This window comes from Pseudomonas yamanorum (assembly GCF_013386765.1).
GTDB classification, from domain to species: domain Bacteria; phylum Pseudomonadota; class Gammaproteobacteria; order Pseudomonadales; family Pseudomonadaceae; genus Aquipseudomonas; species Aquipseudomonas yamanorum_A.
Map to the genome: position 1 here is coordinate 455,396 of NZ_JACARE010000018.1, position 55,409 is coordinate 510,804.

The 55,409-nt window shown below is 60.7% G+C and carries 56 protein-coding genes (2 of these 56 running past the window's edge); 35 read left to right on the plus strand and 21 right to left on the minus strand.

The window, feature by feature from the left end; all coding sequences use genetic code 11:
- The 3 genes from HX875_RS15465 to gcvH form a co-directional block, all read left to right on the plus strand.
- Positions 1-519: the 3' end of an ABC transporter permease gene (locus HX875_RS15465; protein ID WP_177043796.1), read on the plus strand. 1,098 nt of this gene lie to the left of the window's left edge; 519 of the gene's 1,617 nt are visible here — the last part of the coding sequence; its start codon lies off the left edge, out of view; it ends in the stop codon at positions 517-519.
- Positions 520-675: 156 nt separating this feature from the next.
- Positions 676-1,758: a glycine cleavage system aminomethyltransferase GcvT gene (gene gcvT / locus HX875_RS15470; protein WP_177043797.1), complete on the plus strand. Its 1,083-nt coding sequence runs from the start codon at positions 676-678 to the stop codon at positions 1,756-1,758.
- 51 nt (positions 1,759-1,809) lie between these two features.
- Positions 1,810-2,193, plus strand: a complete 384-nt coding sequence (gene gcvH / locus HX875_RS15475; RefSeq protein WP_177043798.1) for a glycine cleavage system protein GcvH — start codon at positions 1,810-1,812, stop codon at positions 2,191-2,193.
- A gap of 42 nt (positions 2,194-2,235) precedes the next feature.
- On the opposite strand, the gene HX875_RS15480 is transcribed toward gcvH, so the two are convergent.
- The 7 genes from HX875_RS15480 to HX875_RS15510 all read right to left on the minus strand — a co-directional run bounded on the left by HX875_RS15480 (position 2,236) and on the right by HX875_RS15510 (position 8,314).
- Entirely contained in the window at positions 2,236-3,375 is a 1,140-nt protein-coding gene (locus tag HX875_RS15480) for a DegT/DnrJ/EryC1/StrS family aminotransferase (RefSeq protein WP_177043799.1), read from the minus strand.
- Between the two features lie 158 nt (positions 3,376-3,533).
- Positions 3,534-4,205: an outer membrane protein gene (locus HX875_RS15485; RefSeq protein WP_177043800.1), complete on the minus strand. Its 672-nt coding sequence runs from the start codon at positions 4,203-4,205 to the stop codon at positions 3,534-3,536.
- A gap of 158 nt (positions 4,206-4,363) precedes the next feature.
- Complete coding sequence (locus HX875_RS15490; protein ID WP_010167882.1) at positions 4,364-4,681, minus strand: DUF2388 domain-containing protein; 318 nt, start codon at positions 4,679-4,681, stop codon at positions 4,364-4,366.
- Between the two features lie 69 nt (positions 4,682-4,750).
- Entirely contained in the window at positions 4,751-5,197 is a 447-nt protein-coding gene (locus HX875_RS15495; RefSeq protein WP_177043801.1) for an NfeD family protein, read from the minus strand.
- 10 nt (positions 5,198-5,207) lie between these two features.
- The gene (locus HX875_RS15500; RefSeq protein WP_003213925.1) at positions 5,208-6,128 is read right to left on the minus strand and encodes an SPFH domain-containing protein; all 921 of its coding nucleotides are present in this window, start codon (positions 6,126-6,128) and stop codon (positions 5,208-5,210) included.
- Positions 6,129-6,187: 59 nt separating this feature from the next.
- Complete coding sequence (locus HX875_RS15505; RefSeq protein ID WP_177043802.1) at positions 6,188-7,891, minus strand: GspE/PulE family protein; 1,704 nt, start codon at positions 7,889-7,891, stop codon at positions 6,188-6,190.
- 84 nt (positions 7,892-7,975) lie between these two features.
- Positions 7,976-8,314 (minus strand): hypothetical protein, encoded by a 339-nt coding sequence (locus tag HX875_RS15510; RefSeq protein ID WP_177043803.1) that lies wholly within the window; start codon positions 8,312-8,314, stop codon positions 7,976-7,978.
- Positions 8,315-8,441: 127 nt separating this feature from the next.
- Between HX875_RS15510 and HX875_RS15515 the strand changes: the two genes are divergently transcribed.
- On the plus strand, positions 8,442-8,912 hold the full coding sequence (locus HX875_RS15515; RefSeq protein ID WP_010167872.1) for an Lrp/AsnC family transcriptional regulator: 471 nt from the start codon (positions 8,442-8,444) through the stop codon (positions 8,910-8,912).
- 86 nt (positions 8,913-8,998) lie between these two features.
- Here the strand turns inward: HX875_RS15515 and HX875_RS15520 are convergent, their stop codons facing one another.
- Positions 8,999-10,366, minus strand: coding sequence for a CYTH domain-containing protein (locus tag HX875_RS15520; RefSeq protein WP_003213918.1), 1,368 nt, complete (start codon positions 10,364-10,366; stop codon positions 8,999-9,001).
- Positions 10,367-10,524: 158 nt separating this feature from the next.
- Here HX875_RS15520 and argE point away from each other — a divergent pair, with 158 nt between their 5' ends.
- From argE to HX875_RS15570, 10 genes are all read left to right on the plus strand, one after another.
- Complete coding sequence (gene argE, locus HX875_RS15525) at positions 10,525-11,673, plus strand: acetylornithine deacetylase (protein WP_177043804.1); 1,149 nt, start codon at positions 10,525-10,527, stop codon at positions 11,671-11,673.
- A gap of 135 nt (positions 11,674-11,808) precedes the next feature.
- Positions 11,809-13,107 (plus strand): amino-acid N-acetyltransferase, encoded by a 1,299-nt coding sequence (gene argA, locus HX875_RS15530; protein WP_177043805.1) that lies wholly within the window; start codon positions 11,809-11,811, stop codon positions 13,105-13,107.
- Positions 13,108-13,701: 594 nt separating this feature from the next.
- The gene (locus tag HX875_RS15535; protein ID WP_177043806.1) at positions 13,702-15,060 is read left to right on the plus strand and encodes an OprD family porin; all 1,359 of its coding nucleotides are present in this window, start codon (positions 13,702-13,704) and stop codon (positions 15,058-15,060) included.
- A gap of 276 nt (positions 15,061-15,336) precedes the next feature.
- The gene (locus HX875_RS15540; protein WP_177043807.1) at positions 15,337-15,975 is read left to right on the plus strand and encodes a peroxiredoxin; all 639 of its coding nucleotides are present in this window, start codon (positions 15,337-15,339) and stop codon (positions 15,973-15,975) included.
- A 315-nt stretch (positions 15,976-16,290) separates the two neighbouring features.
- Positions 16,291-16,884, plus strand: a complete 594-nt coding sequence (gene ssuE, locus HX875_RS15545) for an NADPH-dependent FMN reductase (protein ID WP_177043808.1) — start codon at positions 16,291-16,293, stop codon at positions 16,882-16,884.
- Between the two features lie 107 nt (positions 16,885-16,991).
- Positions 16,992-17,960: a sulfonate ABC transporter substrate-binding protein gene (locus HX875_RS15550; RefSeq protein ID WP_177043809.1), complete on the plus strand. Its 969-nt coding sequence runs from the start codon at positions 16,992-16,994 to the stop codon at positions 17,958-17,960.
- Between the two features lie 25 nt (positions 17,961-17,985).
- Positions 17,986-19,134 carry an FMNH2-dependent alkanesulfonate monooxygenase gene (ssuD, locus tag HX875_RS15555; protein WP_003213905.1) on the plus strand — a complete coding sequence of 383 codons (1,149 nt, stop codon included), beginning with the start codon at positions 17,986-17,988 and terminating at the stop codon, positions 19,132-19,134.
- 9 nt (positions 19,135-19,143) lie between these two features.
- Complete coding sequence (ssuC, locus tag HX875_RS15560) at positions 19,144-19,932, plus strand: aliphatic sulfonate ABC transporter permease SsuC (protein ID WP_010167854.1); 789 nt, start codon at positions 19,144-19,146, stop codon at positions 19,930-19,932.
- Entirely contained in the window at positions 19,929-20,732 is an 804-nt protein-coding gene (gene ssuB / locus HX875_RS15565) for an aliphatic sulfonates ABC transporter ATP-binding protein (protein ID WP_177043810.1), read from the plus strand. Before ssuC ends, ssuB begins: the two co-directional genes overlap by 4 nt.
- A 29-nt stretch (positions 20,733-20,761) precedes the next feature.
- On the plus strand, positions 20,762-20,977 hold the full coding sequence (locus HX875_RS15570; protein ID WP_003213899.1) for a TOBE domain-containing protein: 216 nt from the start codon (positions 20,762-20,764) through the stop codon (positions 20,975-20,977).
- Between the two features lie 103 nt (positions 20,978-21,080).
- Here HX875_RS15570 and HX875_RS15575 read toward each other — a convergent pair whose 3' ends face one another.
- Entirely contained in the window at positions 21,081-21,716 is a 636-nt protein-coding gene (locus tag HX875_RS15575) for a TetR/AcrR family transcriptional regulator (RefSeq protein ID WP_177043811.1), read from the minus strand.
- Positions 21,717-21,966: 250 nt separating this feature from the next.
- Entirely contained in the window at positions 21,967-23,343 is a 1,377-nt protein-coding gene (locus tag HX875_RS15580) for a glutamine synthetase family protein (protein WP_053258553.1), read from the minus strand.
- A 278-nt stretch (positions 23,344-23,621) separates the two neighbouring features.
- Here HX875_RS15580 and HX875_RS15585 point away from each other — a divergent pair, with 278 nt between their 5' ends.
- From HX875_RS15585 to HX875_RS15620, 8 genes are all read left to right on the plus strand, one after another.
- Positions 23,622-24,401 carry a gamma-glutamyl-gamma-aminobutyrate hydrolase family protein gene (locus HX875_RS15585; RefSeq protein ID WP_177043812.1) on the plus strand — a complete coding sequence of 260 codons (780 nt, stop codon included), beginning with the start codon at positions 23,622-23,624 and terminating at the stop codon, positions 24,399-24,401.
- A 39-nt stretch (positions 24,402-24,440) separates the two neighbouring features.
- On the plus strand, positions 24,441-25,799 hold the full coding sequence (locus tag HX875_RS15590) for a glutamine synthetase family protein (protein WP_177043813.1): 1,359 nt from the start codon (positions 24,441-24,443) through the stop codon (positions 25,797-25,799).
- Positions 25,800-25,857: 58 nt separating this feature from the next.
- Complete coding sequence (locus tag HX875_RS15595) at positions 25,858-27,222, plus strand: aspartate aminotransferase family protein (RefSeq protein WP_093203921.1); 1,365 nt, start codon at positions 25,858-25,860, stop codon at positions 27,220-27,222.
- A gap of 207 nt (positions 27,223-27,429) precedes the next feature.
- Positions 27,430-28,524, plus strand: coding sequence for a polyamine ABC transporter substrate-binding protein (locus tag HX875_RS15600; protein WP_177043883.1), 1,095 nt, complete (start codon positions 27,430-27,432; stop codon positions 28,522-28,524).
- Positions 28,525-28,688: 164 nt separating this feature from the next.
- On the plus strand, positions 28,689-29,783 hold the full coding sequence (locus tag HX875_RS15605; RefSeq protein WP_177043814.1) for a polyamine ABC transporter substrate-binding protein: 1,095 nt from the start codon (positions 28,689-28,691) through the stop codon (positions 29,781-29,783).
- A 67-nt stretch (positions 29,784-29,850) separates the two neighbouring features.
- Positions 29,851-30,993, plus strand: coding sequence for an ABC transporter ATP-binding protein (locus HX875_RS15610; protein ID WP_003195240.1), 1,143 nt, complete (start codon positions 29,851-29,853; stop codon positions 30,991-30,993).
- Positions 30,990-31,910: an ABC transporter permease subunit gene (locus HX875_RS15615; RefSeq protein WP_177043815.1), complete on the plus strand. Its 921-nt coding sequence runs from the start codon at positions 30,990-30,992 to the stop codon at positions 31,908-31,910. Before HX875_RS15610 ends, HX875_RS15615 begins: the two co-directional genes overlap by 4 nt.
- Entirely contained in the window at positions 31,907-32,794 is an 888-nt protein-coding gene (locus tag HX875_RS15620) for an ABC transporter permease subunit (protein WP_177043816.1), read from the plus strand. Before HX875_RS15615 ends, HX875_RS15620 begins: the two co-directional genes overlap by 4 nt.
- Positions 32,795-32,936: 142 nt before the next feature.
- On the opposite strand, the gene HX875_RS15625 is transcribed toward HX875_RS15620, so the two are convergent.
- Entirely contained in the window at positions 32,937-33,578 is a 642-nt protein-coding gene (locus HX875_RS15625; protein ID WP_177043817.1) for an HD domain-containing protein, read from the minus strand.
- A gap of 255 nt (positions 33,579-33,833) precedes the next feature.
- On the opposite strand from HX875_RS15625, the gene HX875_RS15630 reads away from it, so the two are divergent.
- Positions 33,834-34,799, plus strand: a complete 966-nt coding sequence (locus HX875_RS15630) for a GlxA family transcriptional regulator (protein ID WP_177043818.1) — start codon at positions 33,834-33,836, stop codon at positions 34,797-34,799.
- Here the strand turns inward: HX875_RS15630 and HX875_RS15635 are convergent.
- Positions 34,777-35,130, minus strand: coding sequence for a carboxymuconolactone decarboxylase family protein (locus HX875_RS15635; protein ID WP_177043819.1), 354 nt, complete (start codon positions 35,128-35,130; stop codon positions 34,777-34,779). The genes HX875_RS15630 and HX875_RS15635 overlap by 23 nt on opposite strands.
- Before the next feature lie 99 nt (positions 35,131-35,229).
- Here HX875_RS15635 and HX875_RS15640 point away from each other — a divergent pair, with 99 nt between their 5' ends.
- Entirely contained in the window at positions 35,230-36,132 is a 903-nt protein-coding gene (locus tag HX875_RS15640) for an AraC family transcriptional regulator (RefSeq protein ID WP_177043820.1), read from the plus strand.
- Between the two features lie 160 nt (positions 36,133-36,292).
- On the opposite strand, the gene HX875_RS15645 is transcribed toward HX875_RS15640, so the two are convergent.
- Positions 36,293-38,647, minus strand: a complete 2,355-nt coding sequence (locus tag HX875_RS15645) for a penicillin acylase family protein (protein ID WP_177043821.1) — start codon at positions 38,645-38,647, stop codon at positions 36,293-36,295.
- Between the two features lie 226 nt (positions 38,648-38,873).
- On the opposite strand from HX875_RS15645, the gene HX875_RS15650 reads away from it, so the two are divergent.
- Together HX875_RS15650 and HX875_RS15655 are read left to right on the plus strand one after the other, a co-directional pair.
- Positions 38,874-39,959 carry a GNAT family N-acetyltransferase gene (locus HX875_RS15650; RefSeq protein WP_177043822.1) on the plus strand — a complete coding sequence of 362 codons (1,086 nt, stop codon included), beginning with the start codon at positions 38,874-38,876 and terminating at the stop codon, positions 39,957-39,959.
- On the plus strand, positions 39,956-40,837 hold the full coding sequence (locus HX875_RS15655; RefSeq protein WP_177043823.1) for a hypothetical protein: 882 nt from the start codon (positions 39,956-39,958) through the stop codon (positions 40,835-40,837). Before HX875_RS15650 ends, HX875_RS15655 begins: the two co-directional genes overlap by 4 nt.
- On the opposite strand, the gene HX875_RS15660 is transcribed toward HX875_RS15655, so the two are convergent.
- The 4 genes from HX875_RS15660 to HX875_RS15675 all read right to left on the minus strand — a co-directional run bounded on the left by HX875_RS15660 (position 40,827) and on the right by HX875_RS15675 (position 43,513).
- Positions 40,827-42,053, minus strand: coding sequence for a DegT/DnrJ/EryC1/StrS family aminotransferase (locus tag HX875_RS15660; RefSeq protein WP_177043824.1), 1,227 nt, complete (start codon positions 42,051-42,053; stop codon positions 40,827-40,829). The two genes, HX875_RS15655 and HX875_RS15660, sit on opposite strands and share 11 nt — an antisense overlap.
- Positions 42,050-42,463, minus strand: a complete 414-nt coding sequence (locus HX875_RS15665) for a DMT family transporter (protein WP_177043825.1) — start codon at positions 42,461-42,463, stop codon at positions 42,050-42,052. The genes HX875_RS15660 and HX875_RS15665 overlap by 4 nt, the downstream gene beginning before the upstream one ends.
- Complete coding sequence (locus HX875_RS15670) at positions 42,463-42,819, minus strand: EamA family transporter (RefSeq protein WP_177043826.1); 357 nt, start codon at positions 42,817-42,819, stop codon at positions 42,463-42,465. Before HX875_RS15670 ends, HX875_RS15665 begins: the two co-directional genes overlap by 1 nt.
- 109 nt (positions 42,820-42,928) lie before the next feature.
- Positions 42,929-43,513: a DUF6436 domain-containing protein gene (locus HX875_RS15675; RefSeq protein ID WP_177043827.1), complete on the minus strand. Its 585-nt coding sequence runs from the start codon at positions 43,511-43,513 to the stop codon at positions 42,929-42,931.
- A gap of 112 nt (positions 43,514-43,625) precedes the next feature.
- Here HX875_RS15675 and HX875_RS15680 point away from each other — a divergent pair, with 112 nt between their 5' ends.
- Positions 43,626-44,567 carry an alpha/beta hydrolase gene (locus tag HX875_RS15680; protein WP_177043828.1) on the plus strand — a complete coding sequence of 314 codons (942 nt, stop codon included), beginning with the start codon at positions 43,626-43,628 and terminating at the stop codon, positions 44,565-44,567.
- Positions 44,568-44,670: 103 nt separating this feature from the next.
- On the opposite strand, the gene HX875_RS15685 is transcribed toward HX875_RS15680, so the two are convergent.
- A complete protein-coding gene (locus HX875_RS15685; protein ID WP_177043829.1) occupies positions 44,671-45,423 on the minus strand; it encodes a DUF2059 domain-containing protein in 753 nt (250 codons plus the stop codon).
- 131 nt (positions 45,424-45,554) lie between these two features.
- Between HX875_RS15685 and HX875_RS15690 the strand changes: the two genes are divergently transcribed.
- Positions 45,555-46,187 (plus strand): 2OG-Fe(II) oxygenase, encoded by a 633-nt coding sequence (locus HX875_RS15690; RefSeq protein WP_177043884.1) that lies wholly within the window; start codon positions 45,555-45,557, stop codon positions 46,185-46,187.
- A 2-nt stretch (positions 46,188-46,189) separates the two neighbouring features.
- Positions 46,190-46,684 carry a DUF523 domain-containing protein gene (locus HX875_RS15695; RefSeq protein WP_177043885.1) on the plus strand — a complete coding sequence of 165 codons (495 nt, stop codon included), beginning with the start codon at positions 46,190-46,192 and terminating at the stop codon, positions 46,682-46,684.
- A gap of 109 nt (positions 46,685-46,793) precedes the next feature.
- Here the strand turns inward: HX875_RS15695 and HX875_RS15700 are convergent, their stop codons facing one another.
- Positions 46,794-47,573 (minus strand): transporter substrate-binding domain-containing protein, encoded by a 780-nt coding sequence (locus HX875_RS15700; protein WP_177043830.1) that lies wholly within the window; start codon positions 47,571-47,573, stop codon positions 46,794-46,796.
- 126 nt (positions 47,574-47,699) lie between these two features.
- Here HX875_RS15700 and HX875_RS15705 point away from each other — a divergent pair, with 126 nt between their 5' ends.
- Positions 47,700-48,140: a DUF4399 domain-containing protein gene (locus tag HX875_RS15705; protein WP_017139512.1), complete on the plus strand. Its 441-nt coding sequence runs from the start codon at positions 47,700-47,702 to the stop codon at positions 48,138-48,140.
- 61 nt (positions 48,141-48,201) lie between these two features.
- On the opposite strand, the gene serA is transcribed toward HX875_RS15705, so the two are convergent.
- Positions 48,202-49,431 carry a phosphoglycerate dehydrogenase gene (gene serA / locus HX875_RS15710; RefSeq protein WP_003213846.1) on the minus strand — a complete coding sequence of 410 codons (1,230 nt, stop codon included), beginning with the start codon at positions 49,429-49,431 and terminating at the stop codon, positions 48,202-48,204.
- 204 nt (positions 49,432-49,635) lie between these two features.
- Here serA and HX875_RS15715 point away from each other — a divergent pair, with 204 nt between their 5' ends.
- The 4 genes from HX875_RS15715 (at position 49,636) to HX875_RS15730 (ending at position 53,910) form a co-directional block, all read left to right on the plus strand.
- Positions 49,636-51,030, plus strand: a complete 1,395-nt coding sequence (locus tag HX875_RS15715) for an FAD-binding oxidoreductase (protein WP_010167808.1) — start codon at positions 49,636-49,638, stop codon at positions 51,028-51,030.
- 22 nt (positions 51,031-51,052) lie between these two features.
- Positions 51,053-51,718 (plus strand): fumarylacetoacetate hydrolase family protein, encoded by a 666-nt coding sequence (locus HX875_RS15720; RefSeq protein WP_177043831.1) that lies wholly within the window; start codon positions 51,053-51,055, stop codon positions 51,716-51,718.
- Positions 51,719-51,955: 237 nt separating this feature from the next.
- Positions 51,956-52,885: an SdiA-regulated domain-containing protein gene (locus HX875_RS15725; RefSeq protein WP_177043832.1), complete on the plus strand. Its 930-nt coding sequence runs from the start codon at positions 51,956-51,958 to the stop codon at positions 52,883-52,885.
- A gap of 119 nt (positions 52,886-53,004) precedes the next feature.
- Positions 53,005-53,910, plus strand: coding sequence for an SdiA-regulated domain-containing protein (locus HX875_RS15730; RefSeq protein ID WP_177043833.1), 906 nt, complete (start codon positions 53,005-53,007; stop codon positions 53,908-53,910).
- A 119-nt stretch (positions 53,911-54,029) separates the two neighbouring features.
- On the opposite strand, the gene rpiA is transcribed toward HX875_RS15730, so the two are convergent.
- Positions 54,030-54,701, minus strand: coding sequence for a ribose-5-phosphate isomerase RpiA (gene rpiA / locus HX875_RS15735; RefSeq protein WP_008438935.1), 672 nt, complete (start codon positions 54,699-54,701; stop codon positions 54,030-54,032).
- Positions 54,702-54,837: 136 nt separating this feature from the next.
- On the opposite strand from rpiA, the gene ilvA reads away from it, so the two are divergent.
- On the plus strand, positions 54,838-55,409 hold the 5' end (the start) of the coding sequence (gene ilvA / locus HX875_RS15740; RefSeq protein ID WP_177043834.1) for a threonine ammonia-lyase, biosynthetic. It continues 943 nt past the right edge of the window; only the first 572 of its 1,515 coding nucleotides appear in the window; the start codon lies at positions 54,838-54,840; its stop codon lies beyond the right edge, outside the window.

Genomic DNA, 55,409 nt, shown 5'->3' on the forward strand with positions numbered 1-55,409 from the left:
TACGCACTGCCGGGCTCGGTGCTGGCGGTGTCGATCATGTTGGCGTTCAGCTACCTGGACCGTGAACTGGTGATCCCGGTTTCCGGCTGGCTGGGCGGGGCCGGCAAGCCGCTCCTACTGGGCAGCCTGTCGGCGCTCTTGCTGGCGTATCTGGTGCGTTTCATTGCGGTGGCCTACGGGCCGCTGGAAAACAGCCTGGCGCGAATCCGCCCGTCCTTGCCCGAAGCCGCGCGCAGTCTGGGGGTCAGCGGGCCGCGACTGTTTTGCAAAGTGTATCTGCCACTCTTGCTGCCGGGCACCCTGAGCGCGGCGTTGCTGGTGTTTGTCGATGTGCTCAAGGAAATGCCGGCCACCCTGCTGATGCGCCCGTTCGGCTGGGACACGCTGGCGGTGCGGATTTTTGAGATGACCAGCGAAGGGGAGTGGGCGCGGGCTTCACTGCCGGCCCTGACCCTGGTGCTGGTGGGCCTGTTACCGGTCATCGGGCTGATCCGACGTTCGGCGAGACGAATCGGCTAGGTGCCAGTCCTACGCCTTGAGGCTACAATGCGCGGCATTCGGTGCGGTCGATCTTCCAGGTCGGGTTGCTGAGCCCGGCTGCAGGCCTTGTATTTCAAGGCGTGTGGCCCGAACGGCAACCGTCCGCACCTTCGCCACGCCCGGAAGGAGAAACCCATGGGACAGCGCACGCCTCTGTATGACCTGCATCTCGCCCTTGGCGCGAAAATGGTCGATTTTGGCGGTTGGGATATGCCTTTGCACTACGGCTCGCAGGTTGAGGAGCACCATCAGGTGCGCCGCGACTGCGGGGTGTTTGATGTATCCCATATGACCGTGATCGATGTCACAGGCCCCCAGGCCAAGGAATGGCTCCAGCATTTGCTGGCCAATGATGTTGACCGACTGCACGGCTGCGGCCGTGCGTTGTACAGCGCCATGCTCAACGAACAGGGCGGCGTGGTGGACGACATGATCGTGTATCGCACCGAGGGCGGTTACCGGCTGGTGGTCAACGCCGCCACCCGCGACCAGGACATGGCCTGGATGCAGGGCCGACTCGGCAGCTATCAAGCCCAGCTTCACGAGCGGCCCGAGTTGGCCATGCTCGCCATTCAAGGCCCCCATGCCCGGCAGAAGATCGCCGAACTGGTGACCCAGTCCCGCGCCACCCTGATCCACCAGCTCAAGCCCTTTGAAGGTTTGGCCGACGGTGATTGGTTTATTGCGCGCACCGGCTATACCGGTGAAGACGGCCTGGAAATTGTCCTGCCGGCCGATCAGGCCCCGGCGTTTTTCAACGACCTGGTAGGCGCAGGCATTTCGCCGATTGGCCTCGGCGCCCGCGACACGCTGCGCCTTGAGGCCGGCATGAACCTCTACGGTCAGGATATCCACCAGGACGTATCGCCCTTGGCGGCCAATATGGCCTGGAGCATCGCCTGGGAGCCGGCCGAGCGAAACTTCATCGGCCGTGCGGCCCTGGAGGCCGAGAAAGCAGCGGGCGTGAAGTCCAAGTTGGTCGGCCTGGTGCTGGAAGAACGTGGGGTTTTACGCGCGCATCAGGTGGTTCGTATCGCCAATGTTGGCGAAGGAGAGATCACCAGTGGTAGTTTCTCTCCTACGCTAAGCAAATCCATTGCCCTGGCGCGTGTGCCGTCGGCGACTGCTGACCGGGCCGAGGTGGAAATCCGCGGCAAGTGGTACCCGGTTCGGGTGGTCAAACCGACGTTCGTGCGCCATGGCAAAACATTGATCTAACTTTTCCGGCGGGCCGATGGCCGCTGACATTTTTTCTTGAGGACACAGACTATGAGCGATATCCCTGCCGACCTGCGTTTTGCCGAAAGTCACGAATGGGCCCGTCTGGAAGCTGACGGCACCGTGACCGTCGGGATCTCGGACCATGCCCAGGAAGCATTGGGGGATGTGGTGTTTGTTGAGTTGGCCGAGGTGGGCAAAGTGTTTGCCGCAGGTGATACCGCAGGCGTTGTCGAGTCGGTGAAAGCCGCTTCGGATATCTACTCGCCGGTTGCTGGCGAAGTGATTGCGGTCAACGAAGACCTGAGTGGCGAGCCTGAGCAGTTGAATTCCACGCCTTACAGCGCCTGGATCTTCAAACTCAAGCCAAGCAACACCGCTGATCTGGAAAAACTGCTGGATGCCGCTGCCTACAAGGCTGCCATCGGCGAGTGATCCCGCTGCGGGAGCCGGCAACCGGCTCCCGCAAGGGTTTGATCAGCGCTTCAATACCGCTTTGACTGCTGCTACCGAACGCTCTACGTCCGCTTTCGTCATCGCCGTGAACATCGGCAACGACACAATCAACCGCCCCACTTTTTCCGCTACCGGGAACATGCCTTCCTTGAATCCCTGCGCCTTGTACAAGCTCAGCAGGTGGATCGGCGGGTAGTGATAGCCAATACCGACGCCATGGGCCTGCATCTGCTCCATGAACGTGGCGCGTGCCGGCAAACCGTCCTGGCGCTCCGGGAGTACCAACTGGAACAGGTGCCAGTTGCTGTTTTCGAAATCGGCCGGTGGCAATTGCGCACCGTACTTCTCTTCAAAGTCACTGCCGAAGCACTCGAAATAGTGCTGCGCCAGTTCCTGGCGGTGGGCGGTGATTTTCTCGATATGGGCAAATTGACCCAGGCCGATGGCCGCAGCAATGTCGGTCATGTTGAATTTGCCGCCAAGTACGTCCACGTCCAGGCCGTCGAAGCCAGTGCGGGTCACGCCTTGCAGGCGATATTTTTCGGCCAGGCGCGCTTCTTCAGCGTTGTTCAGCACCAGGCAGCCGCCTTCGGACGACGTGATGTTCTTGTTCGCCTGGAAGCTGAAGGACACGAAATCGCCCGTGGCACCAATCCGCTGGCCATCCCAGCTGGAACCCAGAGCCTGGGCGGCATCTTCGACGATGCGCAGGTTGTACTTGTTGGCCAGCGCGTAGAGCAACGGCATGTCCAGCGGCAGGCCGGCCAGGTAAACCGGAATAATCGCCTTGGTGCGTGGCGTGATTGCCGCTTCCACCTGGGCCAGGTCGATATTGCGGGTCACCGGGTCAATATCGGCGAACACCGGCGTGGCACCCACCTCGAGGATCACGTTGGCCGTGGCGACCCATGAAATCGGCGTAGTAATAACTTCATCTCCAGGCCCGATACCGGCGATGCGCAAGGCAATCTCCATGGTGCAGGTGCCCGAGTTGAAGGTGCGCACCGGACGCCCGCCAAAGTATTCCGACAACTGCGCTTCGAACGCCTGCACTTTCGGCCCGCTGGTGATCCAGCCGGAGCGCAGTACGTCGCCCACCGCCGAGATGGTGGCTTCATCGATGGTGGGCTTGGAAAACGGCAGAAAAGGCAGTTGGCTCATGGCGTTGAAGGCATCCGTTTCAGGTAGACGATGAGAGAAAAGCATATCAATGCCGGGCATGGTTGCACGGCTCGACTGAATATAGCCTGTCATCTATGAATGAATCGTCATCCTCTGGAGAAAATGCCGCCTCGGCAGCGGCACTCCTGGAGCCTGGTTCAGAAGGAAACGCGGGCCTCAAGGAACACATTCTGTTCCTTGAGCTTGCCTTTGAGCTGCTCGTCGCGGGCGTTGATACGGTTGGCGAAAGTGTTGTAGCCGGTTTCAATCCGGCCCATGTCCACGTAGCGCCAGCCTGTGCCCAGGGTCAGGGTTTCGCTGACCTTGGCGTCCAGCCCGAGGCCCACGTTGTAGGCGAAGTTGTATTGGCGATTGTCGGCGAAACGCCGGGTCTTGTTGGTCTGGTAACCCTCGGCGTCAATTTGGGCCAATCCCACTCCCGCCATGCCGTAGAACGACAGCCACTCGTTGATCGGGATGTTTTTATAACCATTGAGCATCAAGCGCTGGCTGTCGGTCTGCAGGCTGTTGACGTTGGCATTGAATGGCGCCCATTGGGATTTGAAGTTCGAATGGCTGGGCGTGGTGTATTCCCCTTCCAGGCGCCAGCCATCGGCAAAGGCATAACCCACGGCAAATGATCCGGTGAACGTTTTGCTGCTATCGGGGGCCGACACGCGGTCGGTGACGCGCGGGCTGGTCAGCAGCGAGCTGGACAGATTCTGGCGGGCGCTGTTGAGCTTCGCCGACCCGTACCAGCTTTCTGCCTGAGCATAAGGGGTGGCAATCGCGGCGAGCAGCAGGGCGCAGGAGAGTTTTTGCATGGTCATCGATTCACTAGAACTAAAGGAATCGACAGCTTGTTGCGTGGCGTGCGGGCATCTCGACAGGACTTTTCCTGTTTGGGCGCTGAAACGCCAATATTGACTGTAGGAAAGCCAGGCAAAAAAATGCCGCTCTCAAAGAGCGGCATTTTTATGTGGCGGTGTTACTCGGAAGCAATGGCGTTTTTTGCCAGGATCGCGTTAGCTAAATCCATGTCCGTGGCTTTGAGGCCAGGGTTATCGGCGCGAACCTTCTGCATCGCAGCTTCCAGGTACGGGCCACGGATGCTGCCGTCGCTGGCGACGAAGCTACCGGCGTCGTCCTGGGCGGCGACCACCATTTTGTGGTCCTTGAACGTCAGGTACGTCGAGCCGGTTGTGGCACCCGATGAGATGACATTACGCCAGAAGCTGTCGGCCATGGCTGAACCGACAGGAAGGGAAAGCACAGCGAGGGTAGCGACAGCATATTTTAGACGCATGATGGGTGACTCCGACTGGGTTATCTGTACAGTTTGATTGTAGATAGCCCAGCCGAGTTCCATGGCTGACTAAACAGTTTCAACCTTCAGAATCACGCCGTCCTGACCGATGACACGCACATGTGCTCCCACGGGCGCGTCCGGGCCGGCTGCGATCCATACGCCATCGCCGATCTTGATCTTCCCACGGCCCTCGATAATTGCCTGATGCACCACAAAGGTGCGCCCAATCAACTCCGAACCGCGCATGTTCAGCCCCGGCTGGTCGCTGACCTTGGCGCTGCTGCGCTGGCGTCTCCACCAGTACACCGCCGTCAGGATCGACAACACCGCGAACAGCAGCAGTTGCCACTCCAGCCCGAGGCTCGGAACCAGGAACTTGATCACGCCCACGGCTGCCGCAGCGATACCCATCCACAGCAGATAACCACCGGCACCGAACACTTCAAGAATCAACAGCACGGTGCCCAGTGCCAGCCAGTCCCAAAACGACAGGTGCTGCAGGAATTCCCACATGGTGCGTGCCTCAGGCTTTCTTGTTGTCGAAGGTGGCCTTGACGATCTCGCCGATGCCGCCGACAGCGCCGATCACCTGGCTGGCTTCCAGCGGCATCAGGATCACCTTGCTGTTGTTGGCCGACGCCAGCTTGCCGAGGGCGTCGATGTATTTCTGGGCGACAAAGTAGTTGATGGCCTGCACGTTACCGGTGGCGATTGCTTCCGATACCACCTGGGTGGCGCGGGCTTCAGCTTCGGCCTGACGTTCGCGGGCCTCGGATTCCAGGAACGCGGCCTGACGACCGCCTTCTGCCTCAAGAATCTGCGCCTGCTTCTTGCCTTCGGCGGTCAGGATTGCGGACGCTCGCAGGCCTTCGGCTTCGAGGATCTGTGCGCGCTTGATCCGCTCGGCCTTCATCTGGCCGGACATGGCGGCCATCAGGTCGGCGGGCGGGCTGATGTCCTTGATCTCGATCCGGGTGATCTTGATGCCCCACGGTGCGGTGGCTTCGTCGACGGTGCGCAGCAGTTTCTCGTTGATGCCATCCCGCTGGCTGAGCATCGCGTCCAGCTCCATGGAGCCGAGCACGGTACGGATGTTGGTTTGCAGCAGGTTGCGGATGGCGTGCTCGAGGTTGTTTACCTCGTAGGCAGCCTGGGCGGTGTTGACCACCTGGAAGAAGCACACGGCGTCGATCTGTACCGTGGCGTTGTCGGCGGTGATGACTTCCTGGGGCGGAATGTCCAGCACGCTTTCCATCACGTTGATCTTGCGACCGATGCGGTCCATGACCGGGATGATGATATTCAGGCCCGGCTTGAGGGTGTTGGTGTAGCGGCCGAAGCGTTCGACCGTCCACTGGTAACCCTGTGGAACGACCTTGAAGCCCATGAAGAGGATGGCGACGGCCAAGCCTACAAATAGCAGCAGTACGGTTCCGATCTGCATAACGATTCCTTGTCTGGTGTTGGCGGTAACGCGAGGTTTGACCGATTGTAACGGTGTTGTCAGGGATAAGGACGGTTTACCGGCCCATCAAGCAAAGGATTTGTTTCTGAATCCCCAGGCGTCACTCGCAGTACTTCTTCCAGCGTTGTCAGCCCGGCCATGACCTTGCGCGTGCCGGCAGACCGCAAGCTGCACATTCCCTGGTCCAGGGCCGCGCGGCGCAGTGCCTGGATGTCGGCGCCCGGGGTGATCAGGGCCTTTAGACGGTCGTTCAGCAGCATGACTTCATAGATCCCGGCCCGCCCTTGATAGCCGCTTTCCCGACAGTCCCCGCAGCCCACAGCCTCATAGACCTGCCCGGCAGGCCGCTTGCAGTGTGGGCACAACAGCCGCACCAGGCGCTGGGCCATCACCCCCAGCAGCGTCGCATTGATCAGGTAATGGGGAATGCCCAGTTCCAGCAGGCGGCTGATGGCACCGGGGGCGTCGTTGGTGTGCAGCGTCGACAGCACCAGGTGTCCGGTGAGGGCGGCCTGGATCGCCATTTCTGCGGTTTCCAGGTCGCGAATCTCGCCGATCATGATGATGTCCGGGTCCTGGCGCATCAGCGCGCGGATGCCGCTGGCGAAGGTCAGGTCGATGTTGTGCTGGACCTGCATCTGGTTGAAGGCCGGCTCGACCATCTCGATCGGGTCTTCGACGGTGCACAGGTTGACCTCCCGGGTGGCCAGTTGCTTGAGCGTGGTGTACAGGGTGCTGGTCTTGCCCGAGCCGGTGGGGCCGGTGACCAGGATGATGCCATTGGCCTGGCCGGTCATGGATTGCCAGCGTTGCAGGTCGTCGCTGGAGAGCCCCAGTTGCTGGACGTCCTTGTGCAGCACCTGCGGGTCGAAAATCCGCATCACCAGCTTTTCGCCGAAGGCCGTGGGCAGGGTCGACAGGCGTAGTTCCACTTCACCGCCTGCGGGGCTTTTGGTCTTCACCCGGCCGTCCTGGGGTTTGCGTTTTTCTGCCACGTTCATCCGGCCGAGGCTTTTCAGGCGGCTGACCACCGCCGTCGTGACCTGGGACGGGAATTGATAGACGTCATGCAGCAGCCCATCAATGCGAAACCGCACGCGGCCCTGGTCGCGGCCGGGCTCGATATGGATATCACTGGCCCGCTGGTCGAAAGCGTACTGCAGCAGCCAGTCGACGATATTGACGATGTGCGCGTCATTGGCGTCGGGCTCCTGGTCGCTGGCGCCGAGGTTGAGCAATTGCTCGATGCTGGGTGAACCGGCTGTTTTTTGATCGACCGCGCCGCTGACCGATTTCGCCAGCCGGTAAAATTCCACCGTGCAGCGCTGGATAGCCTGGGGATTGGCGACCACACGCCGGATGGAGCGCTTCAAGACCTGGGCCAGGCCGGCTTCCCAACTGCTCACGTAGGGTTGGGCACTGGCGACGGTGACGCTGTGGGCGTCGACCGCAACCGCCAGGATCCTGTGCCGCTGGGCAAAGGCGTAGGACATCAGCGGCACCACCGCCGCGACATCGATTTTCAACGGGTCGATACGCAGGTAAGGCTGGCCACAGTGTCGGGCGAGCCATTCGGTGAGGGTTTCCAGGGAGGGGCCATGGCTGGCAATGCATTCAAGAGGGTGCAGCCCGCTGTTGGCCGGTACGTTCAGATCGGCGGGCACTACGCCCTGGTCGATCAGGGCTGGCAACAACTGATGGATTTCCAGCCAGCGATCCTGGGTGTTTGGCGCAACGGACATGGTGACATTCCTGGGCAACGGTTAGGCGTAGTCCTCAGGCTAGTCACCCTTTGCCGTTCGGCTTCCAGGGTTTATTGCAGGCTTTTACTGACCGGCTGCCTGCACTGCCAGAGGCCGCGCGGCATCAGCCGGCTGCAGTTCCAGCGAGCACACGCTGATCAGGTTACGAAGTTTTTCACCGATCACCTGGGCACGGTGCCAGCTCAGGCCATCCATCACGATATCGATCGCCAGCAGGTCGTCTTCGCGCTGTACGTTCACCTGGAGAGGAACCAGGAACTGCAGGGCAAAATAGTTGAGCACCCGGCACAGCACGTCGGGCTCAGCCTCGGCGAGGATTTGATAGTGCGCCTGGCAGTGGGCATTGCTGACGGCCCAGGCATCGGCGCGTGTGGCGGGGCTGGCGGCTTCGACGACATGCATGATGGCTCTCCGGATTCGACTGGAGAAATTTTTACATTCGTCGTGGGAGATTTCTTGTCTAAAAAAGCCTGTAATGGCTTATAAGGGAATCATTCAATTCAAAAAAGCATGATAGATGGGTATTTATATGCACAGTGAGCTGGACGTGTACGACCGGCGCATCCTGGCGCTGTTGCAGGAAGACGCTTCGCTTTCCAGCGCGCAGATCGCCGAACAGGTCGGCCTGTCACAGTCACCGTGCTGGCGGCGGATTCAGCGGTTGAAAGAGGAGGGCGTGATTCGCGGCCAGGTCACCTTGTTGGATCGCAAGAAAATCGGCCTCAACACGCAGATTTTCGCCGAGGTGAAACTCAACGCCCACGGCCGTTCCAACTTCACGGAATTCACCGAGGCGATTCGCGGCTTTCCGGAAGTGCTGGAGTGTTATGTGCTGATGGGGGCGGTGGATTTTCTATTGCGGATCGTCACGTCGGACATCGAGGCGTATGAGCGGTTTTTCTTCGAAAAACTGTCGATGGTGCCGGGGATCCAGGAGGTCAACTCGATAGTGGCCTTGTCGGAGATCAAGTCCACCACGAGTTTGCCGGTGTTGCGCTGATAGCGGCGGCCCCATCGCGGGCAAGCCCGGCTCCCACACTGGAATGCATTCCAATGTGGGAGCCGGGCTTGCCCGCGATAGCGATCTTACAGGCGCAGCAGGGTTTTCCAGGCACGATTCTGATAAACCGCGATCGCCTGATGCATCCGCGCATCCAGCGACTCATCGGTAATCGGCTGGTTGGCCAGATGCGCCAGCTTGTTCAGCTCGCCATACAAACGGTCCAGCTCGGCGATATCCAGCACTTGGCGTGCATGGTGCAGCCAGGCCAGGATGCGCTCGATACGCGGCAGTTGCTCGGCGAGGTCTTCCGGTTGTTGCTGGTAACGCGGCAGTTGCAGGGCGACGGCGTCGTCGGCCAGCAGGCGCGGCAGCCAGTTGGCGAGTTGTGCAGCGCCCTGGCGGTTGCCACGCACGTTGCGATCGGCAGCCCAGGTACGGGCCAGCAACCAGCGGGAGGTGGTCAGGGAGAACAGGCCCCAGCGCACGTCTTCCAGTTCTTCGGCGAACTGTTCCGGCGCGGCTTTGCGGATGTCTTCGTCGTCGTCACCGGCCTGGACCAGCGGACGCCAGTCTTCCAGCAACGCGTCCAGTGCGGCCCGCAGTTCGCTGGTGGACTGGCGGGGTGCGGCCTGGCCGAGGCTGCCGAGCAGGGCGCGCAGTTCGCCGAGGTTTTCCACCCAGTCTTGCAGCAGGCGCCAGTGGCCGTTGAAACGGTATTGCTCGGCCAGGCGCTGGCTGCTGCCCAACAGGTGCCACATGACGGCGGCGAATGCGTCGTCCAGCGGCATTTCGGCGTGCAGCACCGGCGCCGGCAGACTCAGGGAATAGCTGTTGGCGTCGAACAGGCGATAGCCACGCTCGGCCTTGCTGATATCGCAGGGCATCAGTGCCAGGGTCGCGGCGAGTTCAGCGGCCAGTTCCAGCAGGGCGGCCGGGTCGCCTTCGCGCAGCTCAAGTTCCAGCTCGCAGATTTCTTCTTTCTGCTTGCCGGCGACCACGTGGCCCAGGTCCAAAGCGGCTTCGATCACGACCTTGGCCTTGCCACGGCCCCAGGCGATTTCGGCGCGCTCACGCACGAAGTCAGTAGTGAAGATCGGCTTGAGGGTCTTTTTGTCCAGTTCGGCCAGTTGCTCGGGCCAGCATTCGCCGTCGAGTTTCTTCACGTCGAGCTTGGCTTTGGCCAGGTCCCAGTTGTACTCATTGCGTTCCGACAAACCGGCGACGCTCTGGCCACGGGTCTTGAGAGTCTGGATCACTTCGTCGCCGTCTTTGCGCAGGCGCAGGGCGACTTTGGCCTGGGCCAGGTCGCGTTCCGGGGTGTCGAAGTACTGGTTCATCAACTCACGGCGTTCCCAGCCACTTTTGTTGCGTTTTTTCAGTAGCGGGTGCTCACGCAGCGCGGCGAGGGTTTCGCGGCTGACGCGGAGCTTGATTTCGGTTTCTTTCTGCATGGCCGGAAAATCCAGGATCGGGAGCGCAGCCGGGGAAATGTGTGGCTGCCAAGGTCGTGCAGTGTACAGGACTGAGCCCGGCAACGTGCCGCAACGGTTTATTGTGTTGTGCAGATGGCTCTATGATGGGGTTCGTCCGGGAAGTTGAGAGACAGCGCATGCCTTTACCGTCCATGAAAGAACAATTCGCCGCGCTGATTGCCGCGCCTTCGGTCAGTTGTACCCAGGCCTCTCTCGACCAATCCAACCGCCCGGTTATCGATTTGCTCGCCACCTGGCTGGGGGACCTGGGCTTTGCCTGCGACATCCAGCAGGTCAGCCCCGGCAAATTCAACCTGCTGGCCAGTTTCGGCACCGGCCCTGGCGGCCTGGTGTTGGCGGGGCACAGTGACACCGTGCCGTACGACGGCGCGTTGTGGCAGACCGATCCACTCAAGCTGACGGAAGTCGACGGTCGCTGGGTAGGACTGGGCAGCTGTGACATGAAAGGCTTTTTCGCCCTGGTGATCGAAGCGGTACAGCCATTGCTGGACCAACCCTTCAAGCAACCACTGCTGATTCTCGCCACCTGCGATGAAGAAAGCTCCATGGCCGGCGCCCGTGCGCTGGCCGAGGCGGGTCGTCCTTTAGGTCGCGCAGCGGTGATCGGTGAGCCCACCGGCCTCAAACCCATCCGTCTGCACAAGGGCGTGATGATGGAGCGCATCGATATTCTCGGGCGCAGCGGCCATTCGTCGGATCCAAGCCTGGGCCACAGCGCCCTCGAAGCCATGCATGACGCCATCGGCGAGCTGCGCGGCCTGCGCCTGGCCTGGCAACGCGAATACCGCAACCCGCAGTTCAGCGTGCCGCAACCGACCATGAATTTTGGCTGCATCCACGGGGGCGACAACCCCAACCGCATTTGTGGCCAGTGTTCCCTGGAGTTTGACCTGCGGCCCTTGCCCGGTATGGATCCCCAGGTGCTGCGCGCCGCCATCCGCCAGAAGCTCGAGCCCTTGGCCGAGCGCCATCAGGTGAAGATCGACTACGCGCCGCTGTTCCCCGAAGTGCCGCCCTTCGAGCAGGCCGAGGATGCCGAGTTGGTGCGGGTGGCTGAACGACTTACCGGTCATCGCGCCGAAGCAGTAGCGTTCGGCACCGAAGCGCCTTATCTTCAGCGCCTTGGTTGCGAAACCCTGGTGCTTGGCCCTGGCGATATCGCCTGCGCCCACCAGCCCGGCGAGTACCTTGAAATGTCACGCTTGACGCCTACAGTGCGTCTATTGCGAGAACTGATTCAACATTACTGCCTGACACCTGCATAAATTAACCCCGGCCCATCCGTACATAGAAGGAGAGCGAGCGTGTCGCCAAGCCTGTTCCGACGATAACCAACAGCCCGCTGTGCGTTTCCATGAATCATCCTTTTTTGGCTGCTTTTTATTACAGGCCCAGGTTTTATGCCCGAATACGTCAATTGGCTTCGTCACGCTTCGCCTTACATCAATGCCCACCGCGACTGCACCTTTGTGGTCATGCTGCCGGGCGATGGTGTGGATCATCCGAACTTCGGCAATATCGTCCATGACCTGGTGCTGCTCCACAGCCTGGGCGTGCGACTGGTGCTGGTCCACGGTTCGCGCCCGCAAATTGAAACCCGCCTCGCCGCCCGCGGCCTGACCCCGGCTTACCATGAAGGCTTGCGCATCACCGATGCCGCAACGCTGGAGTGCGTGATCGATGCTGTCGGCCATCTGCGCATTGCTATCGAAGCGCGCTTGTCGATGGACATGGCCTCTTCGCCGATGCAGGGCTCGCGCCTGCGTGTGGCCAGCGGCAACCTGGTGACGGCGCGCCCGATCGGTGTGCTTGAAGGCGTCGACTATCACCACACCGGCGAAGTGCGCCGGGTCGACCGCAAGGGCATCAACCGCCTGCTGGACGAGCGCTCCATCGTGCTGCTGTCGCCCCTGGGCTACTCGCCCACCGGTGAAATCTTCAACCTCGCCTGCGAAGACGTCGCTACCCGCGCCGCGATCGACCTGGGCGCGGACAAGCTGCTGCTGTTTGGCGCCGACCTTGGCCTGATCGACGAACACGGCCGCCTGGTGCGCGAACTGCGGCCGCAACAGGTGCCCGCGCATCTGCAACGCCTGGGCAGCAATTACCAGGCCGAGCTGTTGGACGCGGCCGCCGAGGCGTGCCGCGGCGGCGTAGGGCGTAGCCATATTGTCAGTTATGCCGAAGACGGTGCCTTGCTCACCGAGCTGTTCACCCGGGACGGCGGCGGTACGCTGGTGGCCCAGGAGCAGTTTGAGCTGGTGCGCGAAGCGGCGATTGAAGATGTGGGCGGATTGTTGGATCTGATCAGTCCGCTGGAAGAGCAGGGGATTCTGGTGCGTCGTTCCCGGGAAGTGCTGGAACGGGAAATCGAGCAGTTCAGCGTGGTGGAACGTGAAGGCATGATCATCGCCTGTGCGGCGCTGTATCAGATCGCCGACTCGGACGCGGGCGAGCTGGCCTGCCTGGCGGTGAACCCGGAGTACCGCCACGGCGGCCGCGGTGATGAACTGCTGGAGCGCATCGAGACCCGCGCCCGGGCCCAGGGTTTGAAGACCTTGTTCGTCCTCACCACCCGTACTGCCCACTGGTTCCGCGAGCGCGGTTTTGTGCCGAGCACGGTGGATCGTCTGCCATCGGCGCGGGCGTCGTTGTACAACTATCAGCGTAATTCGAAGATTTTCGAAAAGGCGTTGTAAGCCTGAAGGGGCGAGGGGGCAATCCTCTCGCCTGTCAATTTGGCGAGTCATGCATCCGGGGCGGGTGCATCGGCCCTGAATACAGGGCTTGCCGATTTATACACATAACTGACATCAAAGTGACATTATCACCGAGTACGGTGAGGTGGATTGCTGGGACGGCAAAAAAGTTTCATCGATACAAAAACTGTAACAAATTGACGGAATGATGTGCGTTTGGCCATGATGGCGTCGCATTTTTGATCGTGAGTGACGTATTGACCTTTGGGTCAGCGCGAAACGATCTAAAAAGGCGAAAAGACATGCTCTTCAGGAACACCCTTATGGAGCGGTACCGCCTTACTGGCTCGACCGTGCCATGGAAAGCGTTATTCCTGAATCGTATGAAAAAGGACGAAACAATTCTTTTTGGGTGTATGAAAAACTCATTACCCTGCAAGGACCAAATTAACTGCGGTTAGACGAAAGTAGTAGACACACAAGGTTACGATTGACTTGTCAGTCACTATCCGGTGCTAATCGCGCATCTGTGGATCGAGGGCGTCAGACCCGAGACCTAAGAAATACAAAAATTAGAAATGAGAGGAGCGGTACATGAAGAAGTCAACATTGGCGTTGGCCGTAGCTTTGGGGGCAATCGCTCAACAAGCAGGCGCCGCTGGTTTTATCGATGACAGCAAGATCACACTCGGCGTACGTAACTTTTACATCAACACCGACAACCGCGACCTGAAGCCATCGGCTACCTCGAACACCCGCAGCAAAAACGCTGAATGGGGCCAAGGTTTCGACCTGCGTTTCATCTCGGGTTTCACCCAAGGTACTGTGGGCTTTGGTCTTGACGCCATCGGCCTGTACGGCGTGCGTCTGGATTCCAGCCGCGCTGATCACGGTAACTACACAGGTACTGCCTCCGGCGGCACCGTGTTCCCAAGCGATGGCAACAAAGCGGTCAACGATTTCGCCAGCCTGGGCGTGACCGGTAAGGTCAAGATCTCCCAGACCGTGCTGAAGATCGGTACCTTGCAGCCGAACAACCCGGTGATCAAGACCAACGATGGTCGTCTGTTGCCACAAACCTTCCAGGGCGGCGAGATCTCCTCGAACGAGTTCAAGGACCTGACCCTGACTGCTGGCCAGATCGAGCACTCCAAGGGCCGTAACTCCAGCAACAATGAAGGTCTGTCCCTGGCCGGTGCCAACGGCAGCTCGAACTATGACGCAGGTAACTTCGTCAACAAGTTCTACTACGCCGGTGCTGACTACAAGATCACCAAAGACCTGACTGCTTCGTACTACTTCGGCGAGCTGAAGGATTTCTACGCTCAGAACTTCCTGGGCCTGGTCCACAACTGGGCGATCGGTCCTGGCGTCCTGAAAAGCGACCTGCGCTACTACCGTAGCCGTGACAACGGTGCCAACGGTGATACTGCTGGCTACTACACCTCCGGCTACTACTCGGATCATCCGACCAATGCCACCAAGGTCAAGGGTAAGGTCGACAACGACCTGTACAGCTACCTGGCGTTGTACTCGGTTGCCGGTCACACCTTCGGCGCTGGTTACCAGTACACCAAGGGCGACAGCGACTTCCCTTGGCTGAACCAAGGTGACGGCTCGTCGAACAGCACCATCACCGACATGCAAATCCAGAAGTTTGCCCGTGCCGGCGAACGTACCTGGCAAGCTCGCTACGCGTATGACTTCGCCAAGATCGGCGTGCCTGGCCTGACTGCCGGTGTGGTCTACCTCAAGGGTAGCAACATCGACACCACCGTCGGCGAGCGTAACGAGTGGGAACGCGACCTGACCCTGGCTTACGTTGTTCCAGAAGGTCCGCTGAAAAACCTGGGCGTTGCCTGGAAAAACGCGATGTGGCGTACCGACCTGGCGAACACTCGTTCCCAGGACGAAAACCGCGTAATTCTGAGCTACACCTACGCGTTCAAGTAAGAGCGTAAAACCTTGCCCGGCGCAACGCCGGGCAGGGTGCTTTTTACTGTTCAAGTCGGGCTCAACCCCCGCAAGCCCTTCCTGAATCCCCTCTTTGTACAGCGTCTCAAGGCCTTCTCGAACCTTGAAGCCGATGTTGATCCTCGGCTGCAGCCAAGTCCAATGAACAGATTTTTAATATTCCTTTATCGTCTAGATAAATCGATATTTATTCTTTTTAAATTATCCGCGACACAGGCACAGTGGGCTCTATAAGCACTCATCAGGAGCCACACCATGAGCCTCAGACTGGGCGACATCGCCCCCGACTTTGAACAGGATTCCAGCGCCGGCAAGATTCGCTTCCACGAGTGGCTGGGCGATAGCTGGGGCGTGCTGTTTTCCCACCCGGCAGACTTCACCCCGGTGTGCACCACCGAACTGGGCTTCACCGCCAAGCTCAAGGATGAATTCGCCAAGCGCGGCGTCAAGGCCATTGCCCTGTCGGTGGACCCGGTGGACTCCCACCACAAGTGGATCGAAGACATCAACGAAACCCAGAACACCATCGTCAACTTCCCGATCCTGGCCGACGCAGACCGCAAGGTCTCCGACCTGTATGACCTGATCCACCCGAATGCCAGTGACACCCTCACCGTGCGTTCGCTGTTCGTGATTGATCCGAACAAAAAGATTCGCCTGACCATTACCTATCCGGCCAGCACCGGTCGCAACTTCCACGAAATCCTGCGGGTGATCGACTCGCTGCAGCTGACCGACAACTACAAAGTCGCCACCCCAGCCAACTGGCAGGACGGTGATGAGGTGGTGATCGTGCCGTCGCTCAAGGACGAAGAAGAGATCAAGAAACGCTTTCCGAAAGGCTACCGGGCAGTGAAGCCGTACCTGCGGCTCACGCCTCAACCGAATCGTTAAGGCTGATATCGCCATCGCGGGCAAGCCCGCTCCCACAGGGGAATGCGGTTCAACTGTGGGAGCGGGCTTGCCCGCGATGGGGGCCTGCCAGCAACAGAGAGTTCAAGTTGTAAACCGTTTCACATGCAGGGGTTTTAAGGCCGTTTCGACGGCCTTTTTTTATGCCTGGAGTTTGATGAACGGCATATGCATTTAGGGAATAAACAAATGAAAAAATAAGATTTATAGATATATAAATTGGCTGATATGGTCTGTCCCATCTTGGCGCCATCGCCACATAGCGAACCGCCGACACTTTCCAAAGGAATTTCCTAAATGCTGGTCGTAACACTTGGTGGTAGCCCCAGCCAACGTTCCCGGTCCGGGGTGTTGCTGGATCACACCCGCAACTGGTTGCAGCAACAAGGCGTGGAAGTGGTGAGTTATCAGATACGGGACTTCCCGGCCGAAGACTTGCTGCACGCGCGGTTCGACAGCCCCAAGATCATCGACCTGCTGCAGCAAGTGGCGAATGCCGATGGCCTGGTGATTGCCACGCCCGTGTACAAGGCCTCGTTTTCCGGCGCCCTGAAAACCATCCTCGACCTGCTGCCCGAGCGCGCCCTGGCCCACAAAATCGTGTTGCCGATGGCCACCGGCGGCAGCATCGCCCACATGCTGGCGGTGGACTACGCACTGAAGCCGGTGCTGTCGGCCCTGAAAGCCCAGGAATTGCTCCACGGGATTTTTGCCGAAGACAGCCAGATCGCCTACGGCGAAGGCAGTGCCCAGGCGCAGTTGGTGCCGGTGTTGGAACAACGCCTGAGCGAGGCCCTGGAGACGTTCTACGCCGCCATGGCCCGCCGCCCGAAACCCCTTGATCCCCATGTGTTGAATGAACGTTTGTTGAGTGCTCGCTGGAGCATTTAAGCCTTACCCAGCTTTACCTGGATTCAACAAGTACTACTCACCTTACTCAGCCGCCAACGGCCAAGCAGGTGCAGCCAACCCCCTAATCGTATTGTGGAGAGAGCGCCATGCGCACTGTCATCTTGCGTCGTGGTCTGGTCGCACTGTTTGCTGCGGCTGTGTCCTTCGGCGCCATTGTTCAAGCTCAAGCGGCCGAGACCCTGCGGATCGGCTATCAGAAATACGGCACCCTGGTGCTGCTCAAGGCCAAGGGCTCGCTGGAGAAGCGGCTGGCCGAGCAGGGCGTGCAGGTGCAGTGGACCGAGTTCCCCGGTGGCCCGCAGCTGCTGGAAGGGTTGAACGTCGGCTCCATCGACTTCGGCGTGACGGGCGAAACCCCGCCAGTGTTCGCCCAGGCCGCCGGCGCCGATCTGCTCTACGTCGCCTACGAACCACCAGCGCCCACCAGTGAAGCGATCCTGGTACCGAAAGACTCGCCGATCAAATCGGTGCAAGACCTCAAGGGCAAGAAAGTCGTCCTCAACAAAGGCTCCAACGTGCACTACCTGCTGGTACGCGCCCTGGAAGATGCCGGCCTGAAATACACCGACGTGCAGACCGTGTTCCTGCCGCCCGCCGATGCCCGCGCTGCGTTCGAGCGTGGCAGCGTCGATGCCTGGGTGATCTGGGACCCGTACCAGGCGGCCGCCGAGAAACAACTGCAAGCCCGCACCCTGCGTGACGGCACCGGCATTGCCGACAACCATCAGTTCTACCTGGCCACCAAGCCTTACGCCGAAAAACACCCTGAGGTGATCAAGGCGCTGGTGGAAGAAGTGCGCGCCGTGGGCGAATGGTCCAAGGCCAACCCGGAACAAGTCACCGAACAAGTTGCACCGCTGCTGGGCCTGCCCGCCGACATCACCCTGACCTCGGTGAAACGCCAGGGCTACGGCGCGCTCTTCCTGACCCCGGAAGTGGTCGCCGCGCAGCAGAAAATCGCCGACAGCTTCTACCAACTCAAATTGATCCCCAAGCCCTTGAGCGTCAAGGACGTGATCTGGACACCACCCGCCGCCGTTGCCAAAGCGCCGTAATCCGACTTCTTCAGGAGACAACTCCATGAGCCTCAATATTTTCTGGTTTCTGCCTACCCACGGCGACGGCCATTACCTTGGCACCGCCGAAGGCGCTCGCGCCGTTGATCACGGTTACCTGCAGCAAGTGGCCCAGGCGGCCGACCGCCTTGGCTTCGGCGGGGTACTGATTCCCACCGGCCGCTCCTGCGAGGACTCGTGGCTGGTGGCGGCGTCGCTGATCCCGGTGACCCAACGCTTGAAATTCCTTGTCGCGCTACGCCCCGGGATCATTTCCCCGACGGTGGCTGCGCGCCAGGCCGCGACCCTGGATCGGTTGTCCGGTGGCCGGGCGTTGTTCAACCTGGTGACCGGTGGAGACCCGGATGAATTGGCCGGCGACGGTTTGTTCCTGAGCCATGAAGAGCGTTACCAGGCGTCGGTGGAGTTCACCCGCATCTGGCGCCGCGTGCTGGAAGGCGAAACCGTGGATTACGACGGCCAGCACATCAGCGTCAAAGGCGCCAAGTTGCTCTACCCGCCGATCCAGCAACCGCGTCCGCCGCTGTATTTCGGCGGCTCCTCGGAAGCGGCCCAGGACCTGGCAGCCGAACAAGTGGAAATGGTGTTGACCTGGGGCGAGCCACCGGCTGCGGTAGCGGAAAAGATTGCACAGGTTCGCGCCAAGGCCGCCAAGCTCGGGCGTACCCTGCGCTTCGGCATTCGCCTGCATGTGATCGTGCGTGAAACCAACGCCGAAGCCTGGCAGGCCGCCGACAAGCTGATCTCCCACGTTGACGATGAAACCATCGCCCGCGCCCAGGCCTCGCTGTCGCGCTTTGACTCCGTTGGCCAGCAACGCATGGCCGCCTTGCACGGTGGCAGCCGCGACAACCTCGAGGTCAGCCCCAACCTGTGGGCTGGCGTCGGCCTGGTGCGCGGCGGTGCGGGCACCGCCCTGGTAGGCGACGGCCCGACCGTGGCGGCACGGGTGAAGGAATACGCTGACCTGGGCATCGACACCTTTATCTTCTCCGGTTATCCACACCTGGAAGAGTCGTATCGCGTGGCCGAGTTGCTGTTCCCGCACCTGGACATCGAACGTCCCGAGCTGCCCAAGGGCGCCGGCTACGTCAGCCCGTTCGGCGAAATGGTCGCCAACGACATCCTTCCCAAAGCTGCGTCCCAGAGCTGAGGCGCCGCCATGAACCTCGAAAAGTTAAGTCATCGATTGGCGCCCTGGGCGCTGCCGATTCTGTTGCTGGCGGTATGGCAGTTGTCCGTCTCGGCCGGTTGGCTGTCGACGCGCATTCTGCCGGCACCCAGCGCCGTGATCGAAGCGGGCATCAGCCTGGTGCGCAGTGGCGAAATCTGGACGCACCTGGCTATCAGTGGCTGGCGTGCGGGCCTGGGTTTTGTGATCGGCGGCAGCATCGGCCTGGCCCTGGGCTTTATTACCGGTCTGTCGACCTGGGGTGAACGCCTGCTGGACAGCTCGGTGCAGATGATCCGCAACGTGCCGCACCTGGCGCTGATCCCGCTGGTGATCCTGTGGTTCGGCATCGACGAGACCGCGAAGATATTCCTGGTGGCCCTCGGCACGCTGTTCCCGATCTACCTCAATACCTACCACGGCATCCGCAACGTCGACCCGGCGTTGGTGGAAATGGCCCGCAGTTATGGCCTGTCCGGTTTCAGCCTGTTTCGCCAGGTGATCTTGCCGGGTGCCTTGCCTTCGATTCTGGTGGGCGTGCGCTTTGCGTTGGGCTTCATGTGGCTGACGTTGATCGTCGCCGAAACCATCTCCGCCAGTTCCGGCATCGGCTACCTGGCAATGAACGCCCGGGAGTTCCTGCAAACCGACGTGGTGGTACTGGCCATCGTGCTGTACGCGGTGCTCGGCAAGCTGGCAGACCTGGCGGCTCGCGGCCTGGAACGTGTCTGGCTGCGCTGGCACCCAGCCTATCAAGTGAATAAAGGAGGTGCGGCATGACCGCTCAACCTCCACGCCTGCTGCGGGGCATTCCCCTGGCAGTGCGCAAGTTGCGCAAGGCTTTCGGCACGCGGGAAGTGCTGAAGGACATCGACCTGCATATTCCGGCCGGTCAATTCGTGGCCGTGGTAGGCCGCAGCGGCTGCGGCAAAAGTACCTTGCTGCGCCTGCTGGCGGGCCTGGATAAGGCCAGCGGTGGTGAACTGCTCGCCGGCTCCGCACCGCTGAGCGATGCGATTGAAGACACGCGGTTGATGTTCCAGGAAGCACGCCTGCTGCCGTGGAAAAAGATCATCGACAACGTGGGCCTGGGGCTCAAGGGCAACTGGCGCCCACAGGCGTTGGAAGCGCTGGAAGCGGTCGGCCTGGCCGAGCGCGCCAACGAGTGGCCGGCGGCGTTGTCCGGTGGCCAGAAGCAACGCGTGGCCCTGGCCCGCGCCCTGATTCACCAACCGCGCCTGTTGCTGCTGGACGAGCCGCTGGGGGCCCTGGATGCCCTGACCCGGATCGAGATGCAACAACTGATCGAGAACCTCTGGCGCAAGCACGGTTTCACCGTGTTGCTGGTGACCCACGACGTCAGCGAAGCCGTGGCCATTGCCGACCGGGTGATCCTGATCGAAGACGGCGAAATCGGCCTCGACCTGTACGTGGAACTCCCACGTCCGCGGGTGCGTGGCTCCCACCGCCTGGCGGCGCTGGAAACCGAAGTGCTTAACCGTGTGTTGTCGCTGCCCGGCACTCCGCCGGAACCCGAACCTGTTTCACCGCTGCCTACGCAATTGCGTTGGGCTCAATAACTCACTTGTCTTACACAGGAAGAACGACCATGACTATTAAAGCCATCAACGTACGTAACCAGTTCAAAGGCACCATCAAGGAAATCGTCGAAGGTGACGTGCTGTCGGAAATCGACGTGCAGACCGCGTCCGGCATCGTGACTTCGGTGATCACCACTCGCTCGGTGAAAGAGCTGGAGCTGGTGATTGGCAGCGAAGTGATTGCCTTCGTCAAATCCACCGAGGTGTCGATCGCCAAGTTGTGATTGGCGTTCTTGAAACCGCCATCGCAGGCAGGCCAGCTCCCACATTTTGATCTGTGTGGGAGCTGGCTTGCCTGCGATAAGGCCTTTGTGGGCAACACATCAATCAGGCAGTGACCACCCGCTTGGGTAAAAACGCCGGCAGGTAAAGCCCCACATACGCATCAAACACCCGCATGCCTTCCTCGGCCATGCGCGGGGTGATCTGCCCGTGCTGATGCACCGAGCGCGCGTAGACGCGGTCGCTCAGTTCCAGGGCCAGCGCAAACACGTCGACATCGGCGGGCAGGCTCGGCAGCTCGAAGTGCCGGTTGAACACTTCATGCATCAGGTTTCCCAGCTCCAGATCGTGCTGGCGGTCAGCCTGTGTCACTTCGGTCAACCCATGCTGGGCGAGGATCAATTGCCGGGCGGCGGCGTCGTTGCTGTAGATGGTGAGCATGCGCTGTTCCACCACGCCGGACAGGTCGCGCCAGTGTTTGAGTGAATCATGATCGATGGTCGCTTGGATGGCTGCGCGGAAGGCGGCGTGCACATCGGCGGTCAACGCTTCGAGCAAGGCCGGCACACTGGCAAAGAAGTGGTACACCGACGAAGGCGGAATCTGCGCCCGTTCGGCCACGCTGTAGATCGACAGGCTCGCCACGCCTTCGGCGGCCAGCAAGGTGCGGGCGGCGTCGAGTATCGCGTCGATCCGGGCCTGGCTGCGGGCGCGGGGTTTGCGAGGGGCGGGGCGATTCATTGAAGTCTCCTACAGGGCAGCGGGCATTGTACGCAGAGCCACTGGATGATCCATACCTTGTGGCGAGGGAGCTTGCTCCCGCTGGGCTGCGCAGCAGACCCAAACCGGCACCCCGGTCCTGCCTGAAAGAGCGCGGTGTTCTGATGGGGGCCGCTTCGCAGCCCGGCGGGAGCAAGCTCCCTCGCCACAACCGGCATAAAAAAACGCCGCAGGCCAAAAGCCTGCGGCGTTCCTTTAATCAAGCAACCGCTTACACGGTATGCAGGTACCAGTTGTACTCAAGGTCGGAGATGGAGTGTTCGAACTCTTCCAGCTCACTTTCCTTACAGGCGACGAAGATATCGATGTATTTAGGATCGATGTACTTGGCCATCACCTCGCTGTCGTCCAACTCGCGCAGGGCATCACGCAGGTTGTTCGGCAGGCTCTGTTCGTTCTGCTCGTAGCTGTTGCCTTCCACCGGTGCGCCAGGCTCGATCTTGTTGGTCAGGCCGTGATGCACGCCCGCCAGTACCGAAGCCATCAGCAGGTAAGGGTTGGCGTCGGCGCCGGCCACACGGTGTTCAATACGTACGGCGTCGGACGAGCCGGTCGGTACGCGAATCGCTACGGTGCGGTTATCCAGGCCCCAGCACGGCGAGTTCGGCACGTAGAACTGTGCGCCGAAACGACGGTAGGAGTTGACGTTAGGGCACAGGAACGCCATTTGGGCGGGTAGGGTCTCCAGCACACCGCCGATCGCGTGACGCAATGCGGCGTTCTGCTCGGGATCCTCGCTGGCAAAGATGTTCTTGCCTTCCTTGTCCAGGATCGAAATGTGTACGTGTAGGCCGTTGCCTGCCTGGCCCGGGTAGGGCTTGGCCATGAAGGTGGTGTCCATCTCATGGTCGTAGGCGATGTTCTTGATCAAGCGCTTGAGCAGTACCGCGTAGTCGCAGGCCTTTATAGGGTCGGCAACGTGGTGCAGGTTCACTTCGAACTGCGCCGGGGCACTTTCCTTGACGATGGCGTCGGCAGGGATGCCTTGCTCTTTTGCACCTTCCAGAATGTCCTGGAGGCAGTCGACGTATTCGTCGAGGTCGTCGATCAGGTAGACCTGTGTCGAGTGCGGGCGTTTGCCGGAGATCGGCGAGCGGGGCGGTTGTGGCCGGCCATTCACGTTCTCCTGGTCAATCAGGTAGAACTCCAGCTCGAATGCGGCGCAGATGGTCAGACCGAGGTCGTCAAACTTGCTTACAACTTGGCGGAGAACTTCGCGAGGATCGGCGAAGAAAGGTTCACCTTCGAGTTCGTGCATGGTCATCAGCAGCTGCGCGGTTGGGCGCTTTTGCCAGGGTTCATTGCACAGGGTGTCGGGGATTGGATAACAGATTCGGTCAGCATCACCGATGTCCAGGCCCAGGCCGGTGCTTTCCACCGTTGAGCCGTTGATATCCAGGGCAAATAGAGAGGCAGGCAGGTTAATGCCCTTCTCGTAAACCTTGTGGAGGCTGGTGCGTTCGATGCGCTTGCCGCGCACCACACCATTCATATCCGCAATTAGAAGGTCTACGTACAGAACCTCAGGATGATCCTTAAGGAACGCGTTCGCTTCGTTAAGCTGAACGGCACGCGGGGGTACCGACATGATGCAACACCTTTGTTGTTAAAAATATCAATCATTGATCTCTTCGGGTTTCAGTCAACCCGAACGGCATGCCGAAGTCAAGCGAGGCCTTTTTTGCCCTAAAAAAGCGCCATGAGGGCTTTTTTGGGGCTTTTTGGGGCAGTTTTTTGGGATTGGGGCTCTTGGAACCAGCACGTTTGAGCGGGCCGTGTTGTATTTTTTACGGGGGTGTTGTGTAAAAAAATGAACAAGGCTAAGCTCGATTCAAACCCATAACAGCAATAATACCGGGGTGCTTCATGTCTCGCCTGCCGTTAATCGGCGTCACCGCCTGCTCCAAACAGGTCGGTCTGCATGCTTATCACATCAGTGGCGACAAATACGTCCGTGCAGTGGCCACCGCTGCCAAGGGCTTGCCATTGATCATTCCGTCCCTGGCGGATGTGCTCGACCCGGCCAATATTCTTGACGGCCTGGACGGCATTCTTTTTACCGGCTCACCTTCCAATATCGAACCCTTTCACTACGACGGTCCGGCCAGCGCGCCCGGGACTGCTCATGATTCTGCACGGGACCAAACCACCTTGCCGCTGCTGCGTGCCGCCATCGCGGCCGGCGTTCCGGTGCTGGGGATTTGCCGTGGCTTCCAGGAAATGAACGTGGCGTTTGGCGGCAGCCTGCACCAGAAGGTTCACGAAGTGCCGGGCATGATGGATCACCGCGAAGACGACACCCAGCCGCTGGACATCCAGTATGGCCCGGCGCACCCGGTGGCCATCTCCCCGAATGGGGTATTGGCAAGCCTGGGCTTGCCGCCGACGATCCAGGTCAACTCGATTCATTCACAGGGTGTCGACCGCCTGGCGCCGGGTTTTCAGGTCGAGGCCACCGCGCCGGATGGCTTGATCGAAGGCTTTTCGATCCCCGCGGGCAAGGCTTTTGCTTTAGGAGTGCAATGGCACCCCGAATGGCAGGTAAGCTCTAACCCGCACTACCTCGCAATCTTCCAGGCATTTGGCAATGCCTGTCGAAAGCGGGTGATGCAACGCGACGCGGATGCTGCGTCAACTTACGCCTGACCTTTAATGGATGTCAGGAAACACAGCCCAGAGGCATTTATGAGTAACAACCTCGACCAGCTCACCGATTGGTTGAAAGACCACAAGATCACAGAAGTCGAATGCATGATTGGCGACCTCACCGGCATCACCCGGGGCAAGATCTCGCCGACCAACAAGTTCATCGCCGAAAAAGGCATGCGCCTGCCCGAAAGCGTTCTGTTGCAGACCGTGACCGGCGACTATGTCGAAGACGACATCTATTACGAATTGCTCGACCCGGCCGACATCGACATGATCTGCCGCCCGGACGAGAACGCGGTGTACCTGGTGCCCTGGGCCATAGAGCCTACCGCCCAGGTGATCCACGACACCTACGACAAGCAAGGCAACCCGATCGAGCTGTCGCCGCGCAACGTGCTCAAGAAAGTCCTCAAGCTCTACGCCGACAAAGGCTGGCAGCCCATCGTGGCGCCGGAGATGGAGTTCTACCTGACCAAGCGCTGCGAAGACCCGGACTTCCCGCTGCAACCGCCGATTGGCCGCTCCGGTCGCCCGGAGACTGGCCGCCAGTCCTTCTCTATAGAAGCCGCCAACGAATTCGACCCGTTGTTCGAAGACGTCTACGACTGGTGCGAGCTGCAGGAGCTGGACCTCGACACGTTGATCCACGAAGACGGCACCGCGCAGATGGAAATCAACTTCCGTCACGGCGATGCATTGTCCCTGGCCGACCAGATCCTGGTGTTCAAGCGCACCATGCGCGAAGCGGCGCTCAAGCACAACGTGGCGGCCACCTTTATGGCCAAGCCCATGACCGGCGAGCCCGGCAGCGCGATGCACCTGCACCAGAGCATCATCGACATCGCCACCGGCAAGAACGTCTTCTCCAATGAAGACGGGAGCAAGAGCGAGCTGTTCCTGCATCACATCGGTGGCCTGCAGAAATTCATCCCCGAGTTGTTGCCGCTGTTCGCGCCCAACGTGAACTCGTTCCGCCGCTTCCTGCCCGACACTTCGGCGCCGGTCAACGTGGAATGGGGCGAAGAAAACCGCACCGTTGGCCTGCGGGTACCGGATGCCGGCCCACAGAACCGTCGGGTGGAAAACCGCCTGCCGGGCGCCGACGCCAACCCGTACCTGGCGATTGCCGCCAGCCTGCTGTGTGGCTACATCGGCATGGTCGAAGGCATCAGCCCAAGTGCGCCAGTGGTTGGCCGTGGTTACGAGCGCCGCAACCTGCGCCTGCCGCTGACCATCGAAGACGCCCTGGAACGCATGGAAAACAGCAAGACCATCGAGAAATACCTGGGTCACAAATTCATCACAGGCTACGTCGCGGTCAAGCGGGCCGAGCATGAAAACTTCAAGCGCGTGATCAGTTCGTGGGAGCGGGAATTCCTGCTCTTCGCCGTCTGATGCGCCGGGCGCGCCCTTTAAACGGCGCGTCCTCACCTGAAACATCTAGGAGATTGGTATGTCCAGCAACAACCCGCAAACCCGTGAATGGCAAGCCTTGAGCAGCGATCACCACCTGGCGCCGTTCAGCGACTTCAAGCAATTGAAAGAGAAAGGCCCACGGATCATCACCAAAGCCCACGGCGTTTACCTGTGGGACAGCGAAGGCAACAAGATTCTCGACGGCATGGCCGGCCTGTGGTGCGTGGCGATCGGTTACGGTCGCGACGAACTGGCTGATGCGGCCGCCAAGCAGATGAAAGAGCTGCCTTACTACAACCTGTTCTTCCAGACGGCCCACCCGCCGGTGCTGGAACTGGCCAAAGCCATCTCCGATATCGCCCCGCAAGGCATGAACCACGTGTTCTTCACCGGTTCCGGCTCCGAAGGCAACGACACCATGCTGCGTATGGTCCGCCACTACTGGGCGATCAAAGGCCAGCCGAACAAGAAAACCATCATCAGCCGCAAGAATGGCTACCACGGCTCCACCGTGGCCGGCGCCAGCCTGGGCGGCATGACCTACATGCATGAACAGGGCGACTTGCCGATCCCGGGCATCGTCCATATCGCCCAGCCTTACTGGTTCGGCGAAGGCGGCGACATGAGCCCGGAAGAGTTCGGCGTGTGGGCGGCCAACCAGTTGGAAGAGAAGATTCTGGAACTGGGCGTGGACAACGTCGGTGCCTTTATTGCCGAGCCGATCCAGGGCGCCGGTGGCGTGATCGTGCCGCCTGCCAGCTACTGGCCGCGTATCAAGGAAATCCTCGCCAAGTACGACATCCTGTTCGTGGCCGATGAAGTGATCTGCGGCTTTGGCCGTACCGGTGAGTGGTTCGGTAGCGATTTCTACGACCTCAAGCCCGACATGATGACCATCGCCAAGGGCCTGACCTCGGGCTACATCCCGATGGGCGGCCTGATCGTGCGCGACGAAGTGGTCGCTGTGCTGAACGAAGGCGGTGATTTCAACCACGGTTTCACCTACTCCGGTCACCCGGTGGCGGCGGCTGTCGCCCTGGAAAACATCCGCATCATGCGCGATGAGCAAATTGTTAAGCGTGTTCACGACGAAACGGCACCCTATTTGCAAAAGCGTCTGAGGGAACTGGCTGATCACCCGCTGGTGGGTGAAGTTCGCGGTGTGGGCATGCTCGGTGCGATCGAGTTGGTACAGGACAAGGCAACACGCAAACGTTACGAAGGCCGTGGCGTTGGCATGATCTGCCGTACGTTCTGCTTCGAGAATGGCCTGATCATGCGCGCCGTGGGCGACACCATGATCATTTCGCCACCGCTGGTGATCAGCAAGGCCGAGATAGACGAGTTGGTGACCAAGGCGCGGCACTGCCTGGACCTGACTTTGGCGGCATTGCAGGGCTAAATGCTAGGCTCAGAACGCAGCGCCGGTTGGGCGCTGCTTCTGGGATGTTAGAAAAGTGGGGCATTGGTTGAAAGCCGGCCCTTGAACTTGCCAGACTGTCGCCCTGTTTTGTTGCCCTTAGACGGGCTGCGAAACACGTTGTACTTAAAGAACGAACGTGGCCCAAAAAAGAAAAAATTGGAGCATGACCGAATGAAGGCATTAGGTTTGAAGAACGCTGGCAAGACCCTCCTGGCCTTGTCCCTGATGGGGGCCATGGCAGGCGCGGCGCACGCCGACGATAAAGTGCTGCACGTTTATAACTGGTCCGACTACATCGCACCGGACACCATCGCGAACTTTGAAAAAGAGTCCGGGATCAAGGTGGTCTATGACGTGTTCGACTCCAACGAAACCCTGGAAGCCAAGTTGCTGGCAGGCAAGTCCGGTTACGACATCGTCGTGCCGTCGAACAACTTCCTGGCCAAGCAGATCAAGGCCGGTGTTTACCAGGAACTGGACAAGTCCAAACTGTCGAACTACGACAACTTGAACAAATCCCTGCTTAAAGCCGTGTCCGTCAGCGACCCGGACAACAAGCACGCCTTCCCGTACATGTGGGGCTCGATCGGCATCGGTTACAACCCGGAGAAGGTCAAGGCCGCACTGGGCATCGACAAGATCGACTCGTGGGACACCATCCTCAAGCCGGAAAACCTCGCCAAGCTCAAAGGCTGCGGTGTGAGCTTCCTCGATTCGCCAACCGAAATGCTGCCGGTGGCGCTGCATTACCTGGGCCTGCCGACCGACACCCAGAAGAAAGAAGACCTCAAGCAAGCCGAGGCGCTGTTCCTCAAGCTGCGTCCTTCGATCGGCTACTTCCACTCGTCCAAGTACATCTCCGACCTGGCCAACGGCAACATCTGCGTAGCCGTGGGTTACTCGGGTGACGTGCAACAGGCCAAGTCCCGCGCGGCTGAAGCCGGTGGCAAGGTCAAGGTTGCCTACGACATTCCGAAAGAAGGTGCCGGCAGCTTCTACGACATGGTCGCCATCCCTAAAGATGCCGAAAACGTCGACGCCGCCTACAAGTTCATGAACTACCTGCTCAAGCCGGAAGTCATGGCGAGCATTACCAACAGCGTGCGTTTCCCGAACGGTAACGAGAAAGCCACCGCACTGGTCGACAAAGACATCACCAGCGACCCGGGTATCTACCCGCCGGCGGACGTGCAAGCCAAGCTTTATGCAATTGCTGACTTGCCGGCTGCTACTCAGCGGGAAATGACCCGCAGCTGGACCAAAATCAAATCGGGCAAGTAAGCCGACTTGATACCCGTTTTGTTAACCGCCGCGATGCGCGCGGTGGTTAACAAAACAATTTAATGACAGAAAGTTTTGCCGGATCGGTTTATCGAGGGTAAGTTGCGCGCCGGTTTTGTTGCCGGGCAACAACTTCGGGCCCAACTATTTAAGAGGACCTCCACTTGCCAATTTCTTTATTTCGCAAAGCCATGCTGGTGGGTGCAGGTATCACGCTGGCTGTCAGCGTGCAGGCCGCGCCGACTGTGCATATTTATAACTGGTCGGACTACATCGGCCCCGACACCCTGGCCAACTTTGAAAAGGCCACCGGCATCAAGCCGGTCTACGACGTGTTCGACTCCAACGAAACCCTGGAAGGCAAGTTGCTGGCCGGGCGTACCGGGTATGACGTGGTCGTGCCGTCGAACCACTTCCTCGGCAAGCAGATCAAGGCCGGGGCGTTCCAGAAGCTCGACAAGTCGCAGCTGACCCACTACGCCAACCTCGACCCGGCGCTGCTCAAGCGCCTGGAAAAGAATGACCCGGGCAACCAGTACGCCGTGCCGTACCTGTGGGGCACCAACGGCATTGGCTACAACGTCGACAAGGTCAAGGAAGTGCTGGGCGTCGACCATATCGATTCCTGGGCCGTGCTGTTCGAGCCGGAAAACATGAAGAAGCTGGCCACGTGCGGCGTGTCGTTCATGGACTCGGCGGATGAAATGCTGCCGGCGGTGCTCAACTACATGGGCCTGAACCCCAACAGCACCAACCCTGAAGACTACAAGAAGGCTGAAGAGAAACTCCTGAAAGTGCGTCCGTACGTGACCTACTTCCATTCTTCCAAGTACATCTCGGACCTCGCCAACGGCAACATCTGCGTGGCGGCCGGCTTCTCCGGTGATGTGTTCCAGGCCAAGGCCCGTGCGGCCGAGGCGGGCAAAGGCGTGAACATCGCCTACGTGATTCCCAAAGAAGGCGGCAACCTGTGGTTCGACGTGCTGGCCATCCCCAAGGATGCGACCAACGTCAAAGAGGCCCTCGCCTTCATCAACTATTTGCTGAAACCTGAGGTGATCGCTCAGGTCAGTGATTACGTCGGTTATGCCAACCCTAACCCAGGGGCGGACAAACTGATGGAGCAATCGATACGCACTGACGAAGCGGTTTACCCACCGCAGGCGGTTCTCGACCGGACTTTTGTCAACTTCGAGCTACCCCCGAAAGTGCAACGTTTGATGACCCGTAGCTGGACCAAGGTCAAGACGGGCAAGTAAGGCTCAAACTATCCAAGGCTCGTCCGTATTGGGCGAGCTGCACTCTTTTTTTCTGGGAGTTTCGTAAATGGCAGTTGCCTCCGGCGCCTATAAGAAAGCCCTCGAGGGCGACCAGACACCGAAAAAGGTGCTGGTCAAAATCGACCGGGTCACGAAGAAGTTCGACGAGACGATTGCCGTGGACGATGTGTCCCTGGAAATCAAGAAAGGCGAGATCTTCGCCTTGCTCGGCGGATCGGGTTCGGGCAAATCCACCTTGCTGCGCATGCTCGCAGGCTTCGAGCGCCCAACGGAAGGACGCATTTACCTCGACGGTGTAGACATCACCGACATGCCGCCCTACGAGCGGCCGATCAACATGATGTTCCAGTCCTACGCCTTGTTCCCCCACATGACCGTGGCCCAGAACATCGCGTTTGGCCTGCAACAGGACAAGATCCCCAAGGCCGAGGTCGACGCCCGCGTGGCCGAGATGCTCAAGCTGGTGCAGATGAGCCAGTACGCCAAGCGCAAGCCGCACCAGCTGTCTGGCGGCCAGCGTCAGCGGGTGGCGTTGGCGCGTTCCCTGGCCAAGCGTCCGAAACTGCTGTTGCTCGATGAGCCGATGGGCGCATTGGACAAGAAGCTGCGTTCGCAGATGCAACTGGAGCTGGTTGAGATCATCGAGCGCGTAGGCGTGACCTGCGTGATGGTGACCCACGACCAGGAAGAGGCCATGACCATGGCCGAGCGCATCGCGATCATGCACCTGGGCTGGATCGCCCAGATCGGCAGCCCGATCGACATCTATGAAACGCCTACCAGCCGCCTGGTGTGCGAGTTCATCGGCAACGTCAACATCTTCGACACCCAGGTGGTGGACGACGCCGAAGGCCACGCGGTGCTCAAGTGCCCGGACCTGGACCGCGACATCTACGTTGGCTACGGCATCGCCACTTCGGTGGAAGACAAGTCGGTGACCTACGCCATCCGCCCTGAAAAGCTGCTGGTGACCACCGAAATGCCGACCTGCGAGCACAACTGGTCCAGCGGCAAGGTGCACGACATTGCCTATCTCGGCGGCCACTCGGTGTTCTACGTCGAATTGCCGAGCGGCAAGCTGGTGCAATCCTTCGTGGCCAACGCCGAACGCCGTGGCCAGCGCCCAACCTGGGGTGACCAGGTGTACGTGTGGTGGGAAGACGACAGCGGCGTGGTACTTCGCTCATGAACATGAAGAAGTTCAAACGCCAGCTGCAACGAATAACGCCCGGTGGCCGGCATGTGGTCATCGGGATCCCTTTCCTCTGGCTGTTCCTGTTCTTCGCGCTGCCGTTCTTCATCGTCTTGAAGATCAGCTTTGCCGAAGCCGACGTGGCGATCCCGCCGTACACCGAGATCTACACCTTCGTTGAACAGAAACTGCAGTTGGTGCTGAACCTGGCCAACTACGGGATGCTGGGCGATGACGAGTTGTACATCGCGGCGTACCTGGGCTCGCTGAAGATGGCGTTTTTCAGCACCATCCTTTGCCTGCTGATCGGCTACCCGATGGCCTACGCCATTGCCAGCGCCCGCAAGGAAATCCAGACCGTGCTGGTGCTGCTGATCATGATGCCGACCTGGACGGCCATCCTGATCCGCGTGTATGCGTGGATGGGCATCCTCAGCAACAACGGTTTGCTCAACAGCTTTTTGATGTCCATCGGGCTGATCAACGAACCGCTGCAGATCCTCAACACCAACATCGCGGTGTACATCGGCGTGGTTTATTCGTACCTGCCGTTCATGATCCTGCCGTTGTACGCCAACCTGGTGAAGCACGACCAGAGCCTGCTGGAAGCCGCATCGGACCTGGGTTCGAGCACCTTCAACAGCTTCTGGAAAATCACCGTGCCGCTGTCCAAGAACGGCATCATCGCCGGCTGCATGCTGGTGTTTATCCCGGTGGTGGGCGAGTTCGTGATCCCGGAACTGCTGGGCGGCCCGGAAACCCTGATGATCGGTAAAGTGTTGTGGCAAGAATTCTTCAACAACCGTGACTGGCCGGTGGCGTCTGCCCTGGCGGTGGTGATGCTGGCGATCCTGATTGTGCCGATCATCCTGTTCAACCGCAGCCAAGCCAAAGAGATGGAGGGCAAGATATGAAGCGCGTCAGTTTCTCAAGCTTCATGCTGGTGGCGGGGTTGCTGTTCATCTACCTGCCGATGCTGATCCTGGTGATCTACTCGTTCAACGAATCCAAGCTGGTGACAGTGTGGGGCGGTTGGTCGGTGAAGTGGTACGTCGGCCTGTTGGACAACACCCAGTTGATGGGCTCGGTAGGGCGCTCGCTGGAAATTGCCTGCTACACGGCGATTGCGGCGGTGGCGCTGGGTACATTGGCGGCGTTCGTGCTGACGCGTATCAGCCAGTTCAAGGGCCGCACGCTGTTCGGCGGCCTGGTGACGGCACCGCTGGTCATGCCGGAAGTGATTACCGGCCTGTCGCTGTTGCTGCTGTTCGTGGCCATGGCCCAGATGATCGGCTGGCCCCAGGAACGTGGCCTGGTCACCATCTGGATTGCCCACACCACGTTCTGTTCGGCGTATGTGGCGGTGGTGGTGTCGGCGCGCTTGCGTGAGCTGGACCTGTCGATTGAAGAGGCCGCCATGGACTTGGGGGCGAGGCCGTGGAAGGTGTTCTTCCTGATCACCATCCCGATGATCGCGCCGTCGCTGGCGGCGGGCGGCATGATGTCGTTCGCGCTGTCCCTGGATGACTTGGTGCTGGCGAGCTTCGTGTCGGGGCCGGGTTCGACCACCTTGCCGATGGAAGTGTTCTCGGCGGTGCGCCTGGGGGTTAAACCCGAGATCAACGCCGTGGCCAGCCTGATTCTGTTGGCGGTGTCGCTGGTGACCTTCCTGGTGTGGTTCTTCAGCCGTCGTGCCGAAGAACACCGCAAGAAAGCCATCCAGCAGGCGATTGAAGAAGCGGCTGCGGATGGTTGGGAGAAGCCGGCGGACTCGCGTCGTGCACCGGCACCGGTCTAACTGACGGAACCGGCTTTAAAAATGTGGGAGCTGGCTTGCCTGCGATAGCGGTGTATCAGTCAACAAATTAGTCGACTGTCACACCGCCATCGCAGGCAAGCCAGCTCCCACAGTAGTTTTGTGGTGTTTATAAGGTTGTGTTTCAGGCCACCCAAGGCGACTTGCGAATCACCTCGACAAAGTTCATCGGCTTGAACCCAGGCTCCTGATCCACCAACACATCGGTCTTCACGTTGCCAAACGTGGTCTGCGGACGATGGCGCAAGCCGTCGGCAAACGCGCAGATGATGCACTCCTTGAACCCTTCACCCCGAGGGTGCGCATGCACCACGGCTTCGCGCTGCACGCTGCTGAACGCCGCGTACTCCATCCCCAGCACGTCCATTTCCACGCCGGCCGTCACTAGCGCCACGGTCGGACGCAGATGCTTGGGCACACCCGGTGTGGTGTGCAGGGCGATCGACAACCACACTTGCTCGATATCGTCGTCGCTCAACCCGTAAGGCTTGAGAAAGTCCGCCGCGGCGTTGGCGCCGTCCACTTCAAAACGCTCGTCGTCACTGCGGTGACCGTCCACCAGGCCCAAATCGTGGAACATCGCGCCGACGTACAGCAGCTCCGGGTTATAGGCCAACTGCTGACGCTCACCGCTCAAGGCGCCGAACAGGAATACCCGGCGGGAGTGGTGGTACAGCAGGTCGGACTCGATGTCGCGGATGTATTCGGTGGTGGCCTTGGCCAGGGCGCTGTCCGGGATCTTGATGCCGGCGATGGTGGTGCTCATGGTCGTTCTCCTCAAGAAAGCGCCGGGGTTGGCGCTGATGAGTCCAGTCTGGTCGCGCACCCGCGAGGGGGCTACGGCGGCGAGGGCGCGATCCCGGCCAATGTGCCGCGATATCGCGCCAAGCAGCCTGTGGGAGCTGGCTTGCCTGCGATGCGGCCAACGCGGTTTGTCAGTTAGACTGAGGTGATGCCATCGCCGGCAAGCCAGCTCCTACAGGGGTTTGTGTTTATTCAGTTGAAAAAGGTGTTCCTGCTCATGGGCAAAACCGTCGCCATCCTGATCTTCCCCGGCGTCCAGTCACTGGACGTGACCGGGCCCCTGGATGTGTTCTGCGAGGCCAACCGGTTTCTGCCGCCCGGGGAGCATTACCAGCTGGAGGTGATTGGCCTGGGGCACGGCAACATGGCCTGTTCCAACGGCTTGTCATTGCAGGCTCACCGGCATTTCAGCGACGCCCTCGAGCCGTACGACCTGCTGTTGATGGCCGGCGGGCCGCAGCTGCCGTTCGAGGATTTTGGCCCGGTATTCAATCAATGGCTGCGTGACGCCAGCGCGCGGGCGAAGCGCTTTGGCTCCATCTGCAACGGTGCCTTCCTGCTCGCCCGCGCCGGTTTGCTGGACGGGCGCACGGTCACCACCCACTGGGGCGACGCCGCCGATCTGGCAAGCTTATGCCCGTCGGCCCAGGTGGAAGCCGACCGCCTCTATGTGCAGGACGGCAACCTCTACACCTCCGCCGGGGTGACGGCGGGCATTGACCTGTCGCTGTACCTGCTGGCCCAGGACCACGGCCCGGAAGTGGCCCTCAGCGTGGCCAAGCGTCTGGTGGTGTTTACCCAGCGTTCGGGCGGGCAGTCGCAGTTCAGCCCGTTTCTCACGCCCCACGCCGAAGCCACCTCGGCGGTGGCATTGGTGCAGCTGTACGTATTGGCCAACCTGACGGGCGACTTGACCATCGCCGACCTGGCCAAGGCGGCGAACATGAGTGCGCGCAACTTCTCGCGGGTGTTTGCCCGGGAAGCGCAGATCACCCCGGCGGAGTTCGTCGAGCGGGCGCGGGTGGATGCGGCGCGGGTGATGCTGGAAAGCACCCACGCACCGCTCAAGACCGTGGCGTATCAGTGCGGCTTTCGCGATGCCCAGCACATGCGCAGTGTGTTCAATCGCCGGCTGGGCGTGACGCCGCAACAATTCCGGCTTAATTTTGCGGCGCCGGTTTGAGCGTGTCGTAGGCTTCCAGGGCACGCAGCGAGTAGATGTACGCCGCGCCGGCATTCAGCGAGATCGCCGTGGCCAGGGTCGCGGCCACTTCTTCGCGGGTGGCGCCGGCCTTGATCGCTGCGTCGGCATGTACACCGATGCAACCGTCACAGCGGGTAGTGATGGCCACGGCGATGGAAATCAGCTCGCGGGTCTTGGCATCGAGGACGTTGTTTTCCTCGGCAGCTTCCCCCAGCGCCATGTAGGCTTTGACCATCTTCGGGTTGCTCTTGCCCAGCGAGCCAAAGGCTTTCTTCACGGTAGGCAGCAAGTCGGACCAGTTATTGAACATTGCGTTAACTCCTCAGCGGGTTGGGTATGAAGCCAGTGTGCCCGGTGCAGGTTTGCTGCTTTTGTTCGATCCACTCACCTTTTTGACCGATGCTCGCAAATGAACTCCATCGACACCCTGATCGCCCTGGCCAACCTGCGGGGCAGCCTGGACCTGCGTTGCCAGTTCCAGGGCGCCTGGGCCATGGACCACGAGCCCGAGCCGCTCGGCGTGGCGCCGTATCACATCGTGCTGGCGGGCACCTGTCGCGCCGAATTGTCCGGCGGCCAGCAAGTGACGCTGGAGGAGGGCGACATCCTGTTGATGCCCGGTGGCGCGACGCACCTGGTGCGCAGCCAGGGCGTGCGGGTAGAGCCGGTGGCGCAGACTGTGATCGAGGGCGGCCTGCTGCCGATCCATCGCCTGGGGAGTGATCAGCCGGACGTGGACATGCTCTGCGGCAGCTTTCGCTATAACCGCCAGTCGTTGTTGTTCAGCGCGCTGCCGGACTACCTGGTGGTGTCCAGCCGGCAGTGGCAGGCCGATGGACAGTTGGCGGCACTGATCGCCTTGCTGCGCAGCGAGGCGGACGGTCAGCAATTGGGCGCGCGGTTTTTTATCGATGCGCTGTCATCGGCGTTGTTCACCCTGATTTTGCGGGCCTGGCTCACGCAGCAAGCCCCGGCGGCGGGCACCTTTGCCTTGCTGGCCGACAAACGCCTGGGCAAGGCCTGGCAGGCGATGTTGGCCGAGCCCGGGCATGAGTGGACCATCGATAGCCTGGCCAGCGCCGCGTCGATGTCCCGGGCGACGTTCATGCGGGCGTTTGTCAAAGTGGCGGGTGTGTCGCCGTGGGTGTTACTGACGCAGTTGCGCATGGAGTTGGCGTTCAACCTGCTGCATCAATCGCGGCTGAGCCTGACGGACATTGCCGCCCAGGCGGGGTATCAATCCCAGGCGGCGTTCAGCAAGAAATTCAAGGAAACCTACGGTGAGGCGCCGGGGCGGCTTCGAGCACGGTAGATGCCACGATGGAGCGCTAAATGTGGGAGCTGGCTTGTGTGGGAGCCGGGCTTGCCCGCGATGGCATCACCGCGGTGTAACTGAGATACCGAGGCGCCTGCATCGCAGGCAAGCCAGCTCCCACACAAGCCAGCTCCCACACAGTCCATATTTCAACCACCTATCTGGCAGGCAACAGCTTCAGCGTACTGCGGGTATTCGCCGTCACTTCCTCATCATTGAAATGCGCCTGCTCATACCCACCCTCGATATACGTCTGCGCCTGGTCGGAGTAGTGCTTGTCGAACGGCACGCCACTCTGCCCGACCGGGTTGATGGTCAGCGCATGCGCAGCATCGGCGAAGTCGATCAGGCGCCGGGTCGACGGCCCGTACGTCACCGGCCACGGCGCCGGGCCGATCTGTGCCGACAGGTTGTTGGGCACTTCATGGGTACCGGGAGCGGCAAACGGGCCGACGTTGACGATCTTGTCCAACGGCTTCTGCGAGCCCAGCGGGTGGCCGTGGGTCAGGGTGTGGGCCTTGCCCCACTGCCACTGCGACGGGTCATCGCCGAAGGTCGCCTTGAGGTGTTGCAGGCTGTTGTCCCAGGCGAGCTTGACGGTGTCGGCGCGGTGGCCGTCCCACCAGGGCGAATCCGCTGAAGCCGTCAGGCGCGGCAAGGCGGCGTCCACCACGCGGGTGCTCAGGAGTGTCTTGAACATCGCGTCCCCCAGTTTCGGGCGAAACGCCGCATCGGTGAGGTTGAACAGGAACTGGTTGAACAGCGTGGCACTGGTGGAATCCAGCGGGTAATCACCTTTCCACGTTGCCAGTTGCTCCACCAGTTTCAACTGCGCCGGGTCCTTGACCACTTCGCGCAGTACCGGCAACAGCGGCGCCAGCAGTCGCGGGCCATAGGCGGTGGTGGTGCCGAGCTGCAGGGCCTGGCTGTTCTCCACGTCCCATTTCACGCTGTTGTCGCTCAGTTGCGCGTTCAGCTGCTGGCCACGGTCGGCGAGGTTGTAATAACCGGGAATCGGCATGCCGGTGGGCGACGCCGGCTGGGCGTTGGCGGACACCACATAACCCCGCGCCGGGTTTTCTTCCTGCGGGTTGGCGCTGAACGGGTAGAACCCGAGTTTGTCCGCCTGGGCGGTGCTGCCGTCGAGGATAAAGCCCGGGTTGACCCCCGCCGGGCGGATCGGCAATTGCGCTGCCGCCCACCAGCCGATATCGCCCTTGGCATTCGCCCATACGATGTTCAGGCCAGGCGCCTGGACCTTGGCCGCCGCCGCCCTGGCCTTGGCCAGCGTGTCGGCACGGTTGAGCTGGTAGAAACCGTCGAGGATCGGGTTCTCGGTATCGAGGAACGCCCACCACATGGCAATCGGCGTCTTGCCGGCGTTTTCCCCGAGCACGTCATTGATGATCGGGCCGTGGGGCGAAGTGCGCAGGGTGAGGGTCACCGGGTCCTGGCCCTTGACCGCGATCTGCTGCTCGCTGCTGGTCATGTCCACCCACTTGTCGTGGTACCAGACCTGGTTGGGGTTGTCCGGGTTGACCTTCTCGGCGATCAGGTCGAGGTCATCGTTCTGGAACATGGTCAGGCTCCAGCCGAAATCCTTGTTGTGGCCCAGGAACGCCACGGGCACCAGCGCGTTGTGATAACCGTAAAGCTCGAAGCCCGGCGCCGACAGCTGCGCCTCGTACCACACCGACGGTACCGAGAAGCGAATATGCGGGTCACCCGCCAGCAACGGCTTGCCGCTCTTGGTGCGGCTGCCGCTGATGGCCCAGGCGTTACTGCCTTCGAACTGCGGCAGGCCGTTGTCGGCCAGGGCCTGCTCGCTCAATTGGGCGATGGCGCCGAGGTCTTTCCAGTCTCCGGCCGCCAGGTTCAGCGCGCCCTTGGGCTGCCAGTCGAGGTCGAAGACTTTCAGGTAGTCGTTGCCCAACTGGTCGCGCACGTAAGTCAGCAAGGGTTCGGTGCGAAAGGCGGCGGCAAAGCTGTAGGCCAGGTAGCCGGCGACGCTGATGGTGTCTTCGGCGGTAAACGGGCGCTTGGGGATGCCCAGTACGTCGAACTCCATGGGGCTGGCGTGGCTGTCCTGATACTGGTTGACCCCGTCCAGGTAGGCTTGCAGGGCCTTCCAGGACGCCGACTCATGGTCCATGTGCTCGACGTAGCTCAAGGCGCGTTCGCGGATGCGCAGGCTGCGGAACAGTTTGTCGGTCTCCAGCAGCTTGGGGCCCAGCACTTCGGCCAGTTCGCCACGGGACAGGCGCCGCATGATTTCCATCTGGAACAGCCGGTCCTGGGCGTGCACATAGCCGAGGGCGCGGTACAGGTCGGTCTCGTTCTCGGCGCGGATATGCGGCACGCCACGGTCGTCGTAACGCACGGTGACCGAGCCTTGCAGGTGGGCCAGCTCCACCGTGCCCTGGCGGGTCGGTTGCTTGCTGTACACGTACCAGCCGGCGCCCACCATAAGGGCGACGAGCAGGATGGCCAGCGCGGTCAGGATGCGTTTCATGGGTTGTCCCTTATTAGTGATCCGGGCAGTTTAGTGGGTTTGGCGAGCGGTGAGGAAGAAGCTGTTGGCTTTGCGTTCCCTGAACCTCACCTGCATGAAGTTGGGGTTCTGAAGTTCGACGCGGATGGGCGGGTTATTATGTTTACTCTGTTACATGAAGCCCGCTGCGCCGTGATCAACCAGGCCATCCGGGCGCGCCTTTGCTATCACTTTCGGAATGCAATTTATGTCAGATCCCAGCCGTGCACAGGTGCCTTATGCCTGCTGCATGGAAACGCCAGCGCTGATCAGCAGCTTTTTGCGCCACCCGCCGGTGGGCTTCAATGCCCAGCTGTCAGCACAGGGACTGCCGTACTTTTTCACCCGGTTCGACCTGCTGACCACCGCCGACGATGAGCTGCGTGCCCGCCTGCACAGTTGGCCGGGGTACCGGTTGTGGCAGTCATGGCTGCACATCGACACCTGCTTTGTCGGCACCACGGTCAGCGAATATTCCCCGTTCCCGCTGAGCGTGCCACCGCAGGACCTGGCGCAATGGCTGCAACAGGAATGTGCCCCGCGACGCAAACTCACCATCGTCAAGGATGTACCGCTGGATTCTCCGCTGCTCAGCGTCGAGGACAATCGCTATGCACAGGCGTTGATCGAAGCCTGCACCCAGCGCGGGTTCATCAGCGTGGAGGGCCAGGCGCTGGCCTACGTGCCCATCGACTTCACCTCGACCGACGAGTATCTGTCGCGCTTGTCCCACAGCCGCCGGCGCAATATCCGCCGCAAGTTGCGCAGCCGCGAGGCATTGCGCATTGAAATCCTGGACACCGGCGATGCACGGTTCAGCGACGAGCAATGGCAGCAGGAGCTGTATCGGCTGTACAAGGCGGTGTATGCGCAGAGCGAGATCCACTTCGATTTACTCACCCCCGAATTTTTTATTCAGTTGCTGACCGATGCCGACAGCGGTGGGCATGTGTTCTGCTATTGGGACGAGGATGAGCTGGTGGGCTACAACCTGTGCTACCAGCAAGACGGCAAGCTGCTCGACAAGTACATCGGCCTGAACTACCCGCTGGCGCTGGAGCACAACCTGTACTTTGTCAGCTGGTTTGTGAACCTCGAATACGCCCTGGCAAAGGGCCTGCAGTTTTACGTGGCGGGCTGGACCGACCCGCAGGTCAAGTCCAGCCTCGGCGCCAAATTCACCTTCACCCGCCATCTGGTGTGGGTGAGGAACCCGCTGTTACGCAAGGTGTTGAACCGCTTCCGTCACCACTTTGAAAGCGACATGCAATGGCAGCAGGAGCAAACCTCATGAGCCAGGCCCGCCCGGCGTTGATCCTCGATTTTGATGGCGCGGTGAGCAACATCCCTGGCGCCATCACCCTGCCGATGCAAACCTGGCAGGAGAAGATTCGTTTCGGCTGCCGCTGGGCGCAGTTCAAGGAACTGGAGAGCGCCCTGCAAGCGCAGATGCCCAGCGACTACGGCTGTGTGTTTACCGGCAGCGGCGATTATCACCACCTCAGCCAGCTGTTGTTGAACCGCCTGCCCAGCCAGCAAAAAATCCAGCTGATCATTTGCGACAACCACCCGGACAACATGCGTTATCCGTTTGGCATCCATTGCGGGTCCTGGGTCTACTGGGCCAGCCGCCTGCCGCAGGTCGAGCATGTTCACGTGCTGGGCATTGGCTCGCCGGATATTTCCCTCAAGCACGCCTGGGAGAATCACTGGTCGCCGCTGGTGAAACGCAAGCTGACCTACTGGAACACCAACGTCGATACCCGCTGGTTGAACTGGATCGGCGCGGGCCGCAGCAACCGGGCCTTCAGCAGTGCCGACGAGTTGATGAGCGCGTTCCTGGCGCAGCTCGACCGGTCGCTGCCGGTGTATCTCTCCATCGATAAAGACGTGTTGAGCCCGGAGGTGGTGAACACCAACTGGGACCAGGGCGAGTTTCTGGAGAAGCACCTGAATCATCTGATCGATGCATGCCAGGGCAGCATCATTGGCGCCGACATTACCGGTGACGTGTCGGCCTACCACTACCAGAGCAAGTTCAAGCGTTGGCTGAGTGCGTCGGATGGCCAGGAAGAATTGCCGGAGAACCAGGTGGTCATCTGGCAACAGCAGCAGAATGAGTTGAATGCACGCTTGCTGACCCGTATCGATCAGAGCTGGGTCAGCGCTTAAGAATCCGCCGCAGATGATCCAGCACCTGCTCAAACAGCTCGTCTGTCAGCCAGTGGCTGTTGCTGATCGAGAGTGTCTGGGCGGCGAAGCTTTGCGCGCAGGGGATAGCGGCGCCTGGCTGTAACAGCGAAGTGAGTGCCGGGTAGCCCGGCAGTACGTGGATAAACAGGCGGGTGACGCCCAGGCCCGCCGTCCACAGTTGCGCCATGGCGGTATCGCGGGTTTGTGCGCTGGGCATCACCACCATCAGGAACGGCCAGGTGCCTTGCTGGCCCGGGCCGTCGGTCAGTACCGACACACCGGGCAGGCTGTTGAGCAACGCCACGCGACGCAGCGCTCGCAGGCGCCCTTGCTGCAAATGCTCGGGCAAGCGTTTCAGCGCTGCGGCGCCGACCTTCTGGCGATAGCCGCCCAGGCGATGCAGCGGAATGTCGTTGACGGAAAAGTCGTCGCCCACCGCCGCCACTTCATCGCCCCGCGCCAGCGCCGCCCGCAGTGGATTGCCGTACACGTACTTCAGCCCGCGGGGCTGATAGGCCGCGGCATAGCCCCACAGCTCGGCGCTGCGTTGCAGTTCCCAGCGCAGGCTGAAGGGCAAGTCCTGCCGGCATTGCCGATGCAACGCCTGATGCAACGCGGCATCCCGGCTGAACAACACGCCACCTTCGGCCGTTGTCAGGCCTTTGCCCAGCGCCATGCTGAAAAAGCCGATGTCGCCTTTAAGCCCGACGCTTTTGCCCTCATCCCGCGCGCCCATGGCCTGGGCGGCATCCTCGATGACGGCTACGCCGAAAGGCTCGGCAATGCGTGTGGCGGCATCCACATCCGCCACGCGCCCGGCGAGGTGGGTGACGACGATGGCCAAGGTGTTTTCGTTGCACAGCTGCGCCAGCTGTTGCTCGTCGAGGTCGATGCTGCCCGGCTTTAAATCGCACGCCACCACGCGTAAAGGCGGGCAGTGATGGGCCGCCAGGGCCACTAGCGGGCAGGTATAGGCCGGCACGATCAGCTCGGTGCGCCCAGGCATGCGCTGCTGCAACACGCGCAGCGCCATGATCAGCGCGGCGGTGCCGGAGCAGGGCAGGGCGGGCAACGGGATATCGAGTTGTTGGGCCAGGTCGCGGGCCAGGTCGCCCGACCGGTTGAACAAATCCTGCCAGCGCAGGGGAAGCCCCGCCGTCGGCGGAATCTCCCGCTGGCCGGCAACGCGGGTCATGAGGCCAGCGTCTGCGAGGGTTCGGCCTCGACGGTCTTGCTCTCTTTGTCTTCACTGCGCGCCAGGCACAGGATGCCCGCGATGATCAGCGCGCCCCCGACGATTTTAGGCAGGGTCAAGGTGTCGTTGAACAGCCACACGGAAATCAGCGTCACGCTGATCAGCTCCAGGTGGGACGCCGCAAATGCCGGGCCCACCGGCGCGTACTTGAGCAAGGTCATCCAGGTAAAAAACGCGCCGATGTAGCCCACGAAGGCGCCGTAGATCCACGGCGCACCGAACACGCGTACCAGCCACGCGGCGTCCATGGTCAGCGGCTCGGCATGAATCGAGGCGAATTTGAAACTCACCTGCGCCAACGTATCGAAAATGATCAGCGACAGAAAACCCAGGATATAAAAACGCTTCATTACTCAAACCCCACGACGGTCACGCCACAGGCGATCAGCATGATGCCGATCAACCGCCACTTGGTCAGGCTTTCCTTGAACAGGAAACGGCCCGCAATCATGATCACCACGATATTGATGGAGCCCAGCATCACGCCCACCGACAACGGTACCAGCGTCAGGAACGCCAGCCACAACACGAATTCGAAGACGTAGCAGATCACGCCAATCCAGATCCAGGGCCGCTTGAGCATATGGCGCCAGTGGGCCATGCCGTCATGCTCGGCACTGGCTGAGGCAGCGGCTTTAAATGCCAGCTGGCCGGACGTATCAACAATGACGTTGAGTATCCAGAGGATGATGGTTAATTGGCTCATGTGTTCCCGTGTCTTCAGCTGGTACGGCTAGCTGCTTACGATACAGCAGCATGCCGATACAGTTGTCCGAGTTTGCCGAACGAACAGCGTCTGTTCAGCTTGCGCCCGGTCAGGGTGGCGACGTTTCGCCGCTCCACTCGCAATAGCAGCCCACCGCCAGGGTGTGGGTGGCATTGACCTCGCGCCCGCCTTCGAGGGCTTGCAGGATGGGTTCGATAAAACTGTTGCTCGAATTACACGTCAGCCCTTCGCTGTAGGGCCCGAAATACGCGAGCTTGCCGCTGCGGTCCCAGATGCCCACGGCGGGGCTGGCGGGCAGGTGCTGGGCGCCGGGCACGGCCTTGAGGGCCTTCATCGCGCCGAGGGTGGCGGGCAGTTGGCCGTGGCTGCCGGCTTTCTGCAGGGAATAGAACTCCACGCCCCGGGGCGCGTACTGCTCGATCAGCTCGCCGAGGTGCTGCTGGTTGCCGACGTTGCACGGGCAGGCCGGGTCCCAGAAGTGCACCAGGCGGATCGGGCCGGGGCCGGCAAGCTCGGCGGGCAGGCTCAGGCTGTCACCGGAAAACACCGCCGTATGCTCACTGAACGCCCGCAGGTAGCGACCCTGGAACCAGTCATACGCCGCCCATAGCACGCCGGCGCAAATAATCACGATCAGGCTGGCGAAGAGGGTGGTGCGGTAGGGCTGTCGCATTTTGGATCAATCCTCGGAGGACGCGTAGCTTGCCATGCTTGCCCTGACAGATGAATATCGCGACTCGATATTCATCTGTTCAATGCGTTGAAGCCACAGTCTGGAAGTTTTTATGCCCGTTACGTTTGACCCTGATCATCTACGCGAAAGCTTGCGCCCCCTGGTGGACGCGCAGCCGCTTTCTGCCGAGGCCCGGGTCTACCAGCGCTTCTACGGCCTGGACCTGGCGACCCGCAAGGCGCCTGCAACAAGCCGCCTGGGCCGCTTTGCGGTGGACGGGTTCGAGGTGGTCTGCCAGGTGTGGTGGCCGCCCGTTCCGGTGGCGACGATGTTTTTGTTCCATGGCTTCTACGACCATATGGGCCTGTACCGTCATGCCGTGGATTGGGCGCTGGACCAGGGTTTTGTGGTGATCGCCTGCGACTTGCCGGGCCATGGCCTGTCCAGCGGCGAGCGGGCCAGCATCGATGATTTTGCGGTGTATCAGGACGTGGTGCAGGCGCTGTTCGAGCAGGCCAGGTCGTTGCAGTTGCCGCAGCCCTGGCACCTGTTCGGGCAGAGCACTGGCGGCGCGATTGTGGTGGATCACCTGCTTGACCATGGCACTGACAGCCCGGCCCAGGGCAAGATGTTCCTGCTCTCGCCGCTGGTGCGGCCTCGTGCCTGGGGCTGGTCGCAGCTCAGTTATTACCTGCTTCGGCCGTTCGTCAAAGGTATCGCCCGGCGTTTCAGCGATAACACCAACGATCCACAGTTCAAGCCGTTCCTGGAAGCTGACCCGCTGCAACCCCGGCAACTGCCGACCGCCTGGGTGGGCGCCCTGGCGCGTTGGATCAAGCGCATTGAAGCGGCGCCACGCAGTACGCGGCGGCCGTTGATCGTGCAGGGTGAAGAGGACATGACGGTGGACTGGCAGCACAACCTGAAGGTGCTGCGCAGCAAGTTCGACCAGCCGGAAGTGTTGATGCTGCCGCGCGGCAGGCATCACTTGGCGAATGAGATTCCGGAGATTCGGCAGCAATACTTCAGGTTTCTCACCGACCACCTGAAATAACGCTGTTCCCTGTGGGAGCTGGCTTGCCTGCGATAGCGGTGTATCAGGCCACACGTTCATTACTGACCCACCGCTATCGCAGGCAAGCCAGCTCCCACATCGTTTACGGTGCCAGGCTTGAAGTACTTTGCCCCACCGCCAGCCCGGCCCGAATCGCCGCCAATGCCGCCTTGTAGTACGCCTTGCCATCCGGCGACTCCGCGAACGTCGCGAACTCCTCCAGCTCCGGGTCGGACAAATCCCGGTAGACATACAGCAGCGTGTTGTTCAAATCATTGCCAATCTGCTGCATCAAGCGCTCGCGCTGGCCGTTCAACATGCCTTGAGCCTGACCGCCGCCCAACAGGCCGGGGATCATCTGGCTCAAACTGTCGGCGGCCACTCCGGCGATCGCCAGGCTGACCTCAGCCCCGGCTTCCCGCGCAGGCAGCGCCTGGGCCAGGTGGCCGATAATCAGGCTGCGGGTGGCGTCCGCTTCCATGTGCGGCAAGCCCTGGGCATTCTTCGCCAATTGATCGCGGCGGGTCGCCAGCAACTCGGCGGCGACAATCTTGCGGCCGAGGGGCGACTGGAAAAAGGCCAGGGCCGGCTTCGGGTCCGTCAAATTCTTGCGCAGCTGCGCCTCGGCCCGCTGGTCTACCGACTGGGGCGCAAAGCGTTTATTGCTGTTGTCCACCAGCGCCTGATACACGGCGGGCGGCAAGCTGTTGCGGTAGCGTTGCTGGGCGGCACTGAGGGCGTCATTAAAATGCGCGCGCTGGTCTGCCCAGCCGGCGACCTTGTACAACTGGTCATGGCCGTCTGCCCAAGCGGGCAAAACGCAGAACATCAGCAAGGAAAAAAACAAACGACGCATATGGACTCCTGTCAGTCGGCCACTATTGTCCGTGTCGGGCGTAGGATTTGTCGAGAAATCCTATCGGTCACCTGACTAAAGTGTATTCAGACGCTCGGCGGCTCTGTCGGATTCACAGGCGTATGGATACTATGCGCGCCATGTCCATACCCTCCGATCACCCGCTGCTGTTACGCATTGTCGATGACCTGGCCGCACAAGGCTGGTCGCAGCAAAATATCTTCCTGCCCGAGGCTCTGACCCTCGAACTGGCGGCTGAGTGCCAAAAACGCGCCGCCGAAGGTGAATTGGCGCCGGCAGCCGTCGGACGCGGGCCGTCCCAGGAGATTCGCGAGGGCATTCGGGGTGACCACATCCAATGGCTGGAGCCGGGTGAAGTGCTCGCCTGCGATAACTACCTGGAGCTGATGGACAGCCTGCGGGTAGCGATGAACCGCGGCCTGTTCCTGGGGCTGGAAGATTTCGAAAGCCACTTCGCGATGTACCCGCCGGGGGCGTTTTACCTCAGGCATGTGGACCGCTTTCGCGATGACGACCGGCGCATGGTGTCGGCGGTGATCTACTTGAACAACGCCTGGCTGCCGGAGCACGGTGGCCAGTTGCGCATGTACCTCAAGGGCGACGTCGAATACGATGTGGTGCCCACCGGCGGTTGCCTGGTGGTGTTCCTGTCGGGGGAAATCCCCCATGAAGTCATGCCCGCCACTCGCGAACGCCTGTCCCTTACCGGTTGGTTTCGCCGGCGGGGTAACGAGCCGTTCTGATGATGCAAAAGATTCTGGTCAGCCGCTGCCTGCTGGGGCACCGGGTACGCTACGACGGAGGGGCCAGCGGGCCTTTCGACCAATTGGCCGCGTGGCAGGCCGAAGGCCGGGTGGTTGCCGTGTGCCCGGAAGTGGCGGGTGGCTTGCCGACGCCGCGCCCGTCTGCCGAAATCCCCGGTGGGCAGGGCATTGATGTGTGGGAAGGCCGCGCCCAGGTGCTGACGGCCCAGGGCGAAGACTTCAGCGAAGCCTTCCTCGATGGCGCCCGGCAGGCGTTGGCGCTGGTGCAACGCCACGACATCCGGGTTGCGGTGCTCAAGGCCAACAGCCCGTCTTGCGGCAACCTGCTGACCTATGACGGCACCTTCACCGGCGTGAAGGTGACGGGTGAGGGCGTGACGGCGGCGCTGCTCAAGCACCATGGGGTGCTGGTGTTCAGTGAGCTGGAGTTGCCCGAGGCGGCAGCGGCCCTGGCAAGACTCTCAAGCCCGACATAGATCAAAATGTAGGAGCTGGCTTGCCTGCGATAGCGGTGTATCAGCCTACATTTTTGGTGCTGACCCACCGCTATCGCAGGCAAGCCAGCTCCTACACTGACCGAGTCGTTTATTCGGCCTTGGCCACCGGCTTGCTCGCATCCATCCCGAACCATTTCTCCGACAGCGCCGTCAGCCGGCCATCGGCCTTCACCCGTTGCAGGGCCTTGTCCAGGCTGGCCTTGAACGCCGGGTTACCCTTCTGGAACGGAATCGCCAGGCTCAACGTCGGGCCCACATCTGCGCCTCCCTTCACCGGTAACTCGCTGTCGCGAATCGCGTAGGGAATCAGCAAGCGGTCGCTGATGGCCGCATCAATCTGCTGGTCGGCAACGTCCTTGATTGGCTGTTTGGCATCGGCATAGCTGCGCAGATCAACGCCCTCGGCGGTGCGCGCCTGTTCCACAAACTGGCTGCCCTGGGCCACGCCCAACGCCTTGCCCTTGAGCGCCGCAAAGCTGCCCAGCGGGCGTTGTTCCTGCTTGCGCACGATGAGTTGCGCGCTGGAGTAGCTGTAGGGCTCGCTGAAGTCGAAACGATCCGCCAGTTCAGGAGTCATAGCGATATGGTTGATCGCCACGTCGTACTTGGCGCTTTCCACGCCAGCCAGTAACTCGGCGGCATCGACGGTGATAAAGGAGGGGCGTACGTCCATTTCCTTGGCCAGCAACTCGCCCAGTTCCACTTCAAAACCGGTGAGTTTGTCGCCTTCCTTGAAATTGAAGGGTGGAGTGTTGGCTTCCAGGGCGATGCGCAGTTCCCCGCGGTCAAACACATCGTCGATCAATTCGGCATGGGCCAAGGGGCTCACAAGGGGCAGTAAAAGTAACAGGCCAGGCAGGAAGCGCATGGTCTCTCCTAAAAAATTCGAATGAGCGAGGCGTTGTTCAGGCTCGCTTTGCTATGGTGTTGAGTGCCTTGGACAGCAATTTGTCGCGAAGTTGTCATAACCCTACAGATTAAACTGGAGAAGTGAATGAAAGCTCTTTTGTCTCGTGCAACCCTGGCCAGCCTGCTGCTGGGCGCTTCGATGCTGGCAACCGCCGCCGATGGCATCCCGCGTAGCGCGCCACCTGAAGGTGCCAAGGTGTTCATCGTGTCGCCGAAAGATGGCGCCACTGTCGACAAGACCTTCACCGTGAAATTCGGCATGGAAGGTCTGAAACTGGCACCGGCCACCAGCCAGGACCCGGGCACCGGCCACCACCACCTGCTGATCGACCAGAAAGAATTGCCTGACGCCAGCGTGCCGATCCCGGCCACCGACACCGTGATCCACTACGGCAAGGCCCAGACCGAAACCGAGCTGACCCTCACCCCGGGCAAGCACACCCTGCAACTGGTCGCCGGCGACAAACTGCACATGCAGTTCAACCCGACTGTAGCGTCAAAAGTCATCACGGTTAACGTCAAGTAAGATTTGTTCAGACAAAAAAAGGGAGACCCGAGGGTCTCCCTTTTTTGTGCGCGTTTAACGATTAGAACAACACGCGGCTACGGATAGTGCCGTTGATGTGTTGCAGCTTCTCTTGCGCCAGGTCCGAGTACTCGGCGTCTACGTCGATAACCACGTAGCCGACTTTCTCGTTGGTCTGCAGGAACTGACCGGAAATGTTGATGCCGTTTTCCGCGAAGACCTTGTTGATCTCCATCATCACGCCAGGGATGTTCTGGTGGATGTGCAGCAGACGGTGCTTGCCAGGGTGAGCCGGCAGGGCTACTTCCGGGAAGTTGACCGAGGACACCGACGTACCGTTGTCGCTGTACTTGACCAGTTTCTCCGACACTTCCAGGCCGATGTTGGCTTGGGCCTCAGCGGTGGAACCGCCGATGTGCGGGGTCAGGATCACGTTGTCCAGGCCACGCAGCGGGCTTTCGAAGATGTCGTCGTTAGAGCGCGGCTCTACCGGGAACACGTCGATGGCGGCGCCGATAAGGTGCTTGTCCTTGATCGCGTCGGCCAGGGCGTCCAGCTCGACCACGGTGCCGCGTGCAGCGTTGATCAGGATCCCGCCCTTCTTGATGGCGCGGATTTCCTTCTCGCCGATCATCCACTGGGTTTCAGCGGTTTCCGGTACGTGCAGGGTCACGATGTCGGACATGCCCAGCAGCTCGGTCAGGCTCGACACCTGGGTGGCGTTGCCCAATGGCAGCTTGGTCAGGGTGTCGTAGAAGAACACCTGCATCCCCAGGCCTTCGGCCAATACCGACAGTTGAGTGCCGATCGAGCCGTAACCGACGATACCCAGCTTCTTGCCGCGGATTTCGAAGGAGTTGGCTGCGCTCTTGATCCAGCCGCCACGGTGGCAGGAAGCGTTCTTCTCAGGAATGCCGCGCAACAGCAGGATCGCCTCGGCCAATACCAGCTCGGCTACGGAGCGGGTGTTGGAGTACGGTGCGTTGAACACCGCGATGCCGCGCTCGCGCGCTGCGTTGAGGTCGACCTGGTTGGTGCCGATGCAGAAACAGCCCACAGCCACCAGCTTCTTGGCGTGATCGAAGATCTCTTCGGTGAGCTGAGTGCGGGAGCGAATGCCGATAAAGTGCGCGTCGGCGATCTTTTCCTTGAGCTGGGCTTCCGGCAGAGAACTGGTGATGTACTCAATGCTGGTGTACCCGGCGGCCTTCAGGACTTCGACGGCCGATGGGTGGACGCCTTCCAGAAGAAGGAACTTGATCTTGCTCTTATCGAGAGAAGTCTTGCTCATCTGCGTAAACCTGTATCCCGGAGAAAAATGGCAGGGAATCGGATCGCTTAAGCTGACCCGGACGGCAGGAAAGCCGTCACCGCAGAACGCCCTTGGGCACTATCCTGCGGGGGCGGTATGCTAGCATACGTACCCCGCTAAACACCCATTCCTGCGACGTGAAGCGTTCTCAGGATGACCATGAATTGTTCGAGAGTTCTGTCGATGACCCATCCTGCCCTGATTGATGAGCTGAAGACCCTGGTTGAGCCTGGCAAGGTCCTGACCGATGCTGACTCCCTTGAGGCTTACGGCAAGGACTGGACCAAGCATTTCGCGCCGGCCCCGGTGGCCATCGTCTTCCCGAAGACCACCGAACAGGTGCAGGCCATCGTCCGTTGGGCCAATGAACACAAGGTGGCGCTGGTGCCGTCCGGTGGTCGTACCGGCTTGTCGGCCGCTGCGGTGGCGGCGAATGGCGAAGTGGTTGTGTCGTTCGACTATATGAACCAGATCCTCGACGTGAACCTCACCGACCGCACCGCCGTGTGCCAGCCGGGCGTGGTCACCAAGCAATTGCAGAACGTCGCTGAAGAAAAAGGCCTGTACTACCCGGTGGACTTCGCCTCGTCCGGTTCCAGCCAGATTGGCGGCAATATCGGCACCAATGCCGGCGGGATCAAGGTGATTCGCTACGGCATGACCCGTAACTGGGTGGCCGGCATGAAGGTCGTCACCGGCAAGGGCGACCTGCTGGAACTGAACAAAGACCTGATCAAGAACGCCACCGGCTACGACATGCGCCAACTGTTCATCGGCGCCGAAGGCACCCTGGGCTTTGTGGTGGAAGCCACCATGCGCCTGGACCGTGCGCCGAAAAACCTCACCGCCATGGTGCTCGGTACCACCGATTTCGACTCGATCATGCCGGTGCTGCACGCGTTCCAGAGCAAGCTGGACCTGACTGCCTTCGAGTTCTTCTCCGACAAGGCCCTGGCCAAAGTCCTCGGTCGCGGCGACGTACCGGCGCCGTTCGAGTCCGACTGCCCGTTCTACGCGCTGCTGGAATTTGAAGCCACCACCGAAGAAGTGGCCAACCAGGCCCTGGAAACCTTCGAACACTGCGTGGAGCAGGGCTGGGTGCTGGACGGCGTGATGAGCCAGAGCGAAACCCAGCTGCACAACCTGTGGAAGCTGCGCGAATACATCTCCGAGACCATTTCCCACTGGACGCCGTACAAGAACGACATTTCGGTAACTGTGTCGAAAGTGCCGGCATTCCTCAAGGAAATTGACGCGATCGTCGGCGAACACTACCCGGACTTCGAAATCGTCTGGTTCGGCCACATCGGTGACGGCAACCTGCACTTGAACATCCTCAAGCCGGAAAACCTGAGCAAGGACGAGTTCTTCGCCAAGTGCGCCACCGTCAACAAGTGGGTGTTCGAGACCGTGCAGAAGTACAACGGCTCGATCTCCGCCGAACACGGCGTGGGCATGACCAAGCGCGATTACCTGACCTACAGCCGTTCGCCGGTTGAAATTGAATACATGAAGGCAGTGAAAGCGGTGTTCGACCCTAACGGGATCATGAACCCGGGCAAGATTTTCGCTGTTTAACAGTCCCTGAAGGAGTCGGTCCATGAGCTACCAGCACAAGTATGTCGACGGCACCAATATTCACTTTCCCCTGGGGAAAGTGGTGTGCATCGGGCGTAACTACGCCGAACACGCCAAGGAACTGGATAACCCGGTACCTACCGAGCCGCTGCTGTTTATCAAGCCCGGCAGTTGCGTAGTGGCACTGGAAGGCGGTTTTGCCATTCCTACCGAGCGCGGTTCGGTGCATTACGAAGCGGAAATCGCGGTGTTGATCGGCAAGCCGTTGTCGGCCAAGCCGAGCCGCGAAGAAGTGCTGGATGCCATCTCCGGTTTCGCTCCGGCCCTGGACCTGACCCTGCGCGACAAGCAGGCCGAGCTGAAAGCCAAGGGCCTGCCGTGGGAAATCGCCAAGTCGTTTGATGGCGCGGCGGTGATTGCCCCGTTCGTCGTCGGCAGCACCTTCCCGGACGTGACCGACATCGGCATCCGCCTGACCATCAACGGCGAAGTGCGCCAGGATGGCAACAGCGCGATCATGCTCAACCCGATCATCCCGATGATCCAGTACATGGCCGGCTGCTTCTCGCTGCAGGCCGGGGATGTGATCCTTACGGGCACGCCGGTGGGCGTGGGCCCGCTGAATGTGGGTGATGAGCTGGTGCTGGAATTGCCGGGTGTGAGCCGCTTCGAAAGCAGCGTTCGCTAAGACACGGTCAAAAATGTGGGAGCCGGGCTTGCCCGCGATGACGGTGTGTCAGTCGCCTTGAATGTTGACTGACCCGCCGCCATCGCGGGCAAGCCCGGCTCCCACATTGTTTTGTGTTTGCCTGGAAATATCGGGTTTTGCATTTTTTTCACACCCCATCCGGATAATCCTCAGCCTCCTGCGCGCGGACCTTGTGATCCTGTGCTATCCCCTAAAGCTGACTTTCTGGAAAGCGTAATGGCCGTGCCCCTCCCTTCCGTAAAACCCACGTTGCGTTCCCGCCTCGCCATGCGCTGGTATTCCTGGTTGTTCCTGGCCGGTGCCATCATCTATGGCGTTGCCTGGGCGATGCACTGGGACGACCGTGGCTTGCTGTGGGTCGCAGAGCGCTTCGAAACCCCGAGCGAGCGCCTGCAAAGCGTCTGGCTCCCGGACTACCACGCGGTGATCGACGCCAAGCTGCTGCCCGGCATGGAGAAGGACGAAGCCTCGGACCTGACCTATAACCCGCAGACCAAGACCCTGTTCTCGGTGATGGGCAAGAACCCGTTCCTGGTTGAATTGACCCTGCAAGGCGACGTGCTGCGCAAGATGCCGCTGAACGGTTGGAACAACCCCGAAGGCGTGACCATGATGGAAAACGGCCTGATGGCCGTGGTCGACGAGCGTCAGCACAGCCTGACCCTCATCAAGGTCGACCCGCAGACCCAGCAGTTGAACAAAGCCGACTTCCCGTCCTACGACCTCGGCCCGTCGAAGGACCAGAACAAAGCCTTTGAAGCGGTCACCTGGGACAAGCGCAACCAGCAGCTGATCCTCGGCGAAGAGCGGCCGCCGGCCCTGTTCACCTGGAAAAGCGACGGCAGCCAGACCCTCACCGGTGACAAACAGAAGCTCGCCAATACCGAATTGGACATGCGCAACCTCTCGGCGCTCGCCGTCGACCCGCGTACCGGCCATCTGCTGGCGCTGTCGGCCGATTCCCACCTGCTGCTGGAGCTGGACGAGAAAGGTGAGCAAGTCAGCTTCATGACCCTGCTTGGCGGCTTCAATGGCTTGAAGAACACCATTCCCCGTGCCGAAGGCGTGACGATGGACGAGAACGGCACGCTGTACTTGGTCAGTGAACCCAACCTGTTCTATCGCTTCGAGAAGCAGGCGCAGTAGTTCGATTACGTCAGATTTTTCTCTATCTGCGGCATCCGCCACACACCCGGGGCGTTTAAGTTTAAATTCAGGCGACCGTGATATTCATTCGCCAGTTTTTACTTTGAGCCCCGCCTCCGATGCGCCGACTTGCACGCCCCAAACCTGCTTTTTTCATCCTGATCCTGATCGCCCTGGTGGCTGTCGGCGTGGTCGCCCAGCAATTGCGCCTGTTCGAACGTGCCTGGTTCAATTGGCAGACCTGGCGTCATCCTGCCGGCGAGCATTCCATTGGCCTGGGGGATTACCGGGTGACCCTGGAGGCGCAGGTGATCGACGGCCTCGACGATGATGTCTCGGCCCTGACCTTTGATCCGGCGCGCAACAGCCTGTTTACCGTCACCAACAAGAATGCCGAGCTGGTGGAGCTGTCCCTGGACGGCAAAATCCTGCGGCGCATTGCGCTGGTGGGGTTTGGCGATGCCGAGGCGGTGGAGTACATCAGCGACAACACCTATGTGATCAGTGATGAGCGCCAGCAGCGGCTGATCAAGGTCCATGTGGATGACGACACCCGGTTCCTGGACGCCGCGGATGCCGAGCAAATGACCCTCGGCGTGCACCTGGGTGGCAACAACGGTTTTGAAGGCCTGGCCTATGACTCGGTGGGCAAGCGCCTGTTTGTGGCCAAGGAGCGCGACCCGATGCTGATCTACGAGGTCCACGGCTTTCCCCATTTCAAACCGGAAAAAACCTACTCGGTGCACGTGATCAACAACCCCAAGCGCGATGCCGGGTTGTTTGTGCGCGACTTGTCGAGCCTGCAATACGATGAGCGCAGCGGCCATCTGCTGGCGCTGTCGGATGAGTCATTCCTGGTGCTGGAACTGGATATCGACGGTCGTCCCCTGAGCAGTCTGTCACTGCTCAAGGGGCGCCATGGCCTGAAGCAACGCGTGCCTCAGGCCGAAGGGATCGCCATGGACAACGACGGCACGTTGTACATGGTCAGTGAGCCCAATCTGTTTTACGTCTTCAAAAAATAAACCCGATCCCGGCCATGGCGAGGATCGAATGTGGGAGCTGGCTTGCCTGCGATGCAGACGACGCGGTTTTTCAGTAGTGCCGAGGCGATGCCATCGCAGGCAAGCCAGCTCCCACACTTTTATGCCTTGAGGGTTTTCACGCCTTCCGGGGTGCCCAACAGCAGTACGTCAGCCGGACGGGCGGCGAACAGGCCGTTGGTGACCACGCCGACGATGGCATTGATCTGACGCTCCAGCTCCACCGGGTTGGTGATCTGCATGTTGAACACGTCGATGATGATGTTGCCGTTGTCGGTCAGCACGCCTTCGCGGTACACCGGGTCGCCGCCCAGTTTCACCAGCTCGCGGGCCACGTGGCTGCGGGCCATCGGGATCACTTCCACCGGCAGCGGGAACGCGCCGAGTACCGGCACCAGTTTGCTGGCGTCGGCGATGCAGATGAAGGTCTTGGCCACGGCCGCGACGATCTTCTCGCGGGTCAGGGCTGCGCCGCCGCCCTTGATCAGGTTCAGGTGGGCGTCGCTTTCATCGGCGCCGTCGACGTAGAACTCCAGGTCGCTGACGGTGTTCAGCTCATACACCGGAATACCGTGGCCCTTGAGGCGCGCAGCGGTGGCTTCGGAACTGGCGACCGCGCCGTCGAACGCGCCCTTGTGCAGGGCCAACGCATCGATAAAGCAATTGGCGGTGGAACCGGTGCCGACACCGACGATGCTTTTATCGTCGAGTTTAGGAAGGATTAAATCGACGGCGGCCTGGGCCACTGCCTGTTTGAGTTGATCCTGGGTCATGCGGGCTCCGGAACGGGCGGGGAGTAAAGAGGGGCGCGAGTATAACCCAACAAAACCTCGGTTTTCGTGTGGTCGCCCGGCCAAACGCTGGGTTAGACTCCTTGGCCCTGCCCAACCCGCCCAGTGATGCTTTCCGATGCTTGAACAGTACGTCAAAAAGATCCTCACCTCGCGCGTTTACGACGTTGCCGTAGAAACCCCGCTGCAGACCGCCCGCCAGCTCTCCGAGCGCCTGGGCAACAAGGTCTGGCTCAAGCGCGAAGACTTGCAGCCGGTGTTCTCGTTCAAGATTCGCGGTGCCTACAACAAGCTGACCCAGCTGAGCGCCGAAGAACGTGCGCGCGGCGTGGTCACCGCCTCGGCGGGCAACCATGCCCAGGGCCTGGCCCTGGCGGCCAAGGTGCTGGGGGTCAAGGCCACCATCGTGATGCCTAAGACCACCCCCGAGATCAAGGTCGAAGGCGTGCGCTCCCGTGGCGGCAAAGTGGTGCTGCACGGGGATTCTTTCCCGGAGGCGTTGGCGTATTCGCTGAAGCTGGTCGACGAAAAAGGCTACGTCTACATTCACCCCTACGATGATCCGCACACCATTGCCGGGCAGGGCACCGTGGCGATGGAGATCCTGCGTCAGCACCCGGGGCCGCTGGACGCGATTTTCGTCCCGGTGGGCGGCGGCGGCCTGATCGCCGGTATCGCGGCGTACGTGAA

Excerpts from the sequence above, each read along its gene's own strand:
- HX875_RS15720 (WP_177043831.1), top strand. The coding sequence starts at position 51,053 with ATGAGCTACCAGCACAAGTATGTCGACGGCACCAATATTCACTTTCCC.
- HX875_RS15590 (WP_177043813.1), top strand. The coding sequence starts at position 24,441 with ATGAGTAACAACCTCGACCAGCTCACCGATTGGTTGAAAGACCACAAG.
- HX875_RS15580 (WP_053258553.1), bottom strand. The coding sequence starts at position 23,343 with ATGTCGGTACCCCCGCGTGCCGTTCAGCTTAACGAAGCGAACGCGTTC.
- HX875_RS15695 (WP_177043885.1), top strand. The coding sequence starts at position 46,190 with ATGCAAAAGATTCTGGTCAGCCGCTGCCTGCTGGGGCACCGGGTACGC.
- HX875_RS15550 (WP_177043809.1), top strand. The coding sequence starts at position 16,992 with ATGCGCACTGTCATCTTGCGTCGTGGTCTGGTCGCACTGTTTGCTGCG.
- HX875_RS15515 (WP_010167872.1), top strand. The coding sequence starts at position 8,442 with ATGCACAGTGAGCTGGACGTGTACGACCGGCGCATCCTGGCGCTGTTG.
- HX875_RS15685 (WP_177043829.1), bottom strand. The coding sequence starts at position 45,423 with ATGCGTCGTTTGTTTTTTTCCTTGCTGATGTTCTGCGTTTTGCCCGCT.
- ssuC (WP_010167854.1), top strand. The coding sequence starts at position 19,144 with ATGAACCTCGAAAAGTTAAGTCATCGATTGGCGCCCTGGGCGCTGCCG.
- HX875_RS15625 (WP_177043817.1), bottom strand. The coding sequence starts at position 33,578 with ATGAGCACCACCATCGCCGGCATCAAGATCCCGGACAGCGCCCTGGCC.
- HX875_RS15640 (WP_177043820.1), top strand. The coding sequence starts at position 35,230 with ATGAACTCCATCGACACCCTGATCGCCCTGGCCAACCTGCGGGGCAGC.
- HX875_RS15650 (WP_177043822.1), top strand. The coding sequence starts at position 38,874 with ATGTCAGATCCCAGCCGTGCACAGGTGCCTTATGCCTGCTGCATGGAA.
- HX875_RS15510 (WP_177043803.1), bottom strand. The coding sequence starts at position 8,314 with ATGCATGTCGTCGAAGCCGCCAGCCCCGCCACACGCGCCGATGCCTGG.
- HX875_RS15620 (WP_177043816.1), top strand. The coding sequence starts at position 31,907 with ATGAAGCGCGTCAGTTTCTCAAGCTTCATGCTGGTGGCGGGGTTGCTG.
- HX875_RS15500 (WP_003213925.1), bottom strand. The coding sequence starts at position 6,128 with ATGCAGATCGGAACCGTACTGCTGCTATTTGTAGGCTTGGCCGTCGCC.
- HX875_RS15635 (WP_177043819.1), bottom strand. The coding sequence starts at position 35,130 with ATGTTCAATAACTGGTCCGACTTGCTGCCTACCGTGAAGAAAGCCTTT.
- ssuD (WP_003213905.1), top strand. The coding sequence starts at position 17,986 with ATGAGCCTCAATATTTTCTGGTTTCTGCCTACCCACGGCGACGGCCAT.
- HX875_RS15490 (WP_010167882.1), bottom strand. The coding sequence starts at position 4,681 with ATGCGTCTAAAATATGCTGTCGCTACCCTCGCTGTGCTTTCCCTTCCT.
- HX875_RS15630 (WP_177043818.1), top strand. The coding sequence starts at position 33,834 with ATGGGCAAAACCGTCGCCATCCTGATCTTCCCCGGCGTCCAGTCACTG.
- HX875_RS15670 (WP_177043826.1), bottom strand. The coding sequence starts at position 42,819 with ATGAGCCAATTAACCATCATCCTCTGGATACTCAACGTCATTGTTGAT.
- HX875_RS15485 (WP_177043800.1), bottom strand. The coding sequence starts at position 4,205 with ATGACCATGCAAAAACTCTCCTGCGCCCTGCTGCTCGCCGCGATTGCC.
- HX875_RS15495 (WP_177043801.1), bottom strand. The coding sequence starts at position 5,197 with ATGTGGGAATTCCTGCAGCACCTGTCGTTTTGGGACTGGCTGGCACTG.
- HX875_RS15645 (WP_177043821.1), bottom strand. The coding sequence starts at position 38,647 with ATGAAACGCATCCTGACCGCGCTGGCCATCCTGCTCGTCGCCCTTATG.
- HX875_RS15480 (WP_177043799.1), bottom strand. The coding sequence starts at position 3,375 with ATGAGCCAACTGCCTTTTCTGCCGTTTTCCAAGCCCACCATCGATGAA.
- HX875_RS15660 (WP_177043824.1), bottom strand. The coding sequence starts at position 42,053 with ATGACCCGCGTTGCCGGCCAGCGGGAGATTCCGCCGACGGCGGGGCTT.
- HX875_RS15680 (WP_177043828.1), top strand. The coding sequence starts at position 43,626 with ATGCCCGTTACGTTTGACCCTGATCATCTACGCGAAAGCTTGCGCCCC.
- HX875_RS15655 (WP_177043823.1), top strand. The coding sequence starts at position 39,956 with ATGAGCCAGGCCCGCCCGGCGTTGATCCTCGATTTTGATGGCGCGGTG.
- HX875_RS15665 (WP_177043825.1), bottom strand. The coding sequence starts at position 42,463 with ATGAAGCGTTTTTATATCCTGGGTTTTCTGTCGCTGATCATTTTCGAT.
- ssuE (WP_177043808.1), top strand. The coding sequence starts at position 16,291 with ATGCTGGTCGTAACACTTGGTGGTAGCCCCAGCCAACGTTCCCGGTCC.
- HX875_RS15585 (WP_177043812.1), top strand. The coding sequence starts at position 23,622 with ATGTCTCGCCTGCCGTTAATCGGCGTCACCGCCTGCTCCAAACAGGTC.
- HX875_RS15730 (WP_177043833.1), top strand. The coding sequence starts at position 53,005 with ATGCGCCGACTTGCACGCCCCAAACCTGCTTTTTTCATCCTGATCCTG.
- HX875_RS15715 (WP_010167808.1), top strand. The coding sequence starts at position 49,636 with ATGACCCATCCTGCCCTGATTGATGAGCTGAAGACCCTGGTTGAGCCT.
- HX875_RS15700 (WP_177043830.1), bottom strand. The coding sequence starts at position 47,573 with ATGCGCTTCCTGCCTGGCCTGTTACTTTTACTGCCCCTTGTGAGCCCC.
- HX875_RS15570 (WP_003213899.1), top strand. The coding sequence starts at position 20,762 with ATGACTATTAAAGCCATCAACGTACGTAACCAGTTCAAAGGCACCATC.
- HX875_RS15505 (WP_177043802.1), bottom strand. The coding sequence starts at position 7,891 with ATGTCCGTTGCGCCAAACACCCAGGATCGCTGGCTGGAAATCCATCAG.
- HX875_RS15575 (WP_177043811.1), bottom strand. The coding sequence starts at position 21,716 with ATGAATCGCCCCGCCCCTCGCAAACCCCGCGCCCGCAGCCAGGCCCGG.
- HX875_RS15535 (WP_177043806.1), top strand. The coding sequence starts at position 13,702 with ATGAAGAAGTCAACATTGGCGTTGGCCGTAGCTTTGGGGGCAATCGCT.
- HX875_RS15705 (WP_017139512.1), top strand. The coding sequence starts at position 47,700 with ATGAAAGCTCTTTTGTCTCGTGCAACCCTGGCCAGCCTGCTGCTGGGC.
- serA (WP_003213846.1), bottom strand. The coding sequence starts at position 49,431 with ATGAGCAAGACTTCTCTCGATAAGAGCAAGATCAAGTTCCTTCTTCTG.
- HX875_RS15520 (WP_003213918.1), bottom strand. The coding sequence starts at position 10,366 with ATGCAGAAAGAAACCGAAATCAAGCTCCGCGTCAGCCGCGAAACCCTC.
- ssuB (WP_177043810.1), top strand. The coding sequence starts at position 19,929 with ATGACCGCTCAACCTCCACGCCTGCTGCGGGGCATTCCCCTGGCAGTG.
- rpiA (WP_008438935.1), bottom strand. The coding sequence starts at position 54,701 with ATGACCCAGGATCAACTCAAACAGGCAGTGGCCCAGGCCGCCGTCGAT.
- gcvT (WP_177043797.1), top strand. The coding sequence starts at position 676 with ATGGGACAGCGCACGCCTCTGTATGACCTGCATCTCGCCCTTGGCGCG.
- HX875_RS15595 (WP_093203921.1), top strand. The coding sequence starts at position 25,858 with ATGTCCAGCAACAACCCGCAAACCCGTGAATGGCAAGCCTTGAGCAGC.
- HX875_RS15675 (WP_177043827.1), bottom strand. The coding sequence starts at position 43,513 with ATGCGACAGCCCTACCGCACCACCCTCTTCGCCAGCCTGATCGTGATT.
- argA (WP_177043805.1), top strand. The coding sequence starts at position 11,809 with ATGCCCGAATACGTCAATTGGCTTCGTCACGCTTCGCCTTACATCAAT.
- HX875_RS15540 (WP_177043807.1), top strand. The coding sequence starts at position 15,337 with ATGAGCCTCAGACTGGGCGACATCGCCCCCGACTTTGAACAGGATTCC.
- argE (WP_177043804.1), top strand. The coding sequence starts at position 10,525 with ATGCCTTTACCGTCCATGAAAGAACAATTCGCCGCGCTGATTGCCGCG.
- HX875_RS15725 (WP_177043832.1), top strand. The coding sequence starts at position 51,956 with ATGGCCGTGCCCCTCCCTTCCGTAAAACCCACGTTGCGTTCCCGCCTC.
- HX875_RS15615 (WP_177043815.1), top strand. The coding sequence starts at position 30,990 with ATGAACATGAAGAAGTTCAAACGCCAGCTGCAACGAATAACGCCCGGT.
- gcvH (WP_177043798.1), top strand. The coding sequence starts at position 1,810 with ATGAGCGATATCCCTGCCGACCTGCGTTTTGCCGAAAGTCACGAATGG.
- HX875_RS15690 (WP_177043884.1), top strand. The coding sequence starts at position 45,555 with ATGCGCGCCATGTCCATACCCTCCGATCACCCGCTGCTGTTACGCATT.
- HX875_RS15610 (WP_003195240.1), top strand. The coding sequence starts at position 29,851 with ATGGCAGTTGCCTCCGGCGCCTATAAGAAAGCCCTCGAGGGCGACCAG.